This is a genomic window from Siphonobacter sp. SORGH_AS_0500 (assembly GCF_002838835.1).
Classification (GTDB): domain Bacteria; phylum Bacteroidota; class Bacteroidia; order Cytophagales; family Spirosomataceae; genus Siphonobacter.
This window is the reverse complement of the sequence record NZ_NHPP01000022.1, coordinates 1-57,671: the sequence shown is the minus strand read 5'-3', so window position 1 is coordinate 57,671 and position 57,671 is coordinate 1. Positions and strand designations below refer to the sequence as shown.

Annotated in this window: 39 protein-coding genes and 2 pseudogenes (1 of these 41 running past the window's edge); 10 read left to right on the top strand and 31 right to left on the bottom strand. The window is 45.0% G+C overall.

The annotated features are described in order from the left end of the window. The 4 genes from BWI96_RS23010 to BWI96_RS19460 all read right to left on the bottom strand — a co-directional run. A protein-coding gene (locus tag BWI96_RS23010) for a glycoside hydrolase family 92 protein (RefSeq protein ID WP_198555317.1) crosses the window boundary here: on the bottom strand, positions 1–878 show its 5' portion. 61 nt of this gene lie to the left of the window's left edge; the window shows 878 of its 939 coding nt (coding positions 1–878); the start codon lies at positions 876–878; its stop codon lies off the left edge, out of view. 8 nt (positions 879–886) lie between these two features. Next, positions 887–2,332, bottom strand: coding sequence for a glycoside hydrolase domain-containing protein (locus tag BWI96_RS23005; protein WP_198555316.1), 1,446 nt, complete (start codon positions 2,330–2,332; stop codon positions 887–889). A gap of 646 nt (positions 2,333–2,978) precedes the next feature. Then, entirely contained in the window at positions 2,979–3,728 is a 750-nt protein-coding gene (locus tag BWI96_RS19465) for an OBAP family protein (protein ID WP_106638191.1), read from the bottom strand. 191 nt (positions 3,729–3,919) lie between these two features. Then, a complete protein-coding gene (locus BWI96_RS19460; protein ID WP_106638190.1) occupies positions 3,920–4,549 on the bottom strand; it encodes a response regulator transcription factor in 630 nt (209 codons plus the stop codon). A gap of 606 nt (positions 4,550–5,155) precedes the next feature. Here BWI96_RS19460 and BWI96_RS19455 point away from each other — a divergent pair. After that, positions 5,156–5,917: a glycosyltransferase family 9 protein gene (locus BWI96_RS19455; RefSeq protein ID WP_106638189.1), complete on the top strand. Its 762-nt coding sequence runs from the start codon at positions 5,156–5,158 to the stop codon at positions 5,915–5,917. Between the two features lie 156 nt (positions 5,918–6,073). Next, entirely contained in the window at positions 6,074–7,207 is a 1,134-nt protein-coding gene (locus BWI96_RS19450) for a hypothetical protein (protein WP_106638188.1), read from the top strand. Positions 7,208–7,316: 109 nt separating this feature from the next. On the opposite strand, the gene BWI96_RS19445 is transcribed toward BWI96_RS19450, so the two are convergent. The 6 genes from BWI96_RS19445 to BWI96_RS19420 all read right to left on the bottom strand — a co-directional run bounded on the left by BWI96_RS19445 (position 7,317) and on the right by BWI96_RS19420 (position 13,289). Further along, a complete protein-coding gene (locus BWI96_RS19445; RefSeq protein WP_106638187.1) occupies positions 7,317–7,922 on the bottom strand; it encodes a fasciclin domain-containing protein in 606 nt (201 codons plus the stop codon). Positions 7,923–7,945: 23 nt separating this feature from the next. Next, complete coding sequence (locus BWI96_RS19440; RefSeq protein ID WP_106638186.1) at positions 7,946–8,683, bottom strand: SDR family oxidoreductase; 738 nt, start codon at positions 8,681–8,683, stop codon at positions 7,946–7,948. A 13-nt stretch (positions 8,684–8,696) separates the two neighbouring features. Beyond that, positions 8,697–10,916, bottom strand: coding sequence for a hypothetical protein (locus tag BWI96_RS19435; RefSeq protein ID WP_106638185.1), 2,220 nt, complete (start codon positions 10,914–10,916; stop codon positions 8,697–8,699). Between the two features lie 78 nt (positions 10,917–10,994). After that, the gene (locus BWI96_RS19430; RefSeq protein WP_106638184.1) at positions 10,995–11,291 is read right to left on the bottom strand and encodes a hypothetical protein; all 297 of its coding nucleotides are present in this window, start codon (positions 11,289–11,291) and stop codon (positions 10,995–10,997) included. A 56-nt stretch (positions 11,292–11,347) separates the two neighbouring features. Beyond that, positions 11,348–12,520, bottom strand: coding sequence for a zinc-dependent alcohol dehydrogenase (locus BWI96_RS19425; RefSeq protein ID WP_106638183.1), 1,173 nt, complete (start codon positions 12,518–12,520; stop codon positions 11,348–11,350). Next, on the bottom strand, positions 12,501–13,289 hold the full coding sequence (locus BWI96_RS19420) for an SRPBCC family protein (protein ID WP_106638182.1): 789 nt from the start codon (positions 13,287–13,289) through the stop codon (positions 12,501–12,503). Before BWI96_RS19420 ends, BWI96_RS19425 begins: the two co-directional genes overlap by 20 nt. A 525-nt stretch (positions 13,290–13,814) precedes the next feature. On the opposite strand from BWI96_RS19420, the gene BWI96_RS19415 reads away from it, so the two are divergent. After that, on the top strand, positions 13,815–14,690 hold the full coding sequence (locus BWI96_RS19415; RefSeq protein ID WP_106638181.1) for a manganese catalase family protein: 876 nt from the start codon (positions 13,815–13,817) through the stop codon (positions 14,688–14,690). Positions 14,691–14,786: 96 nt separating this feature from the next. On the opposite strand, the gene BWI96_RS19410 is transcribed toward BWI96_RS19415, so the two are convergent. The 9 genes from BWI96_RS19410 to BWI96_RS19365 all read right to left on the bottom strand — a co-directional run bounded on the left by BWI96_RS19410 (position 14,787) and on the right by BWI96_RS19365 (position 32,478). Next, positions 14,787–15,779, bottom strand: a complete 993-nt coding sequence (locus BWI96_RS19410; RefSeq protein ID WP_198555315.1) for a glycosyltransferase family 9 protein — start codon at positions 15,777–15,779, stop codon at positions 14,787–14,789. Between the two features lie 89 nt (positions 15,780–15,868). Further along, a complete protein-coding gene (locus BWI96_RS19405; protein ID WP_232793817.1) occupies positions 15,869–16,921 on the bottom strand; it encodes a zinc-binding dehydrogenase in 1,053 nt (350 codons plus the stop codon). 694 nt (positions 16,922–17,615) lie between these two features. Further along, positions 17,616–19,178, bottom strand: coding sequence for an FAD-dependent oxidoreductase (locus tag BWI96_RS19400; protein WP_106638178.1), 1,563 nt, complete (start codon positions 19,176–19,178; stop codon positions 17,616–17,618). Between the two features lie 83 nt (positions 19,179–19,261). Next, entirely contained in the window at positions 19,262–19,969 is a 708-nt protein-coding gene (locus BWI96_RS19395) for a hypothetical protein (protein ID WP_106638177.1), read from the bottom strand. A 7-nt stretch (positions 19,970–19,976) separates the two neighbouring features. After that, entirely contained in the window at positions 19,977–20,642 is a 666-nt protein-coding gene (locus BWI96_RS19390; RefSeq protein WP_106638176.1) for a DUF6766 family protein, read from the bottom strand. A 1,162-nt stretch (positions 20,643–21,804) separates the two neighbouring features. Next, on the bottom strand, positions 21,805–23,061 hold the full coding sequence (locus tag BWI96_RS19380) for an ATP-binding protein (RefSeq protein WP_106638174.1): 1,257 nt from the start codon (positions 23,059–23,061) through the stop codon (positions 21,805–21,807). Beyond that, the gene (locus BWI96_RS19375; RefSeq protein WP_106638173.1) at positions 23,034–24,266 is read right to left on the bottom strand and encodes a PAS domain-containing protein; all 1,233 of its coding nucleotides are present in this window, start codon (positions 24,264–24,266) and stop codon (positions 23,034–23,036) included. Before BWI96_RS19375 ends, BWI96_RS19380 begins: the two co-directional genes overlap by 28 nt. Positions 24,267–24,575: 309 nt before the next feature. Then, complete coding sequence (locus BWI96_RS19370; protein WP_106638172.1) at positions 24,576–29,705, bottom strand: PAS domain S-box protein; 5,130 nt, start codon at positions 29,703–29,705, stop codon at positions 24,576–24,578. A 226-nt stretch (positions 29,706–29,931) separates the two neighbouring features. Continuing rightward, entirely contained in the window at positions 29,932–32,478 is a 2,547-nt protein-coding gene (locus BWI96_RS19365; RefSeq protein WP_106638171.1) for a hypothetical protein, read from the bottom strand. A 540-nt stretch (positions 32,479–33,018) separates the two neighbouring features. On the opposite strand from BWI96_RS19365, the gene BWI96_RS19360 reads away from it, so the two are divergent. Then, the gene (locus BWI96_RS19360) at positions 33,019–33,906 is read left to right on the top strand and encodes a hypothetical protein (RefSeq protein ID WP_106638170.1); all 888 of its coding nucleotides are present in this window, start codon (positions 33,019–33,021) and stop codon (positions 33,904–33,906) included. Positions 33,907–33,965: 59 nt separating this feature from the next. Here the strand turns inward: BWI96_RS19360 and BWI96_RS19355 are convergent, their stop codons facing one another. From BWI96_RS19355 to BWI96_RS19340, 4 genes are all read right to left on the bottom strand, one after another. Continuing rightward, complete coding sequence (locus BWI96_RS19355; RefSeq protein WP_106638169.1) at positions 33,966–34,202, bottom strand: hypothetical protein; 237 nt, start codon at positions 34,200–34,202, stop codon at positions 33,966–33,968. A gap of 126 nt (positions 34,203–34,328) precedes the next feature. Next, complete coding sequence (locus BWI96_RS19350) at positions 34,329–34,784, bottom strand: RES family NAD+ phosphorylase (protein ID WP_106638168.1); 456 nt, start codon at positions 34,782–34,784, stop codon at positions 34,329–34,331. A 5-nt stretch (positions 34,785–34,789) separates the two neighbouring features. Then, complete coding sequence (locus BWI96_RS19345; RefSeq protein ID WP_106638167.1) at positions 34,790–35,302, bottom strand: antitoxin Xre/MbcA/ParS toxin-binding domain-containing protein; 513 nt, start codon at positions 35,300–35,302, stop codon at positions 34,790–34,792. Positions 35,303–35,425: 123 nt separating this feature from the next. Beyond that, a complete protein-coding gene (locus BWI96_RS19340) occupies positions 35,426–36,730 on the bottom strand; it encodes an esterase-like activity of phytase family protein (RefSeq protein WP_106638166.1) in 1,305 nt (434 codons plus the stop codon). A 252-nt stretch (positions 36,731–36,982) separates the two neighbouring features. Here BWI96_RS19340 and BWI96_RS19335 point away from each other — a divergent pair, with 252 nt between their 5' ends. Continuing rightward, positions 36,983–37,432 (top strand): hypothetical protein, encoded by a 450-nt coding sequence (locus BWI96_RS19335; protein WP_106638165.1) that lies wholly within the window; start codon positions 36,983–36,985, stop codon positions 37,430–37,432. A 559-nt stretch (positions 37,433–37,991) separates the two neighbouring features. Here BWI96_RS19335 and BWI96_RS19330 read toward each other — a convergent pair. The 7 genes and pseudogenes from BWI96_RS19330 to BWI96_RS19295 all read right to left on the bottom strand — a co-directional run bounded on the left by BWI96_RS19330 (position 37,992) and on the right by BWI96_RS19295 (position 52,377). Further along, on the bottom strand, positions 37,992–39,539 hold the full coding sequence (locus tag BWI96_RS19330; protein WP_106638164.1) for a glycoside hydrolase family 32 protein: 1,548 nt from the start codon (positions 39,537–39,539) through the stop codon (positions 37,992–37,994). 61 nt (positions 39,540–39,600) lie between these two features. After that, entirely contained in the window at positions 39,601–41,316 is a 1,716-nt protein-coding gene (locus BWI96_RS19325; RefSeq protein WP_106638163.1) for a RagB/SusD family nutrient uptake outer membrane protein, read from the bottom strand. Between the two features lie 15 nt (positions 41,317–41,331). Further along, positions 41,332–44,478 (bottom strand): TonB-dependent receptor, encoded by a 3,147-nt coding sequence (locus tag BWI96_RS19320; RefSeq protein ID WP_106638162.1) that lies wholly within the window; start codon positions 44,476–44,478, stop codon positions 41,332–41,334. A 179-nt stretch (positions 44,479–44,657) separates the two neighbouring features. After that, positions 44,658–45,969 (bottom strand): annotated as a pseudogene (locus tag BWI96_RS19315) (sugar porter family MFS transporter). A gap of 197 nt (positions 45,970–46,166) precedes the next feature. Next, positions 46,167–48,898, bottom strand: a pseudogene (locus BWI96_RS19305) (helix-turn-helix domain-containing protein); the annotation flags it as partial. A gap of 138 nt (positions 48,899–49,036) precedes the next feature. After that, positions 49,037–49,333, bottom strand: a complete 297-nt coding sequence (locus BWI96_RS19300) for a DUF6787 family protein (RefSeq protein WP_106638159.1) — start codon at positions 49,331–49,333, stop codon at positions 49,037–49,039. Between the two features lie 647 nt (positions 49,334–49,980). Next, on the bottom strand, positions 49,981–52,377 hold the full coding sequence (locus BWI96_RS19295) for an outer membrane beta-barrel family protein (protein WP_106638158.1): 2,397 nt from the start codon (positions 52,375–52,377) through the stop codon (positions 49,981–49,983). A gap of 231 nt (positions 52,378–52,608) precedes the next feature. Here BWI96_RS19295 and BWI96_RS19290 point away from each other — a divergent pair, with 231 nt between their 5' ends. Further along, positions 52,609–53,646, top strand: coding sequence for a sensor histidine kinase (locus BWI96_RS19290; protein ID WP_106638157.1), 1,038 nt, complete (start codon positions 52,609–52,611; stop codon positions 53,644–53,646). A 514-nt stretch (positions 53,647–54,160) separates the two neighbouring features. Beyond that, the gene (locus tag BWI96_RS19285; protein WP_232793816.1) at positions 54,161–54,853 is read left to right on the top strand and encodes a LytTR family DNA-binding domain-containing protein; all 693 of its coding nucleotides are present in this window, start codon (positions 54,161–54,163) and stop codon (positions 54,851–54,853) included. Between the two features lie 48 nt (positions 54,854–54,901). On the opposite strand, the gene BWI96_RS19280 is transcribed toward BWI96_RS19285, so the two are convergent. Further along, entirely contained in the window at positions 54,902–55,156 is a 255-nt protein-coding gene (locus BWI96_RS19280; protein ID WP_106638155.1) for a hypothetical protein, read from the bottom strand. A 668-nt stretch (positions 55,157–55,824) separates the two neighbouring features. Between BWI96_RS19280 and BWI96_RS21750 the strand changes: the two genes are divergently transcribed. From BWI96_RS21750 to BWI96_RS19265, 3 genes are all read left to right on the top strand, one after another. Then, entirely contained in the window at positions 55,825–56,112 is a 288-nt protein-coding gene (locus tag BWI96_RS21750; protein ID WP_157830454.1) for a hypothetical protein, read from the top strand. After that, positions 56,109–56,900, top strand: a complete 792-nt coding sequence (locus BWI96_RS19270) for a hypothetical protein (protein ID WP_106638153.1) — start codon at positions 56,109–56,111, stop codon at positions 56,898–56,900. The genes BWI96_RS21750 and BWI96_RS19270 overlap by 4 nt, the downstream gene beginning before the upstream one ends. A 217-nt stretch (positions 56,901–57,117) precedes the next feature. Then, positions 57,118–57,351 (top strand): hypothetical protein, encoded by a 234-nt coding sequence (locus BWI96_RS19265; protein ID WP_106638152.1) that lies wholly within the window; start codon positions 57,118–57,120, stop codon positions 57,349–57,351. Positions 57,352–57,671 lie beyond the last annotated feature (320 nt).

The following is a 57,671-nucleotide window of genomic DNA, read 5'->3' as shown; positions in this document are numbered from 1 at the left end:
ACAAACACTAAGGTCCCACCCTGCATCAGCTCATCCCGATATAGCCAGCAATTGGTTAACGGTTTACCATTGAAAGTAGCCGATTGTACATATACGTGTTCAGCAGAATTCTGGCGGGCTACCACACGTAACTTTTTCCCATTCCCTAGTCGGATAGTTGCCCGATCAAAAGCGGGGCTTCCCAGCTCAATAATGGGTCTTCGGTCCGTAAACCCTTTGACGTCGAATAAGCCCAGAGAGGCCATTACGTACCACGACCCCAATTGCCCCTGATCCTCGTCCTGTCCGTAGCCATAGCCGTGAATAGGTTCCGTGCCGTAAAACTCGTCGCAGATGGCACGCGTCCATTTTTGAGTGAGCCAGGGTTTCTCTGAAAAGTTAAAAAGCCAGCTACTGTGCAGATTAGGCTGGTTACCATGGTTATACATGGACTTGATTCCCGCGAAGGCATCGATTTCTTTCCCACCTCCAAACGCATTTTTCTGAGCCGTCGTAAAAATGCTGTCGAGTCGGTTATTGAATTCTTCTTTTCCAATGGTTTCAATCAGAGCTTTCGGATTTTGCGGCACAAAAAAGGTGTATTGCACAGCATTGCCTTCCTGAAATCCCCGCCAGGGTTCGTACGGATCAAAAGCCTCAATGAACGTTCCATCGGCCTTTTTCGGTCGAATCAGTTTCAGTTTCGGATCATAAAGCCGTCTCCAGCCATTGGAGAGCTTTATCAATTCCTGATAATCCTGTTCTTTACCCAAAGCTTTAGCCAGTTGGGCGGCGGCAAAAGTACTGAAGCTATATTCCAGGGTATGAGAAGCCGAAAAGTGTGAACCCGCCGAATCGGTTTGGTCTTCGTCAAGGTAAGGTACGTATCCGCGTTTCACAAAGGTCTCTACATCCCGCTTGCCCGCTCCAACGGGTCGGTTTCGTCCCAGCAGTTCATTCGCCTTAATGGCTGATACGCCAACTGGGTATCATAGTCGCGTATACCCGACTGATAAGCTCCGGCAATGGCCAGCCCTACAAAATTAGTCCCGACCCCCGAAACGAAGTTACTGTTGACGATTCCATCACCAAACCAGCCCCGTTCCTTGTAAACTTCTAGCTGGGTATGCACAAAATCGCTGTAACGCTCGGGATACGAAAGAGCCCATAGTTGCGTTAGATTCCAGTAAGCTCCCCAAATGGCATCGGTATTGTAAAAGTTATGACTGAATGTTCCGTTTTTATCGCGGGGTAACTGCCCTACGGTACCATCGTGACGGGGAAAAGAACCGTTCACATCATTGGCAACTCCCCGGCCGAGCAGGGCATGAAACAGACCCGTATAGAATTTTACCTTGTTCGTTTCACTGCCTTCCACAACGATCTTGCCTAATTCAGCCTGCCACGTATTTCTGGCTCTTTGACGAGCGGTTTCGAAAGAAAGCCCCGAAGCTTCCGCCGTGAAATTAGTCTTTGCATTGGCAATGGAGGTGTACGATAATCCTACTTTCACTTCAATAGCTTCTTTTTCAGTGGTGGCGTATTCCAGAAAAAGCCCGGCTCCCTTTCCGGTAGCTCTTTGACTCTTCCGTTGAATGCCCGAGTCCGTGAAGGCTCCCACAGCGGTAGGCTTTTTACTCACTTCTCCCCAGAAATACATCGACACCTGCCCGTTGGGATCGTAGGTTCTTACGTATTTGGGGTAGGTGGTCACCAATCCCTCAAAATGGGTATCATCTATCATTCGAACCTCAGCCTTTCTAACTTCCCCGCTTTCTCCCTGTACATGTCCGACGTCTAAAATGATTCTTGACTGTTCGTGTTTAGGAAACGTATACCGATGAAAACCCACATGAGTAGTTGCCGTCAATTCGGCGGTGATGCGGTAATCTTCCAATAAAACCTTATAGTAACCGGGCTCTGCCACCTGATTTTTTCGATCAAATCTGGATCGATAGCCAGTGTCCGGGCTTTCCAGCTCGCCGGGCTTCACCTTTAATTCACCCGTAGTCGGCATAAAACTCACCCCACCCACCTGCCACTCATGAAAATGCACAAACCCTTCAATGGACTCATGCCGGGTATCGTAACCTACTGCTTCCCAGCCCTGCTTATTGCCATAGTGCCCATTGGTGGAAGGAGCCAGTTTGGCCATCCCATGCGGCAGAGCGGCGGGTGTATAGAAAAACCAACGGCTGTGGGCGGTTCCGATGTTAGCATCTACGTAGGCCAGGATCTTCGGTGCCTTCACGGCACAAGAGGTTAACAAGCCTAACAGGGCAGCAATAACGAATGAGCGGAGGTAACTAACTCGCGTAATCAGCCGAGCCATTGAATAGCATGTATGAGGCATACTTAATTTTTAGGTTTAGAGACGTTTCTAAAGGGAATAGAAGAAGTGCGGTTAAACGAACTCTCTTCATAGCTCATTAGGGATGATTACTAATGACATTTACTTGAAGAAGAAAGGGCATAAACGAACTTCTGCCCCTGTCCGCTCGAACCAAGGGAGAAGACTTCCTTGGAATAGGACGAACTTGACTAGAAGCTAATTAATGCTCACGCAAGAAGTGGTATCCAATGCGAAGTAAGGTTCTTCGCTTTGCCCTGCATGATAAAAGAGTAAAGGTAGTCCTGTGGCTTTGTTACCTTCAGCTTATTTCCATCTCCTGGCCAGACGCGATGAAGTTGCGTCTCTACCATTGAAGGGCCTTATTGTTCCGCAGTCGCTCGGCTCTAGCCGAGTGACAATCTAGTCGGGAAGGCCTCTGGCCGATGGTAGAAAGTGTCTTTTTGTTAAGGAAAGAAGTACCGGTACCAGTTACCAATTCGCCGCCTACCGGCCGGAGCCAAGCGATTGTAGGAGTAATAAGGCCCTTCGCTATGAGAATAACGGCAAGTAGGAACCTGCCGTTATTGCAGAAACGAGATGGGATCTCGCTCCAGGGTAATTCCAACTGCTCGTCCGCGACGCTCAGTGTTACTGCCGTCTTCTAAGACTAGTGATGAGATAATACGCCTTTGTAATCATCAGTAATGGTTAACTGCTTGATCTGATTTTTTTTCCAGGCATCGGCCCCGGGCAAAATGGGCGAAACAGGAATATCCTCTCGGTTTTGTTTCTTTTCGGCAGTTGAAATACCAAAACGTTGATCCCTCTGGGTTAGCAGGCTGTCTTCCAGTTGCCCTTCTTCTGTGAAGCCCATCATTACCATCGGATGCCCCATGGGCAATACCAGATCTTTGTCGGTGTGCCAGGTATGGAAAGTCTTTCCGTAAGTAGTCACGAGTTTCTCCATCAGCTCATGCTCAGCTGCCTGAGGAATGCCCGGTGCTATCAGACTTCCCGACTTAACTTCATAGCGATGACTATGCCAGAGCTTACGCTCTTCCTGAGGCAGAGATTTAAAAATCCGTTCAGAAACGATGTATTCAATACCCATAATTTTAGCATCGGCATCGTTACCATCATAAATAATGCACTGTATTAACTCATCATTTACCTGATGGCAGTAATGATGAGCTTCCATCTGTCCTTTCATATTACCATTGTAAAAATGAAAGCCATTTAGATACATGTTCAGTGCTTTCAACGGTTTTTTATCCTGTAATAAATCCGCTCCTATTTCCAGAGCTTTATCTTTTCCTGTTTTTTCTTTACCAGGAGATTCTACGTTAGAAGATGTATTTTTTCCCCCGCAGGCGAAAACCGTATAAATAATAAATAAACTAGGCAGGATGAATTTCATAAGCTTATGATTTTTTCTAATCAAAGCTGTAAAAAAGCATTCCTTATGTGTCAATATAAATTAAAAATAGTACTATAATTAATTAGCTTAGATAGAACATAATTAGTTCTATCTAAGCTTGCAAACGATGATAATAATTAGATAAATAACTTAATCAATGATTAACATCATTAAAACCTATCGTATTCTTATCAATTCACATAATATAAACCATGTTTAATGGCAAATACAATTAAATCAACCGTTCGATTTACTTTAAACTTTTTCATAATATTCTTATAATGTTCCTGAGCGGTATGAACACTTATTTTTAAGTGATATGCCGTTTCCTTAATCGTGAATCCGTTGCATACCTGGTTCAACACTTGTCGCTCTCGCGGAGTCAGGTGAAATACTATTTTCTCATCTACCAGAATATGATCTACCAGGCTTTTCCGAATATTGGTGCTTAAGTATTGACTATTAAGCATTACACTATCAATAGCCCGTTTGATCTCCACGAGTGATTCATCTTTTGAAACGTAAGCATCGGCTCCCAACCGCAATGCATAACGAATCGTATTCGCATCATTGAGAGCCGAGACAATAATAAACTTACTAGAATCAAATTCTTTCCGGTACTCGACCATGAAGTCCAGACCGGCCTGTTCAGGCATTAACAAATCCAGGATAATGACATCTACTTCACCGCGTCCCGTATCCCCCAAAAAATCAGCCGTTTTCAGGTAATAAGTAATCAGGGCATCCGTATAATAAGTTGATAAAATTATCTTTAATGACTCTCCAATAACGGTGTGGTCATCGATAATTGCTATAGTCATAAAGGGAACGTATATCTAGGAGTGTTAGCAAGAATTAAGTAAAGGTACACATCGCGACTAATTTATTAATATTTATTTAACTTTATTCAGTATTGATTTGACTCCTTAGTTTAATGGGTCCTATTTCATCCCCCAAATTTTGGGGGATGAAATAGGACCCATTACGTTATTTTTATTATAATAATTTAAATCCCATCTTTGTTGCAATTCAATAACATTGTGGGGTTTTTAAATAAATAACTGGCGGTTATACTTATTACACGAACTTCATAATGTTATTGAATTACTTTTAAAAGTAAATAGCGTGTATTTCACGCCATCTATTCTACTCTTGACTTATTAAAATATATTATCCAACTGCTCCGCTATGAACAGCATTACTTCAATTCTAGGGTATACTCCCAAGAAGATAGGGGTATTCAAAACCGCTTCCATGGCTGATCTGCCGAACGACATTCGACTATTCAGATCACTTAAATCCAGTTTTCCTGAAGCAACGTTGGTCTGGATTCTTCGAAAGATTCCAAAGAACTGGTAAAGCGATTTTCAGGGGTAGTGAATGAATACATCAACTGCCCTGATTACGCGAACCATAACCACTCTCATTTGAATTTCAGCTGGTTTACAGAAGCCATGCAACAGCAGCAATGGGATGTAATCATTCAAATTGATTCGAACAAACCTTCTGTAGATAAGTGGCTTGAACTCTGGAATCCAAGACTTTTAGTAAGGTATTCCCTGGAAAGTAATTGTCCGTTTAAGCATACCTTAATACTATCATTAAAACCCGCTCTTGCTAAAGAGTGTGTACAAACGCATCTATTGAATTCACTGGGCATTCCGGCCAGTCCCAATGGATTCCAATTTCCTTCGACTGAATCAGATAAACGGGCCTTTACCCAATTGTACCCTGAACTTTTCCAGCACCCATTCGTATGCATTCATATGGAAAATCCGGCGGTGCAAACCTGGCCTATGTGTTATTATACCATGATTGCCTACTTATTGGCTGACCATGGGTATAGCCTCGTTTTTATTGCTAATGAAGAACAGCAAACCAGTATTCTGGAAATTTGCCAACACATTGAGTCTCCAACGTTCAGCTTTTTACGGGAAAACTTATGCTGGAGCAATCTGGCCTATTTAATCAACCAATCCTCATTAGTCATCGGTGATGATACAGACATGGCTCAGCTCGCCGTTCATCTGGACGTACCCAGCGTCTGGCTGAGCACCCGCGGACACCAGCTTCAGTTTCATGAATCCCGTTCAAAATCAGTGCACATCCTCAAAGAATCTCAACCCATTAAGGAAGTGATTCATGAAATCAGTACACTGCTTCATCTTAACCAGGAGAATTTCTGGTAATCATTACATTTTTTCCAATGGTCTTTTACTCTTAAAACCTTCCAGGTTCAGTGTAGCCACAGGGAACAACTTTTTGACAAAAGTAACAGTGGCTATACTCATGGATTAAATCAATACTTTGGATTCATCGAGGCTATTGATTTTTCTTTTTACACCATGCAACCAGCATTCGAAAAACAGCTTTCGTATATTATTAGCCGTCAGCATGAAATTGTAGACGCCTGGCATGAAACATGCTTGCAAGATTCTCAGTTTAGTCACCTAGTTAATCATTTTAATTTACAGTTCATCATGGGAGAATTAGTGGCTCGTCTTACTCAGCTTCCATCGAAAGCACCTATTACTTCTTCTTTAGTAATGGAAAGTTTAATTCCGCCTGAAAAGAGGAGTATCAATACCTGCCAGTCTTTCATCCGTCAGTTACATCATCTACAGAAAGTCATTACGCGTGAACTAGAATCGTACGCTTCCTCGCTAAACTCGGAGGAATCTCATCAACGCTGGGAATTTCGTCAAACGGTTATGACTTTGATTGAAGAATGGATTGAAGAAACCTTACAGGTTTGTGCGGAAACCATGACTAAAAATTCTTCTAATTTTTTTAATCAATCGACTTTAACGGATGAACAGATTGGCATTTTACGGGCATTCATTCATGATACGCGGGGTAATTTGGGAGCCATTAGTGGAGCATCCGTTTTATTAGGTACCGCAGACATCAGCGAATCTCAACGACAGATTTTCAATGAAGTTTTACAACGGAATGTAAAGGAAATTCAACTTGTGTTAAATGAGCTCTTTGAGTTTTGTAATGTAGGCAAGAAACCTTTACATCTGTCTTCAACCAATGTGGCCCAGGTAATTAAAGAAGTAGTAGCAGAAGTCCAAGTTAATAAACCAACGCTTGCTATTCACACCTACGGTCCCGATTCGTTACTGGCAGTAACTGACGTAGAAAAACTAAGTACCATTTTGCACAGAACTTTACAGTTCATTTTATTACAAATGCCTAAGGGGTCAGTGAGTATTTCTTACGCCTCCGCAATCGAAGAAAATAGCTGGACTTTAAATATTCAGTTTTCAGAATCTGGATTTTCCTTTGATAATAGAGAAAAAACATTAAGTAAGATGGCCCATACTTTTGAGTTCCCTGCTAACCTTTCCTCTCGTCAAAAGCTAAGCTTATACATGGTCAGAATTTTAAGTACATTATTGAATGCCAGGCTGGCTATCGAAGATAAAAAATGGATTTACATTAAGTTTCCCTTGTCTATCATTGGTGGATCTTAAATTAAAACAGAAGGAATTAACTCAATAAAAACTAAATCCTTGAGTTAATCCCTTCTAGTCTATATTAAGCTTTACTATCAAAATAATCTTACCTTTAAAGTAATTCTACTTAGGGCAATAGAACGGCGTTTACTACGTGAATAATACCATTTTTCTGCATTTGATCCGGTAAGTTAATAATGGCCTGCGTTCCTTTTTTATCCGTGAATATAAGCTGATTATTTTTCTCTACTACCATTACTATTTCGTCGGAAATGGTTTTTAATCTGGCTACGCCATTTCCCTTTGCAATGGCCTGACGGAGTTGTTGCGTTGTAAATTTACCGGGAACAATGTGCAGAGACATTACCTTCCTCAGATCGACGGCCTGATTTTCCTCCAGTAATTTTGAAACGTGAGTAGATCCATAAAAAGCAGAATCGGAAGGAGCAAAGACCGTGTAAGGCCCCGGTCCCTGTAGCGTTTGTACCAATCCCACTCCCCGAATGGCCGACATGAACATATAGAACAAATGGGAATTATTGATGTTCTGAACAATGTCTTTCTTCGCATCCATGGGTACCCGTTTCCGTCCCCCTAACTGACCCGTAGTGTCGTACGTAGCCTTCATGGACCGGGGGCCAGGCTTGGCCATTTGATTGGCTCGCTGGTCATGCTGCTGCCCGTAGGCCAGGCCCGCACTAGTAACCAGGATAAATAAGAATATTGTTTTCATGGCTAATCGTGGTTTACCAGCTTTTAAATAAGCTGAAGGTGAGGTCTGATCTGTAGGTTAACGATATCACTTCGTAACGGTTGACTCAGGACAAACCCTACCGCCTGGGCAATGTCATCGGCGTGTAACATCTCTAGTTCCTGCTGTTTCTGCTTTTGCTCTTCCTCGGAAGCGGGCTGCATGGGCGTAGCTACGGCTCCGGGTTCAATCAGACTTACTTTTATACCCAGGGGATTTACTTCTTTCCGAAGGCTTTCCGTAAAACCCTGAATGCCAGCTTTGGTAGCCACGTAAACCGAGCTGCCTTCTTCCCGCACATCTGCACTCATGGAACCTATGTAAACCAGATGTCCGGCCCCTGTTTCCTTCATCCGTTTGATCGCTTCTCTGCTGCAAGCCAGGTAACCCATGAGGTTGGTTTCGATCACATACCGCCAGTTTTCCTCCTCCATGATTCCGCTGGCCGCCAAGGCCGCATTGTTAATCAGCACATCAATCCCCCCTAGCTGGCTGTCCACTTTTTTAAAGACAAGTTCGATGGCCCGAGGCATACTGACGTCTGCTACGCAACCATGGGCCGAATGGCCGCTTTCTTGAATGGTCTGTAAGGTTTCCTTTAGTTCACTTTCATGACGTCCTACAATGAGTACGTTGGCACCCTGTGCGGCTAATAAGACAGCCGTCGCCCGGCCAATGCCCGTAGTCCCGCCGGTAATCAGGATGCGTTTTCCTTCTAGAGAAGTAAGTTCGATGGTGTTCATAATGCATTCGTTTTTAGCTCCAATACGTAAGGGTTACTTCTGTTCCACCGCGTAATTCATATTCCCGAAAGGTGTGGGCGTGATCTTCGTTACAAGGCGTAACTTCGTTCTTGTCCTCACCCACCAGGCATTGGGTATAAGGTAGAATTCCTTTAGGCGATAAAAGGCGAAGTTTGCAAGTACCCAGGTCGCTACCGCCGATCACCAGCGTTACTTTTCCTTCTTTGGATGATTCACTCAGAAAATCGGCCCGGAAAACGGGATATTCCACAAAGATTTGAAAGGGAACTTTCGGGAAAGAGTGGTAAGCGTAGCTAGTTAAGACAAAAGCCATCGCTGCTCCGTACACTTCCTGGCCTACCTGTCCCGATTGTTGCCAGCCGCTCCGCAAATCTTCAATGGGAATACTCAGGTTCCTCATGGTAGTCCCTTCTTTCGGTTGCATACAAATCAGAGCCGGAGGAGTCTGATCAGGGTAAAAAAACTGGCCCCGGTGCAGAAGATATTTGCCGTATTCGGCCAGTAAGTAATTTAACTCGCGAGGAGCTACCTGATGCACTTCCTTGACATAAGCGGTTAACGCCGCCAGCGATTCCGCCTCTTCGTAAGCGGAGATATATTCGGCGTCTCGCAGAGGGGACAGCCCCATAAATATGGAATAGTCTTTCCCGTACCCGAAGTCACATTCCCATAACCACATCTTGGCCAGTATATTCGCTACACAGAGGTAACTCAGTTCGAGATAGGTTCGGTTATTAGTGATCTTCCAGAGCCGGGCCAGGGCAACTCCGCTCATGATGGTATTATTAGACTGATACAGCAGACTGAACTCCAAGTTTAGTAGTCGCTGGGCCGATTTTTCTGCTTCTTCAAGGTAGATTTCTTCTTTCGTAAACTCATAAGCCTGAAGCATTACGTGTATGTATAGACCCGGCACATCATGCTCACCTCCGGCTCCCGGCTCGGTTTCAGCTTTCATCACCGAGAAATCCTTCATGTAATAGAAAACCGGCCATTCATAATTGAAATGGTGAGCGGCTTTTATCAGGTAAGATAACGATTCAAAAAAAATGGAATGAGCGGCTTCATGCCCAAAACTTGCTAATCGCCCCGTGTTTATTAATATATGCAACAGATACCAGGAATCAATGATTTCAGGTTTTTCCTCCTCACTTAGCTCTTCGTCGGGTTTCTTGAATTTTACGCCAGGAAGCCAGCGGGTAAGCACCTTTAGTTCTTTCTTAAAAAACGTAGGTATACTCCGCATCAAATCCTGAGATAGAGCGTAAGAGGTAGTTTGCTTCCATTGTTCGTACTCCAGTAAAGGAATCAGAATGGCCAATTGAACCATACTTTCCGGTGGCTTCTCGTACGAATCTACGTACGCATTGAGGTATACCTGTTGATTGATAATCTGTTTACAAGCCTTCGAACGGTTTAAGCTTATCAGGGTTCGCTGAGCTCGACCCGGCCAGTCTACATAACTGGTTGGGGGTTTAGGTAACTGGTCATAAATAAGAGCTAAGGATTCAATAAACTCCAGCGGTTTTGCCAGTTGTGTAGCTTCCGAAGCCTGATTAATCACCAGAAACGCATCCGAAAGCAGATACGTCTGATCGGCTTTCAAAGGGGTTTGACTAGGAGGTAAGGCAAAGCCTAGTTCCGGCCATTCTCCTCCCACGCAGTTAGTAGGCTCGGTGTGCGATGACTCAAAATAGGGATTTAACGAGGTAAAATTCTGTATGTACAGGGCACTGCCGGCCCCCGGTAGATCAAAATAAAGTAACCCGACAGCCGGTCCTTTCTGAGCAATTTTCACATCGACCTCCGACTGCGGATAAAGGTCTCTGGGTAAGGCACTTAAAAATAATTTCTGACGCGTCTTTAGCTGATTCGTGTAGCGTACAAGTCCTTTTTCGGGATCAATGATGGCAAAGCTTACCTGAAAAAGCCCTAAACTTCCCTGGATCGTAAAGCAGATCCGCTCCGTTGTATATTCGGTGATCTGACAGGATTCAAAACCTTGCGGATCAAAACAGGCCCGAATGGCAAACTGCGGGCCTTCGGGATAAGCATAAATGATCCAGAGTGAATTAGTATCGACCAGATAGGTCCATTTTCCCTTACTATAAGGGAAAGCCAGCACTTGCTGATTTTCACTTTCGAATACGGCTTGTATACCGGCGGCCCACTGGGAGACGCCGGAGGTAGTAGAGACGGTGGTACTAGTCATACGTTTATTAGGTTTAGCAGAAATCTTCTTGTTTATTTCAGAACGACGATGAAATAAACAGCTACTAATCAAAGACTTCTAAGCGTACTTTTGAATTTCTGCCCACAGATCCGGGGCATCGGCTTCGCTAAAGGGCAGGTATTGAACTTCCGTGAAATACGGTGTTCCCTGCCCCGAAGCGAAAACCGCATAATAGGCATTCTGGGTGTCTCGCATTACGCCAGCCCAGGTGTCTTCGGCCAGTGGTAAGGAAGGTTTTTGAAAGTCTTCGGCTGTGGTTAGCAATTCCAGAACCTTTTCAGCGAAATCATCGATTGAACCTACCATCTTTTTATCATCAAAAAAGGTAGATCCTGAGCGTTGGATAGGTTTCATACTAAAGAGCAGATAGGATTAAAGGCTGGACAGGAGATCAATCATGAATCAAAAGCTTAAGGAGTAAAAACGGCCCGCATGCAATGATCGCGTTTTTCGTAAAACAGGTCATAGGCTTTCTGGCCGTCTTCCAGTCCTACCTGATGCGTAATGAGGTACGATGGATCTACTTTACCGTCACGTACGTATTCCAGCAAGCGGGGAATGTATTTCTGAGCGTGCATTTGTCCCATCTTGAAAGTCAGTGCTTTATTCATGGCCGCTCCCATGGGAATTTTATCAACGAAACCACTGTAAACGCCAACAATAGACACCGTTCCGCCTTTGCGGCAAGCCATGATGGCTTCCCTTAAAACAATAGGCCGATCATTCTCCAGCCGCACCCATTGCTTCACGCGGTCATAATAATAGCCGGGTCCTTCGCCAAAGGCTTCCATTCCTACCGCATCTATACATACGTCAGGGCCTCGACCGCCCGTTAACTCTTTCAGAGCTTCCTGAATATTCACTTCCCGATAATTGAGCAAATGCGTAGCTCCGGCGTGAGCCTGGGCAATGCGAAGTCGTTCGGGGTGACCGTCAATAGCAATGATGCGTTCGGCCCCCAATATACGTGCACTCTGTATGGCCATTTGACCTACGCCGCCGCATCCCCATACCGCCACCACCATCCCCGGTTTTATACCGGCCATATCAGCGGCCATGAAGCCCGTAGGAAAGGCATCGGAACAAAAAACAACGGATTCGTCTGAAAGTCCTTCCGGCACTAAAAACGCTCCCTGATCGGCAAAAGGCACACGGATGTACTCGGCATGGCTACCAGCATACCCGCCGAAAGCATGAGAATACCCAAAAATGGCCGCTACCGAATCCCCATACATTTTTTCTAACAGATGAGCATTCGGATTGGTGTTATCGCATAAAGAGTAGGTCTGTTCCTGACAGTGCTGACATTCACCACAGGCAATCACCGAACCGACTACAACCCGATCACCTCTCTTTAGCTTTTTTACTTCAGGACCTACTTCCACAATCTCTCCCATAAATTCGTGGCCTAATACATCCCCCGCCATTACCGTAGGGACATAGCCATTAATGAGGTGCAAGTCCGACCCGCACACGGAAGACATGTGAACGCGGACAATGGCATCATGAGGATTAATAAGTTGAGGATCAGGAATCGTTTCGACTCTTAAGTCCCGAACACCGTTATAACATAGGGCTTTCATAGGCAGTTTGATAGGTGGATGGTGAACCCGTCACGGACTTTCCGGACGGATGAGCTTCGCTAACAGGCAATTCTCCCGTTTCAAAGAATTGTTTAAACCGACGAATATCTTCCTTGACCATTTGCTCAAAAGCAGGGTTAAGCCAGCCCGCCAAAGCGTGCCCTACGTAACCCACGGGTGGTTGGTAGGTAATGTGTACGTGTACTTCCGTGCCCCGATCACCGGGAGCATCGGCAAAGTATACCTCACCCACGTGATCTACACTGGCCTCTGCAACCGATTGCCAGCGAAGCCATTCTCCCTCCGTTTCGCCGGTAATGTCGGCATCCCATTCAATGAACCCTACCCCGCCCGGCAAAGGTGCCTCCCAATGCGAACGATGCGAGTCCAGGACCGTAACCCGACTCAGATGCTGCATAAAACTGGGTAGGTTTTCTAACTGCCGCCAGTAGGCATACACGTCCGCTCGGGGCCGATTGATGGTCAAACTTCGCTTAATGGTCAATGGCTTTGGATTGCTTTCTGCGGTATTTCGTCCCACGGCTTTATTCACGGGACAATACCCGGATAAGCCCCGAAAAAGCAGGTAAGCCCCTGCTCCCAATGCAGCCCAGCGATTCAGAGGTTTGCGAAAGGCATACGTGGTAAGAAGAGCTCCACCGAAAGCGGAAACCATTCGTTCCGTAGAGCCGATGTTTACTTTACCAGATCCTCTAATGATAGGTTCCAGACGCTCTTTTTCAAAAGAATAATCATGAATTAAATTCATAATAGATTCAAATAAAGGTTTCACTTAAAAACATAACAGAGCGTTATATTTTTTAAATTACTGCAAGCCTAATTGAAAAATAAAGAGTACTAAATAATATTTATGTAGCAATAAATTTTTCAAAATAGTTATGCCATTAATAAATAAAACAAACTTTAAAATCTGTGTTATAGGATGGAATAACCACCAGCCACAATTAACAGTTAAATATCTGATAATAAGTAATCTATTTATTAAAATACTCTATACCCAAGAATTTATACAAGAATTATCATCAAAAAACCTATCCATACAATAACCCTTAAAATTAGGGAGTTCAGCAGTAAAAGTATTTACTCAATAAATGATATAACCAGATAAAAACCAGAATACAATATAGAAATAATTACTCTATAGATTTGGGGATATTGGTCTTCATAATTTCCTAAATATAGACACGACATTACCAACCATCGAATGGAATATAGTTTTAATAAAATATGCTGTTCGTATTTTTTATACATACTTATTATAACACTACTTGTTATGTTTTATCACGACAAAAAACTCCAGTATACGGTTCGGGTGGATCGTCCTAATCCAGCTTTTGCTCGTTTGTTACAACAGGCTATTGGCGGCATTGAAGGAGAAATCCGGGTATGTCTGCAATACCTCTTTCAATCCTGGGGCAGCCGGGGTCCGCAAAAGTATAAGGACATGCTTCTGGAAACGGGTACGGAAGAAATGGCCCACATTGAAATGCTGGCAACGGCAGTGGCTCTGAATCTGGAAGGTGCAACGAATGACCTAAAAGATCAGATGGTAGGAGAAAGCCCCATTTTATCGGGTATCATGGGGGGAATGGACCCTCGCCATTACCTGTCTGCGGGGCTGGCGGCGATGGCGGTTGATAGCAACGGGGTTCCTTTTAATGGCTCCTGGGTAGTGGGTAGTGGTAACCTGGCGGCAGACATGTACGCCAACGTAATGGCGGAGTCGACAGGCCGGGTGTTAGCAACCCGACTTTATGAAGCAACGGATGATGCCGGGATGAAAGATATGCTGTCCTTCCTCATTGCCCGTGATACCATGCACCAAAACCAGTGGCTGGCCGTTCTGGAAGATCTTGGCGGTGTGCAGAATGCCTTACCTATTCCCAATTCGTTCCCGATGACCAGTCAGCCAAACGAGTTTGCATATACGTTCATCTCAACGGATATTAATCGTCCTGAGGCTCCCGCTGCCCGTTGGGCATCGGGTCCTTCGATTGACGGAAAGGGCGAGTTTACCTATCAACATGCTCAGCCTATGGGGCAGGAGCCCCAACTGGCTCCGCCCGTACCCGAAGGTTATGCTCAACAGGAGCAGATGGCAGCTGGCCCTGACGGCTTCATTGAAAAAGTAAAAGAAACCTTATTCTAGTTTAACTACCAACGGCGATAGAAGCCGTGCTTGAATAGCTAAGTTACTGCTATTCAAGCACGGCTTCTATCTTTTCCAAGCACGAAAGACAACTGGTTAATTATCCTTTAAAAGATTCATCAACGTACTGATAACCGTATTGAGATTAACGGCAGCCTGCTCTGATAGGACCACATGCTTTTCCGATTGCTCCGGTTTCCAATCATTCGTAATAACCACGCTAGGGACCTGTAAGGCCTTAGCCATTTGAGTGACTGCACAATTATTACTGACCAGTAGGGAAGACTGCTTGATGATCCAGCCCAGACTACCTAAGTCCGTTTGATCGATGATGACTGGAGCGGGTTTCTCTCCATCTTTCACCAGACGCTTGACCTCTTCCAGGGTTCGCTGCCGGCCATGTAAACCCGTTAGAACCGTCGGGTAACCCTCAGAGGCCAGCTTACGGGTAAGCCAGGCGTAATGGGAGGCTGGCCATTGATGCGACGTGTCCCCATCCGGGTGAATGCAGATAAAGGATTTCTGTTGCCATTCCGGCCAGGCTTGCCGAGCCTTCCCTTCATCTTCAGCAAAAAGCGGAAATTCAACCGCATCGTTTTCTACCGGAATACCCAGTGACGCGACGAGTTGTAGCGGAGAACTATTACTGGACGCAGTCAGAGCAAAAGGTATAAAGAACCGATCATCGGCCTCATACATTTCGGCTATTGAGGCCTCAAAATAGCCCGCCGTGAGTTTTGCTCCCGCCAACATAAGCATGTGGTTAACGGTACTTCCATGCTCTTGCAGCGAAAGAAGGACGTCCCATTTCCGCTGTTGCATAGCACAGAAAAAATGAACCACTTCACTTGCCTTTACCTTCCGACCAGATAAACCCGGATGGCCGGGAAAAGGGATAAACTCATCCACATAGGCCGCATATCGCTGAGCTACTTCCTGGTATTCGGGAAAACTGATGAGACCAATCTGAGCTTGCGGAAAAGCCCTGCGGATCGCCCGGAAGGCGGGCACTGCCTGTAACAAATCTTTTAGTTCTTTCGCCAGAAACAAAGCTATTTTTTCAGGCGTATCATTTAATGTTTGAGTCAACTGGTCCATTACAAATACGATCAAACTTGCCCATGCAAGTCGTTAACTGGGTAAAGGAAACCCTGAGAGTGACTTCTCAGGGCAGTGTATTAAATCGTTAGGGCTACAAATACGGCGTGAGTCTTTTGTTTATCCTGTGCCGTTTCAAACGCTTCATTAATGGCATCCAGCGAGAAGCGATGAGTAATGAGCTTTTCAGCATTGAGTTTCCCCTTCGCCAGCAAATCAAGACACATTTGCATCTCCGGGTAAATGCCCCAATAAGCGTAACTGGCACTCGGTATTAACTTGATTTCTGACATCTGGATACGTTGCCATTCGAGTTCAAGCGGCGTAGTGCCCGGATCAAAGCCCCCGACCATCAGTACTTTCCCCCCAATGCGGGTAAAGGTGGTAGCCTGAGCAATAGTCGTAGCAATGGAAGGTCCGCCGGCACACTCAAAAGCGATATCTACGCCACGATTATGGGTAAACTCCATAACTTTTTGATAGGCGTCTTCTTTCTGACTGTTTATGACCAAATCTGCTCCCAGTTCCCGGGCCAGGTCCAATGAAGATTCAACAATATCCGTGACGATGACATCGGCTCCGCAGGCTTTGGCAAGTTGTAATTGCCCTAAGCCAATCGGCCCGGCTCCGATAACGGCCACTGTATCATTGATTTTGATTCCACTGAGCTGAATGGCGTGCATGCAAACCGAGAAAGTATCCAGCAAGGTGGCTTCTTCAAAACTAACGTGGTCAGGCAGTTTGTAGAATTTCTTCGCCGGGCCTACCACGTAAGCAGCAAACGCCCGGGACACCGTCTCCATCCGCACCTCGTACAAATGAGGGCAGAGGTTATACTGCTGAACCTTGCACCAGTCGCAGGTATCATCGCCCAGCACCGTTTCTATAACCACCCGGTCGCCGGGCTTCACGTTTGTCACCTCGCTCCCTACTTCAATCACCTCGCCCGCCAATTCATGACCCATAATTTTATGCACTAGCTCCGGTTCTTCTTTCTTCCAGTGCCGCAGGTCTGTGCCGCAAATGCCCGCCACCCGCACGCGGGCCAGCACCCAGTCGGGCTTGGGAATTTTAGGTCTATCTACATCCGTTACTTCGAAATCTCCCTTTGCTGTTTTAAGAGCAGCTTTCATTTGATGGTCCATAAACGATCATTAGAACTGTGTAAGTAACTACTTCACCCGTCATCACCAGTGAATCAAAATCGGACTTATTGGTCCATTAGCAAGTGCTAGAGAATGCGAACCAGCTTTATACATCTGGCCCACGCCTTTAGTACTGAATTTAGATTTGCTTTCCAATCAGAATAATATAGTGCAGGTGAACTTGGTGGGTAGTACCGAATGAATCTCCGTAGCTACGGGCATAACAAGCACAGCATTAACGAAAATAAATATGCCATTTGAAGGATCTAATAAACTGCTAGGACGGCATAAAACCTACTATCAAATAAACACAAAGCACTAACTATCAGAACATTACGAATAATTAATTCTTCTTTTTTTAATACATTACCAGATTTTGAGGATCGGAATACCCCTTGATTTAGGGGAGCCATTTCTTTGCGTATACCCTGATGAATCCGTCAGCAGTTTTACCAGGATTCAGGCAATGAATTTAAAAGTGAGGAAATAGGTAGCCAATGGGAAGTAGAGATTTGCTTATTCTTTGTTCTATCTAATGTCCGTTCAAAGTCAAAGGTTGAACGCAGGTAAAGTATAACTTACTCTGATCTATATACGTTACTAGCTGTTTTTACTACTCATGCAAAAGAGCAGTGCTGGTGAACACTGCTCTTTGACGTATGGAATCAATCCTATCGTTTACTTAAGGAAGGTTTAGCTTTTCCAAATCTTTTCGGGCGGGGCCTGTTAATACTTCCCCTTGCGGTGAAAACCGGGCTCCGTGGCAGGGGCAGTCCCAGCTTTTCTCGGACGCATTCCAGTTTACAAAGCAATGGGCGTGTGGGCAAACGGGACTCAGGGTATGAATCTCTCCGGTAGGGCTTTTATAAACGGCTACCTTTTTACCGCTGATTTTGGCAATCATTCCCGTGTCGAAGGGCACTTCTTTCAGGGAATCCAACTCTTCAGTAGACAATCGATCCGCAATGAAATGATAGGCTACGTCAACGTTTTCTTTGACTGCTTCAGGCGTTATCGCCAGCGGTTTCACTCGACGGGGATCAAATAAATCGGCGTAAGCATTGTCTTTCCCAGCGATTAAATCACTCAGGATCTTACCTGCAATGGTACCTAGAATCATGCCATTCCCATTGTAACCCGTTGCCGTATAAATGCCCGCTGGACTTCCCGGCATTTTCCCAATGTAAGGTAAGCCGTCTGAGGGAACGAAGTATTGCGAAGACCATTGATAGGCAACTTCTTTAACTTTAAAGTGCTGGCGGGTATAATGCTCTAACGCTTCAAAAGCCGCCTGAGGGTCGTCATGGCCTGTTTTATGATCATTGCCGCCAATTAATAAATACCGTTGCCCCTCAATCACGTGCGACCGAAAATAATGATAGGGCTCCTGCATGTCGTAAATTAAAGCATCGGGATACTTTTCATCTTCTAAAGTTACGGCCAGCACATAACTTCGGTAAGGGGCATTCAGAAAATGTAAGGCATTGATGCCACCGGGGGGAATGTGCGTAGCATAAATAACGGCTTTGGCCTGAATCACCTGATCCCCACTTCGAGCCTTATGAAGATCATTTTCCTGTTTAATTTCCTCAATTCTGGTGTGTTCCAGCACCACGCCTCCCAAAGCTTCAAACACTTTTCGCAGGCCGCCTATGTATTTTAGTGGATGAAACTGAGCTTGGTGCGGAAAGTGAATTACCTTCAACGCAGGTATGTTCAAAGGAGACTGCGAAACGGTATGGGCCTCTACTCCCGCCCGCAAGGCACTTTCATACAGGCTGTCGAGTTCTTTCCACTGAGATTCATCTTCGGCATATACATAGGCATCTTTAGATTCCAGATCACAATCCATGCGATAGGTTGCTGCATTCGTTTTGATTGTAGTAACGGCTTCCTGGATGGCTTTCGCAAATAACTGGGCGGATTCCTTACCAAAATCCTGCTCCACTTCTGCATAGGTAGTATCGGCAAACGTATTAATGTGGGCACTAGTTCCGCCCGTGGTTCCATAACCGATGGTATGCGATTCGGCTATTACTACTGCTTTTCCCAGCTCCTGTAATTGCACCGCCGCCGTTAATCCGGTAATGCCACCCCCCACAATCAGTACGTCAAAAACTTCATTCTGGCTGGAGTACTCCTTTGAGGGAGCCGGTTGAAAACCTGGCTGCCAAATACTCACATTAGCACCATCCCGCGAACTTACTTGTTCGTGGAGTGGCTTTGGTGTGTTCAGCTCGTTCATATTCTTGTTTACTAAAGGGTTGGATAATAGGCACTCACGAATCCTTCTTCGATCAATACTTCTGACATCAAGCCTGATTCTTTTTACTTAGGTGTATAGGTTAGCTGCACCACTAACGCCTGACTTCCGTCCTTGTTAGAACGCCGCCATCCTACTGCAAGCGGAAGGTGTTGCGTCAGGTAAACTTCTGCTCCTAATACGAGTTGCCCGTAATCGTGGGCATTACTGGCCCAGTCACCGAGCAGGTGAAATTTCTGATAGAAAACCCCCGCATCAAATCCTGCATGAAAGCCTACGTTCGGTCCTTCACCCAGAAATTGGGCATTCCCCGTATACGTCCCAGCAACCACCTGATAATGATCTTCGTGAAAATGTCCTTCTATGTTAGCATAGAAAAAACCTACCCAGGAAGCAGGCCGGGTTCCGTTCAGATTCGCTCCGGTCTGTAAGCCTACTCCTGCCTGCCAATGCTCATTAATCTCCATAATTTTCTGAGCATTTACCAAGAGCAGGGGAGCGTAGGGAATTTGCGTAGTAGTGTCATTACGAATCCAGTGATGATCCTGACGCATCACATTATAGAGGTTGAACCCGACTTCCCAGTGCTTTCCTAACCCGTAATTAACGGTAGTCATGGAGCGAAATTGCTCCCGATTCAGATCAACCTGCTGTTGAGCCAGGATTTTATGTTGCGGGGTAATGTCCGAGGATGGTACGTTAAAAATGGTCTGCTGGGCGTGCAGACTCATGCTGCTCAGCGTGAGCATCAGCCCGATGAATAACTTTTTCATGATTCATTTAATTACCCGTTTCCGAATGCGATGCATCCACGGGTTTGGATTCCGGGGAACCCTTTTGTCGTAGAAAAATAGAAAGGACAACGATAGATAGTACCGACAAAAATTCACTCTGCCAGTTTTGAAACGATTGGAACCAGAATTCGCTCGTCCCCATGAATTCCCCCAAACTCAACACTTCGGACGATCCTTTCATGCTTTCTTCTGCATTATGCTGCCTGACTCCGCCTAATGCATGCAGGAAAAATGACAAACCGAAAAGAATAAAAAAGGCCAGACTCAGCGAATGCTGGTATAACTTGAGTGCCCATCCTCCCCGACGAACGGCCCAGGGAGCATTTTTGCGATTGGGGTCAGGCTCTCGATCTACCTCCTCAGAAGCGTCAGGGTCTTTGGATTCGGAGGAGCCTCTTTGGTATAAAGTGACGGTCAATACCACGTAAAGGCCCATTTGTAGAAATTCGCTTTCCCAGTTTTCAAAAACAGATTCTACACAATGCCCGGTAAAAAGGTATTCACCGAAAGACAAAGCCGCTAAGTGGTACTCTTCCCGCTCCTGATTATAGTCATTCCAGCCCGTTAATAAATGAGCGGTCAATGTCAATAAGGTAATCACAATTAGCACAATAGACAGGCCATTGTACTTTCCTATTTTCTTTAAGTTCATCCTAAAATAGTGTATTAGATTTCAGTAGGTTGTCGAACGAGTAACGAACGTATTCCTCAACTTTGCTATAAAAAATAATACCAGTATCAGGAAATCGCAGAATGATAACGACAATGCCTATACGTTAAGCAATACAGAGGTAAATACCATGAAAGCTATATTCATGAGACAAGTCATTGCTACCAGCTTTTTGGCTGATAATCACTAACAGCAAGATCCGGTGCCGCTGCCAGCTTTTTCGCTGGCAACACTAATCCAGGCTATGCAATACGATCCTGAAGTAAGGGGCTGCTAACAGCAGAAAAAGCTGGCTTTACCTCATGAAAAAGGCTTGTCTAGTATTAACTTAACAAGCCTTTAATATACATCAAGCGGTTATCTAATCAGTTACGAGGTACGTAGGCAGGTACTTTGTCAGCTAATCTGTAGTATCCCCCTATCAAACTAACTGACAAAGCAGGTTCAAACCCGACAAAGTAAAAACCTGTCCCACCCGCATGGACGTATAACGCTCATGCCCGTAATAAATACATTGTAAATGTAGACTATACGTTAATGGCAGTCAATCCTATAATTAAGGTAGATTGAGATACCTAAAGTTGAGGGGATGAGCTGAGTTTTTACTCAATAATCTCAGCGTCATTCAGAATGAACGGATTTGGTTATGGAAAATTTCCGAATCCTTAATCCGTCCCAGCCTATAGAAGGTCTTTCTCTTCATTCGGGAGGACAGAGCAGAGAAGTAGCGGTCATCCAGAGCGAAGCGAAGGACCTTATGACCTTTGCGGGCTTACTTGGTTTTAGGAAGGTTTTGTGGTTTGTCAATGGCTTGAGATTCAATGGATTGAGATTTCTGATTTTTATCCGTTTTCTTCCTCGGATTTCATCCGGGGCTATTCGTATTCAACCCCTCCGGGGTTATTTGTTTTAAAACTATTTTGGTAACAACTCCAACAGGATAACCTCAGGCTGAATAGCCCTAAATGAAACCCAGGAGCACCGTTGGTATTTACCACTAATAGTTACTTCACCATCATAATCCGTCTTCCAGAGCGAAGGACGTTATGAACTTTGCGGCCTTATTGCTCCATCAGGAAACTTTATTAACCCTAGCACCGTCCATTCTACAGAAGGTTTCTCACTGCGTTCGAGAGCTAAGATTTTAAAATTCAGGCAAATAGATGTAAAACTTTGCTCCCTGATTGGGTGTCCCCTGGGCCACAATCATACCATCGTGGTTCGTTACTACTTTCTGACAAATCGCCAGCCCAACCCCGGTTCCTGCGAACACATTCTTGCTATGAAGCCGTTGAAAGACCCCAAAAATTCGTTCAGCGTAGGTTTCTTCAAAGCCAATGCCATTGTCTTCAATAACAACCTGATGATAACGAGCATACTTGTCCCTGTTTTCAGGATTGAAGGGTAACTGATTAGTGGCGAGACTTTGGTAACTAACACGTATGGAAGGGACCGTAGCATTGCCAAGAATATCCTTACTGCTAAACTTCAGGGCGTTGGAAATCAAGTTTTGGAATAACTGTTCAAACTGCCTTTGATCTCCCTGAATCTCCGGCAACGCCATAACCTCAATGGATGCTTTGCTTTCTTCAATGGCTACCGATAGGGTATCAATGACCTGATTTAACACCGACGACAGATTAACCCGCTCCCGGTTACTCTTGCCAGTCGATAATTGAGAGAAGGTCAACAGATCGTTAATTAAGTTACTCATTCGCTGGGCCGACTCCTGAATCCGGTCCAGCAATCGATTATCTTCTGCTAAACTAGCCCGGTGACGCAGGCTTAGCAGGTCACTGAATTGTTGAATTTTTCGGAGGGGTTCCTGTAAATCATGGCTAGCTACGTAAGCAAACTGCTCCAGGCTCTCATTTGAGCGTATCAATTGCTCATTAAGCTCCGCAAGATTTTCATTAGAGGAGGTTAATTCTTCATTTGTCGCTTCCAGTTCTTCCGTTCTTTCCTGCACCAGAAATTCCAAAGCAGCCTTCGCCTCGTAATGACTGGTTACATCCCTAATCAGTCCATCTACGTGCGTAGGCTGTCCTTCTAAATTTCTCCTGACCTGTCCTACGGTTTGCAAAATTCTCCTTTGACTAGTCTGGGAATGAATGATGGTGTATTCCATCCGATAAAAACCGCTTGAGCCGGGAAGTAATGCGTCTTTATAGATTTGAAATACACGATCCCGATCACTTTCGATAATGACATCGAGGGAAGCAAACACATCTGTCACTTCAGGAAGACCATACCAACTGGATACTTTGGGTGATTTCACTAACTTCTGACTAGCTAAATCAACCGTATAAGTACCAAGTTCGGCTAAGTCGATCATCGACTGTAAAATATGCTGACTTTCTTTGAGAGCCTGCTTTACTTTTGCCTCGCCTGTAACGTCCACGGCAATATCCAGAATGGCATATACCTTTCCTTCTTCGTCAAAACGGGGCTGTACGTAATGTTGTAAATGTTATGGGTCATGACCCCATTTTGCACGATTTTTACCTCAGAGCCGTATGAGTGAAATCGCTGGCCAGTCGTAAAAACGTCGTCCAGAATTTGCAGGAAAGGTTGGTTTTGTTCAATCAATTCAGGCATCACTTCCCGCAAAGGCTTGCCAACGATGTCCGGGCCTTTCCCGACAATATCAATAAAGGTCTGGTTTGGATTTTCGACGATTAAATCCCGGCCCACAAATAGACCAATAGCTACAGGAGCCGTTGAAACAATGGAACGCAGCTTGGCTTCGCTAGCTCGCAGGCTTTCCTCCGCCAACTTTTGTTCGTGTATGTCAATTACGGTGCCAATCATGCCGAGGTAATTCCCTTCCGCATCAAACCGAGGGCTTCCTTTATCCATCGCCCAACGGTAAGTGCCGTCGTGCTGATGTAGGCGATATAGCAAATGAAAGGGAATGTGCTGTTCATTCGCCTCCAGAAACTGCTTGCTGGAGGCATCCTTATCCTCGGGGTGGGTAGCGTCAAGCCAGCCAAAACCTTCGGCCTGAGCTTTGGTTTGTCCGGTGTACTCGTACCATTGTTTGTTTAAGTAACTACAGCCTCCGTCGGGCTTAGTCGTCCAGATAATCGCCGGAACGGTGTCTGTCACCTGTCGGTCATACGTCTCACTCTCCTGATTTTGATCGGAAGGCTGAACAAATGCTGTTGCCGTCGACAGAACCCCAGTGATCACGCCATTTTCATCCGTAACCGGGCTAAAGTTCAACAGGTATCGTTGGTTTTCGAAGGAATCTACTGATTGATAAACAAGGGGTTCGACCGCCTCTGCATTCCAGACCCGCTCTAGCAAAGGCTGTATCAAAGCCCATGGTTCATGCCCAATACGTGCGGCTTTCTGATCGGAATGAATCGGGTTATCTAGGATAGCAGCATAAGCATCATTAGGAAAAAAGAGAAAGTCTTGTCCCCAGAATAAAGCCATTTTAGTAGAAGCCCCCAACACGGTGCCAAGGGTAATTTTCAGGCTAACAGGCCAACCATCGGGGTTACCCAAAGCAGAGTTACTCCAATCCTGTGAAGCCAGGAATTGCCCCATCTTTCCTTTGTTCAGAAAGAAAGGGTAGGTATTGTAATAAAAAGATTCCAATGGTATGATACAGGTTGCTAAAAGGTGTGACAAGAGCTTTAACGAACACGCTAGTCATCTAACTACTTACTCTGGTGAAGTGTTTAATGTCACAGTAGATGTATAGCTAAAAGCTACTTCAAATGTTAGCCCAGAGGTCTTTTATTTTTACTTATCTATAGCTAATAAACTCATAATGAGCTCACTATTAGTCATCCTAAATTTTTATTTCAACAAATATAAACCACTAACGTACTACCCTATAGGTATAGTAATTTAACAATTTTTATATCTATCTATTTAGGTAACCTCTTGCTTAGCATAAGCGATTTAAAACGTAGAACGATGCCTAATGATTTGCATCAGATACTCCAGGTCCACTGGTTTGGTTACATGCTCATCGAATCCCGCTTCCCTGGCTTTTCGCTTATCGGAGTCTTGCCCGTAACCAGATACGGCGATGATGAACGTCTGGGGCCCCCTTGGGTGCTGGCGAATCTGACGGCAGGTTTCGTAGCCATCCATTTCCGGCATACCGATGTCGAGTAAAATCACTTCGGGTTTCAGAATATCCAAGGCCTCCAGGGCTGCCATCCCACTATCTCGTGTGTAGACTTCATAGCCTTTCAATTCTAATAGCACACTTAAGGTGAATGAAGAATCTGAATTATCATCCACAATCAATATACTGGTCTGGCGTATAGAAGTAAGCTTTGTGGACGGGTCCATTTCATTCCTACCCCTCGGTAACGCAGGTAGATGTACCACAAAGGTACTTCCCTTATTCAGTCCTTCGCTTTGGGCTTCTACGCTGCCTTCGTGAAGTTCGGCAATCTGTTTGACCAGGGTAAGCCCTAAGCCTAGCCCTCCCTGCGAACGGGCCAGTGAATGGTCTACCTGCACAAACAGCTCAAAGATTTTTGAAAGTTGGTCCGTCGCCAACCCAATGCCATTATCTGTGACGCGAATGATCGCTGTATTTTCTTCCTGACTCAAGCTTAACTCAATGGCTCCGTGATTAGGAGTATAACGGCTGGCATTGGTTAATAAATTCATCATTAGCTGCACCAGACGAGTCGCATCTCCCTCTAACTCAATTGTTTCAATGGGTATGTTAACGCGAAGCTTTTGTTGCTTGTGCTCAACTAACATCTGTACAGATTCGAGGGCCTGATGAACCAAATCATTCAGATGAACCCGTTCTTTTTTGAGTTCAATTTTTCCCTGACTGATGCGGCTCACGTCCAACAGATCATCAACCATTCTTACCAGGTGATCGGTCTGACGAGTCATTCGGTCTATCACTGTTTTAGCCTGAGCGTTGGTAGCTGCCGTGATCGATAAGATTTGCAAACCACTCCGAAGCGTGGCCATTGGATTACGAAGTTCGTGAGCCAGCATAGACAAAAACTCATTTTTCCGCTGGTTTGCTTCTTTTAAATCATCTTCTGCCTGCTTCTGGCTGGTTAAGTCACGCATTACTTTCAGAAGACCGATGATGGTACCGGCTTCGTTGAGTAAAGGCGTAGTTACCCCCGAACCAAAGAAACGGGTACCGTCTTTTCGCATATGCCAGCGTTCGTTCTCGGCCCGGCCTTGTAGCAGAGCCATATCCCTTTCTTTTTCCGGAGCACCCTCCGCCCGATCTTCTGGAACAAAAAAGATTTCTCCGGGTTTTCCTACGATCTCCGGTTCTGAATAGCCGAGCATGTATTCAGCACCCGCGTTCCAGTCCTGAACTTTCAGGTCTAAATCAAGCGTTAATATGGCGTAATCGGTTGCACTTTTCAGCATAGCGTCCTGACGACCTTTCATATGTCGTAAATCTATTTCAGCCTGCCTGCGAGCCGTAATATCAAGCATTACCCCGCTCATGAGGAGCGGTTGTCCTCCCGATTTTTCCATTACCCGACCGTATCCGCTCATCCATCGTTCCGTTCCGTCTTCCCGTAAGGCACAAAATTCAGTATCAAAATCCGTTTCACCCGTCAGAGCCTGACGCAACAGTTCTTCGACTCGCCCGCGATCATTCGGATGCACATGTTCAAAAAATACATTAGGGTGAACCGGACCTATTTGAGGTTCGAGACCGAATATTCGAAAGTGGTGTTCGTTCCAGAATACTTCATTGGTCTGAAGATCCCACTCCCAGGTAGCCATGTCTGCGGCTTCGACCGCCATGCGGGTCCGTAACTCTAACTTTTGCAGAGCCATTTCAGCCTCTTTACGCTGGGTTAAGTCAGCAGTAATGGCCAGCACCGTAGTGTCCTGACTAGCTTTGTGATGTAAAAGTGAGACGGAGCTATTAGCCCAGACAATTGTACCATCGGGTTTTACATACCGCTTATCAACGGACGCTACCTCTCCAGTCAATAGCAGTTGTTGCAGCACCTCATAGCTTTTAGCAATGTCCTCTTCAAAGGTTACCTCTGAAATAGTATGGCCTATCAACTCAGAGGCATTCCGGGCCAGCAATTGACAAAATTTGTCATTGACCCGTAGAAAGTACCCTTCGGTATTGAGTTCAGAAATGCCCACCTGAGCCGTCTGAAAAATAGCCAGCAGGTGGGTTTGACTTTGCTGAAGGTCTTGTTCGGCCTGCTTCAGGTCATTGATGTTGGAGATAATAACCATGTGCCCGGTAGCCTGTTCATGTCCATTTTTAATAGGAACGGCAGAAACATGAGTCCAGATTGTACTTCCGTCGTCCTGCGTATATCGCATCTCAATGGGCGGCAGTACCCGTTCACCTCTCAAGGCTCTGGCCCCTGGAAAGTCCTGAGGATCCATACGGCTCCCATCGGGATAATAGCCTAACCATCGATTGGGAGTGTCTTTATCCATAGAAGGCATGACGCCCGTAGGAATAAAGCGTTCCATTTCCTTATTGGAGAGAATGAATTCCCCTTTTGTATTTACCACGCCAATAGCTACGGGCAAACTTTCAAAGATAGCGGCCAGATGAGCTTCACTTTCCCGCAGGGCCTCTTCCGCCCTTTTGCGAGCAGTAATATCAATGACCAGGGAAACCCCCGTCTTCCCCTCTTCCAGCACAGAGCCGGCAAAAATACCCCATCGTAATTCGCCACTGGAATGATAAAATTGTTTTTCGTAAGGTTGGATTGCTCCCGTTTGCTTGAATTCTTCAACCGCCTGCCAGGTTCTGGGTATCCAATCTTCGTGTGTATAAACATCCCAGCGGACTTTTTCTGAATACAGTTCCTCCTTTGTTACGCCAAGCATCGTCAAAAAAGCCTCGTTGGCTTCCATAATAGGTCCGCCGATGTCAAAGAAAGCAACAGACACCAAACCGCTTTCGCTCAAACGTCTGAATTTTGCTTCGGATCGACGCAGGGTATCTTCGACTTCGGCCCTTTGTACGGCTGCCCAGGCACGTTCAGCCGTTTCGTGCAAAATTTTTATATCATTTTTGGTCCACTGACGCGGGTCACGCTGATCGACGGTGAGTACCGCAATAAGACTTCCTTCGCTGATTAGCGGTACAGAAATACTAGCCTCGATGTTGGATTGAATCAGACTGTCTTTTTCTTCGGCTGATAACCGATCCGTTTTACGTACCTCCTCCATTACAAAGTTTTCTCCCCGAAGCAAGACCTCCATGACTGCTCCAAAACTGCTTGCAGAGAAATTACTCATTAATTCAGCACCTTCCTCGCTTATATACTCGGCATCCGTACTTCTCTCTTTATCACTGATGGTAGTAAAATACGCATGGTCTACCTGTAGCTGCGGGCCTAGCAACTGCACAGACTTCCGCCGGATTTCGATGGGGCAGGTAGTTGAACGCAAGGCATCGCTTAGTTTCAAAAGATATTCCTGTAACTGCTCGCCGTGCCTACGTTCGGTAATATCTTCAAAAACGTTAGCAATTACCCGGCTTTCAGGCCCGCCTATTCGTGACGTATGTGTCTGATACCATTTATGATTATCTTCATCGTAATGCTCGTACCGGATTGATTCACCTGTTTTAACAACCCGGTCGTAGGCTTCCAGCCAGTAGAATTGAGCAGGCATAAAGTCACTGGCTAACTTTCCCGCCACTTTCTCCAGCCCGGTTATTTTTTCAAAAGCTGGATTTACTTCCAGCCAGCGAAGATCTAATGGCTTCTCTTTTTCATCGTAGATCATCTCTAAAACCGCAAGGCCTTCGCCTATGGTATTAAACAGAGAGTAATACCGATCCGTTGCTTTCTTTGCTATTTCATCTTTCAAACGAAGGATTTCCTGCTGGCTTCTCTTCTTTTCTGTAATGTCTTCGGTATTCATCACGAAGCCATCATTCATTTTAATCAACACCTGATGATACCAGCCATCAAACTGCTCATAACCATAATATTTCTCCTGTTCAATGGATTTACCGGTTTCCGTTACCTCCACAAACTGAGCAAACAGGCCCGTATCTACAACCGCTGGATTTTTTTCCAATAGACTTTTACCAATGACATCGCCATTCTGCATAATGCCTCTTTCATTATTCATCATCCAAATGAAATCGATAATGGCCCCAGTTTCATCTCGCTCGGCTCTGAAAGCCTGAACGATGTAAGGAGAGCTGTCTAAAATGGTTTGCAAGTGCTCTTTAAGAGTGGCCAGTTCGTGTTTTGTCTGCTTTAGTTTCGTAATGTCGGTGGTGGTGGTAACTAGGCCATCCTCAAGCTTAACCGTAGACTGATAAAACCAGCCATTGAATTGCTCATGCACATAATGACGTTCACTCTGATCGGCTACTCCCGTCTCACATACTTTTTTAAATGTCTCGAAGACGCCCATCTGTTTTACTCCAGGGTTCATTTCCAGCAGGCTTTTTCCAATCACATGACCATAATATTTTTCACTGGCATGATTGTTCAGCGTCCAGACAAAATCGATGATTTCACCCTGTTTGTTACGCACGGCTTTGAACACCTGAATCATTTCCAGCGTACTATCCAAAGTGCCCCGAAGAAGCTGTCTGTTTTCCTCTAACTCCTGCGTGCGTTGGTAGACTTGAGCTTCCAGTTGAATTTCATAGTATTGCTGAGCTTCCAGTAGAGCCTGCTCTGCGTCTTTCTTATCCTGAATGTCAATATTTATACCCAGCCATTTTTTTATGGAACCGTCCGGGTTAAGGATGGGCGTGGCTTTAACATTGGTCCAGCGATAACCACCGCCCGGTCTCTGAAGCCGAAATTCGGCATCTACCCGCTTTTTCTGTCTGCCAGCCTCCTGCCATTGCGAAAGGGCATAGGGTTGATCATCAGGATGCACAGCCGCCACCCAGCCTTCCCCCATCCCTCCTTCTCGTGACTGGCCCGTGTAAGCTTGCCAACTGGGTGAGTCCTTGATAACCATACCCTGCCCATCCGTCTCCCAGAAAGCCTGAGTAAAGGAAGAAAGTAAGGTATGATATTCTTCGGCTGTAATCGTTGAAGACGGCGGTGTAGATTCCTCCTTTTGCATAGAGCATAACGTTTACTAAAGGCTGCTAGGCAACCGATAAAGCAGAGGTAACGAGAGTTGGCCATGATCACTCGAAGCCTATCCTTTTTTAACTCCCGGTTAATCCATTGAATGGAAAAGAAGCGTACCCGAACTTGTTTTATAAAAAAGAAGAATACCTTATTACTAGTAATGGTAGCGACTTTGTATGTTTTCCTATGCCTTCAAATTGATTTCTTTTTCTAACCTATTCGTTTGGGACAGGTTTCTTCCACTTATTCCAGTAGTAAGTAAAATCAAACGAAAAATACCTTGGCAAGCGATTGACAGATTCTTCGCTCCGTGTATTGGCCATCTGTTGAAATTCGAAAATGGTCCGGTTATCAAAAATATTAGTAGCTCCCAGTGTCAATCGAATCTGGCTCTTTTCACCTAAATATTTGGCTATCTTCAAATCTGCTATCGTATTCGCAACGTACGTGTCATTCGTCTTTTTACTAACGATGGCCGTACCTGTGATATGAGCGTACCATTGATTCTTCAGATTCAGATTCGCTTTGACACTCCCTTCATTGCGAATATTAACTCCTGTCTGAGCTTTTAATTGTTTTACCAGGTTAAATCGATAATCAAACTGAAATGTTACCCGTTGGGAACCTATTCCCTTTATGCCCAAGGTAGTACTGTTTAGCAAGGTCTGATAGAGACGATTTTCGCCACTCAGACTAACCCGGTTTTCTCGCCGGGACAAAAAATTGAAAAAGTACAATTGAACCGGACTACTCCGGTTGAAATTAAGCCACATGAACGTAAACGTCCAATGATTTAAGTGTCCATACTGTCGCATGGTTTGATTGAGAGAGCCCAAAAATCCTACGTTTAGCTGCGGGTTAACCGGAGGCTCCACGCCTTCATAATACAAATTGAAAGTCAGGTTATTAGCGGTGGCAACAACTGTTGACACATTTACTTCTGCATTACGCTGGGCGTAGTTCAAGAGGGAAGGATTTCCCTTTCTAATGACCTGAATTGACGAACTATCCATTACGGGCAGCATGTCTGGCAGCATGGGGTCCATGCGGCTTATCTGATAACGGAAAGATGCTTTAGTTTGCCGGGAAAAACGGTACATCAGAAACAGATGAGGCATCCATTGTTGTTCTTTAAAGAACTGCTTCTCCTGATCCAGCGAAACCAGCTTACGCGTGGAGTACCAGTGCCAGGTTGCCATCCCAGCCACCAGATCCCAACGCAAGCCCTTGTATAGGGCAGTAAGTTGAGATTTCCATTCAAAATTCTGAATTTCCCAGGTGTCAAATCCTAAGTCAGGTCGCACAAGGCGAGAGGTCGTTTCCCCTAACTGGTACGCCTGTTGATGAAAAGGAGCCGTAGAGGAATTTGCGGTAGTAGTAGATTCCAGTAACCATCGGCGTGATAATGGCAAGGCATGTACGAGTTCTGCCTTTAGCACCTGTACTGAGCTCACTTGATGAATCTGGTTATGATTGATTGTCGTTGATTCTACAAATGCTGTCTGTCGATTTTGATACGTTAGGTCCGTTGCGTTTTGCTGATAAAAATAGTGTAGGTAAGCGGAAGTTACATGAGCCTTCTTAGCGTGTCTGCGAAGCCAGGCAAGGTGTTGGCTTAACACAAATTCCGATTGCCTCCTATCCTGAAATGTCTGAAAGATATTTTTCAGAAGCGTATCGTTTCTTTGGCGATCTATAAGTTGAAGAGACGTATAGTTAGTATCCAGATTCTTCAGGCGTTTATACGCAATGGTTTGAGAAAACCGTAAGCTGCTTTTCTCTGAAAACTGAATCGTTCCCAATACATTTCCCCGTAGCCAGTCCGTAAATTGCCGGGTATTCTTCCGTCCCCTCAGTACCTGTTCCGTTAATCCAACGCTTATCAGCTGCTGTTCTGTTCGCTCTACATTACGATCATCCTGATCTGCAAAAATAAATCCAGTCCAACTGCTGCGAGCTCCCGATTTAGAAAAATTCAGCCCCAAGCCAGCCATTCGGGTGATCCCTTCCCCCGGATCTGCTAGCAGATTCGGATTCGTAGCCACATTTGTACGCTGTACTCGCAAGATTGGCATGGTTTCGGATTGGCTAGTTATCGAATATGCTCCATTTCTCATCTCCAGAAAGGTACTTCGATTGTACGAATCCTCATCCTGCTGCGTTAAGACACGTTCGTTAATATTGTTGACACTGAGGTATGTATTGAAAAAATGTGTAGGATGAATTCGATTAAACCGCGTACCTACCTGGTACCGGGACTTCGTAGCCGGACTTGCTCCTACATTTCCGTATAAGCCGTTCTCGTACTCTTTCTTTAGACGAATATTTAGGGAACCGGCTTCGGCAAGCACTTCTAATTGTTTAATCATTTCACCCTGTAGGGCTTTTAATGTAGCCGTAGCATTGCCCCCAAAGAGTAACTTCCCGTTCACAGTCACCCGGTTTATTTTTTTACCCATCACTGAAAGCGTCCCATCCCCGTAAACCCTAATACCGGGAATTTGACTCACTAGTTCACTGGCATCCGCATGGGGCATGATTGGGATACCATCGGTATCAATAAACGTAGTGTCCCCTCGAATAGAAATCCGATTATCCGATTTTATAATCACTTCTTTGAGTTGGGTAATTTCAGGCTCCAGTCGTACCCGATGAAGCATCAAGTCCCTGTTTAAAAACACCTGATATTGATAGCGTTTGTATCCATCAGCCTGGATTTCAATCTGATAATCACTATGTTTTTTAATAAAATACTCAGACAAGTGTCCGCACTTTTAAAATGAAAAGAAGCCTGTACTCTCCCTTCCGTCAAAACGTATACATCGGTCTGTGTCCGTTCTTGTCTCCCTATACATAACCGAAGTAAACCCGTCGTTTTCTGAGCAAAGACAGGCGAAGAACACAGCATTAGTGACAGTAAGAAGATAAAATAATAAGGTCCACTAAAGAAGGCCATTTTATAGTTTAATAAATTCTGATCATTTAAGTATTCATAACCATCCTATTCCTGATTCACATAGCTAACGTCTGTTCGGACTACTGTTCCTTGAGCATTACTATACCAATTAATACATGCGACAAATGATCCACTCTGATAAACTGACACAAAACCACACGTATAGTTAACTAATTTTTCATAACTGATTTTAATTGAATTATTAGTTAAAAAGCAATCACAAGAGCAGAATAAGTAGCTGTTTTTATTCTATTGTTTAAAATGCAGCGGGTCATTTCTTAAGTAAACTGTTTGAAATATCATCATTATTACTTATTTACGCAAGCAATAATAACTATATATAAGTATGAAAATGATACTTCCTATTTTAGGCATTCTAAGTATATTATCCAATCCCTTAAATGCTCAGAATTATGCTTGGCAGCAAGCCTTAGCTTCGTATATGAACAAGCCTATTAGCTCGCTAGTAAAAGCTCAGGGTACTATTTCGGGAGCTAGTACCAACGAAAGCAAGTCTATTAAGGGAGGGATTCCTACTTCAGTTGTCAAACAATCGCTAAGCTCTTCTTATAATAGAACAATTGTGTTACAACCAGTATCCGAGGGGGGTACGTTTACCATCCATCGAAAGGTGAATAAAATGATTATTACCAGTAAAGATGCCCAATCTACCAGCCAATATGATTCAGAAAATCTGTTTGAAAGGGACGTAATGGCTACTGCTCTAGGCGAACAATACGATCCATTGGTAGGAAAAACGCACACATCGGTTTTTCCTTCAAACCAAACAGTAGATACGGAAAAGACTTTTAATGGGTTATGGACGAAGAGTGTTCCCTTCCTGGTAGCCACCCCCGAACTGGTTGGAATCGTTATGCCCGTAAAAGATATGAATGATTTAAAAGTAGGCTCAGTCTGGAAAGATGAATTCCCCTATGGTAACCAAATCATTGTGAACACCTATACTATTGTATCGCTTGAGAAAAACGTCGCCACTGCTACCCTGACAGGCCGCCGGGAAAGCCGCTCCCCTTCCAGTATTCATTTAGATAATAGTCGCATTGTATCCATCAAGACGAACTATACGGGCACCATTCAATTTGACCCAAAAAAGCTGTTCATTTATAAAGCATCTTTCCATTTTACTACGGAAAATTCCTTGCAGGTCATGGGCTCTGCCAATAACTCTACCACGGTAACTGATTCTGAAATTACCAATTCCTTTTCTCGTTAAACCTTCTTAAATGCTATGGTATTCGGGGCCATTGCTTAAGCCAATTAAGTTCTGTAACCTCAGATAGAGAGAATCTTTCCCTTTTCAGAATATATGCTGCCAGCAAAAAGGCTGCCAGCGGTTTGTTTGGCTATTTGAGTGTTAAAAATATTTCTTGTAAAGCGGTAGAAACTACTACTCATATTAGTTTCTAACTGAGGGCAGTTAGGTGCCGCCGCTGCCAGCGTGGCCTGGCCAGCTTTTTCGCTGTCAGCATAAACATATGATGGAGTAAGCCTCTTCCAAATTAAGAACATGTGCTGCCAGCAGATTTTTGAGCTATACGAGTGAAGCACTCCAGGGTAGCTAACTAACAAAAAGTATTTGGAATCATGGGTAAGGCCCTTTCTTTCTCCCTAGATAAAAGAGTTGCGTTTTTTCTATTACAAACGCTCATCCCGCGTATAATCCTCCACGGCAATAACTTTCACCAGATCGTAATACCTGGGGAATAAAGGATTTAATACGACATTGTATTCCTGCGGTAAAACGGCACTTCTTACTTTGAAGCCGAGGTATGCTTTTGCTTTCGAAATCCTATCGCCCTGATGTTTCAACTCCAGATTTTCGGTCATTCGCCAGTCGATAGGTAATGCTTCGTCCTGAACTTCGTAAAGTTGAGCAGAGTCGTCAATTTCGATGGTCATGATAAAGAGGTTTGGTGGCAGTTCGGAGTCATCCACGTGCACCAGTAATTCCAGTAAGGCCAACGCCCGGCTTTCGCTGGTATATAATGCGAAAACGCCTTCATTGTTCCAGCGACCACCGAACAACGAGGCACCTAAGCCGCTTAGATCATTAGCTCGCTCCTTCTTTTTTGCGATTCTATAAACAATCATGAATACTACGAATACACTCCTTCCTCGATTCGTCCCAGAATTTGGTTGACCAGTTTAATGCCCGTGGGCGTATTGAGTAAATCAAAAGGCCTTTGTCCGCTCAGGGCTTTATTTTCCTTATGTAGCCAGCGGTTGAGTTTGTCAGGATCTTCGAAAAGGGTGAGGCCCAGAGCGATGGTATGGGCAATTTCAATGGAAAGTGAGGAGACGAGCGTATTTAGCACATCTGTTTTCTTTTTCCGGGCCAGCGTTTTATAAGAAAGGTTCAGCAGTTCGGCCATGTCTTTCATGGGAATGTCCAACACATCAGCCAGGTGTTCGAGTGATGCTTTAGGAATGCCTTTTTCGCTGGCCGTCAGAAAATCCAGCCCGGAAACGGGTTCCTTTTCCATAAAATGCGTACTTCCTAAAATCAACCAGGTAATGGTATTGGCAGGAGCTTTTTGCCGAACCATCTCCGTTACTATTCCCAAATTCCAGCCGGAGTCAGGCGTTACCGAAACCATTGATGTTTTCATAAATGGACATTTGACTCAAATATATGGAAAAATGTCCATTCGCTACTATGCAATAATAAAAAGGTCTGAAAATCAATTAGAAATTGACTTTCAGACCTTCAGTACTTAAGAATACTAGAAGTGTTATTTCAGTGGCGTAGCCAGATTAACGAAGTAAATACGGTTTCGGTCTACTTTACCCGTAGCAGGTAATATCTTGGCCGCAAAACCGTTGGCCCCGTTATCAATGACACCGAAATCATCGTCATTGGAAATAGCCAACGTACTATTGCCAATCAAAGCAAGACCTTCGGCTTTGTCGTGCGGATACACGGGGTTGATCTGAGCCAGCAAATCCAGCACCAGCGTTTTCGTAACGGGCGTAATACCCGCACTTTGCAAACCAGCCGTGTTCTTAAGTTGCTCTACCGTTTGACCGTTATAGAGTTTTCCATTTTCACCATTGGCAGGATCAGAAATGTCCGTAGCTCCGGCCAGATCAAATTTGAATACTTTCTTGAACTTAGCTGGTTTGGCTGGATCTCCGCCGTAATTACCGTCCCGCTCCAGAGCCAGGAAGGTCGTATTCGTAATGGCTGCTACTTCACTGCAACCCGTCAGGCTGGAATTTTCCATGACGTAAGCATACTGATGAGTTTCTCCGCTAGTAATATCGAAAGTTAATACCCGCAGAATGGTTCCCCCCGAAACTGCCGAAGAAGAAGGATTATACAGAGGCGATTGCATTAATCCTACCAGCGTTTTGCCATCGGGAGTAATCGTCAGACCTTCCATACCGCGATTGGGACGGCGTTTAGCCAATACCTTGGGCAGGACACGGCCTCCCGTTCCTGAACCGAAGGGGTTAATACGTTCAATCGTTTTTCCCGAAGCGTCGAAGTGAACAAGGTGAGGGCCGTATTCATCACTAACCCAGAACGAGCCATCAGCCGCCCGCACGAGTCCTTCCGAATCCAGTCCATCGGGATCTGGATTTAAGGTTTTACCCGTTAAATCCAGGGGCGTTTCGCCCGTGCTACCCTGACCAGAAGGGTTAGGAAGTCCCGTCAGAAGCTGACCAGCGGCATTTTTCAGCAGAATAGTTTCAATTAATACCAATTTATCTCCGTCCCGACGGAACTTGCCAATTTGTGGCGTAAAATCAGCTTTGCCAAAAATAATGGAGTTAGCCGCTACCCCTCCTGAGTTCGGCCCCCGGTCGGTTAACAGATAAAAAATATTAGGATCATTGGGATCAGTAGCCAGAGCCGAACCGAAACCGCCGTTATAAATCACGGTACCGTTAGGAGCCGTTGACAATATTTTAGGGTCAGAGGCTTCCGCAAAAAGGGGAAAACCAGCCGGAGGAAAAACGTGATCGGTACAGGCCACAAGAGCTAACAGCAGAGTCCCTGCCGTTAGAAAAGAAGGTACATATGGAAGCTTCATGGGATAGTAAGAAGTTAGGCCACAAAGCTAGGAGTGGGAATATTACGGAATCATGATATTATACGAGGTAATGTTATAAAAATGTGAAGGTTTTTATACCTTCGTTTTGATACGGAACCAAGGATATTTATAGTAGGTAATGCCAGTAAAAAAATAGAGCATCGACATTCATACGTTAGGAATAGGAAGGTTTTACGGTGTGTTTTAATGATCAATTAGTAAACTTTAAATCCCATCCAACCCAGTATTGTAATGATGAAGAAAGGCCTTATCTTTTTCTGTTCTGTAGCTATAATCGCTGTTATCTACTGGCGTTACCCATCGAAACCGGCTATAGACCATTTTACTATTATTGAAGCTGGGATTGAGCATCTTTTCAGTCATCAAAAATTTTCGCCAGAGTTTTACCGTCATCCGCTACAAATTGTAAAGTCTTTTTACTTAAGTCAGCAAAACGGGAAACGTCTCAACCGGAAGCCTTACTATCTGATTGACAAAGCTCCTTGCTCCAACGAACGGGATTGGCAACATCCTTTACCTTATCTGGAAATCTGGGGCATCGTGCCGCTAGCAGATCAGGCGATTCGTTTACAGCTTTTTTTCAATTCTATTGGAAAATGTTACACCCTGGATTTGTACGAAGAAAACCATCAATGGAAAGTAAGAAATAGTAATTATGCTGATATAAAAATGGGATGTTAGACGAATGATGCCAGCTTTTTCGCTGGCATCGGCTGAGCTGAAGAAGTTGGAGTTTTTCTTCTACTGTCATCTAGAGCGAAGTGAAGGACCTTACTTATGTATTGCCAACTTAACTGGGGTAGTAACTTCCTCTCCATTTCTCTCGCAGTCGCTAGGCTCTAGCCGAGTGACTACCTAGCTCTAGGCCTCTGGCCGGTAGCATGCAAACCCCTAACTGGTTACAAAACAACTTTCCCAAATAAAACAGGCTTACTAATACCGGCCAGAGGCCTACCAGACTACAGCGTCACTCGGCTTAGCCGAGCGACTGCGGAAGTGAATATGAAGCGTGAGACGAATGATGCCAGCGAAAAAGCTGGCATCGGCTGAGCTGAAGTAGTTGGAGTTTCTCTTCTACTGTCATCCAGAGCGAAGTGAAGGACCTTACTTATGCTTTTGCAAACTTATCCGGGTTAGTAACTCCATTGCCATTCCAAACGAGTTCTCTTTAAGCTAAGAGCCTCTGGCAGACCACAGGTTCACAGGTTACTCGTGGTCTGCCAGAGGCTCCTTACTTTAGTTAATCCAATTTTTCTACCGTGACGTTTTTAAAACTTCCCTTTCCACCTTCCGTGAACAAACTTACCGTTCCGTCTTTTTTAGTGGGGAAAACGTGGTCAGTAATTACGGCTTCGCCATCGTTGATGTATACTTCAACCATCGAGGCATCTACGAGGATGTGCAGCTTAACGGCTCCATTTTTAAGTTTCACAGGGGCCTCTTCCACACTTGCAAAAGTCGGATTAAAATCCACTTTGCCTGACTTGCGACGGTCAAACTGTACTTTACCATCTACATACCGAATAATCGTTTCTTCGTCACCTGATTTATAAATCTTTAGTCCTATTTCTTTGGCTTGCTCCGGAAGCAGCTCTGCTTTAATTTCCAGCCGTTCGCCCGTGGCTTTACTAAAAACCTTTTCGTTACTGGTTAAGGTTAGCGTTTTTACTGATTCCAGTGGCGTGCGTTTTAGCTTGGCTAAGGCTAGATAAGGTTTCTGAATCAGAATTAAGCCTTCGGGCGTACGTTTGAGCGAAATTCGCGGGGTGAAGGTCATGCTGCCCCGAAAAGGACTTGTAGGAATTTCCTTGGCGTACGTCCAGTTGAGAGCCCAGCCTAACGTAATGGGTTTGGTCTGCGATTTGGGCAAGTTATTAAACTCAATGGCCGCGTAATAGTCCTTGCCGTAATCAATACTATTACCCCATCCTGCCCGGGCTGGTTTTGGATTATCCTTATCCAGCGTGAAGGTTTTTCCGTCGTAATTACCCACAAAGTATTGCATCCCCACGAAGCCTTCCACCTGATGGCCCGAAGAAATATACAACACCCATTTTTTCTTACCGGGTTCATTTTCAATGGGGACTTCCATCAGGGCAGGGCACTCCCAGATTTTAGAAACGTCCCCCTGTTTGCCAAATTCTCCCGTCTTGGTCCAGCTTTTCAGATCTTTGGATTCGTAGAACATTGCGGTGTGAATATCCGGCTTCACCACCGACATCACCCATTTTTTCTGCGGCTCATACCAGAATACGTTCGGGTCGCGGAAGGACGGCGTGCCTAGTGTCAAGACTGGATTTTTAGCGTATTGGGTCCAGGTTCGGCCTTTGTCTGTGCTGTAAGCCAGATTCTGATGTTGCTCCAGTTCTTCGCCCTTGGCGTGCACGTGTCCGGTGTAAATGGCCACCATACAATCTTTGGTACCCGGAGGGCATACCTGACTTTTGTTACCATAATCAATGACGGCACTTCCCGAGAAAATCATGGTTTGGCTTTTGCCGTCGGGATTATCAAATTCGGGAATCGCGAGGGGTAAATGCTCCCAGTGAATCAAATCTTTGCTAATGGCGTGACCCCAGCTCATATGCCCCCAGGTGTCGCCAAAAGGATTGTACTGGTAAAAAAGGTGATACTCGCCTTCGTAGTATAAAAGACCATTCGGATCATTTGTCCAATTCTTCTCTGGAGTAAAGTGAAAGGCTGGACGATACGCTTCTGTTGGCGTTTGGGCCTGTGAATAAGTAGCCGTCATGGCAGCTAGCAAACTCAGCAATAATTTCTTTTTCATAATAAAAGGTTAAAAGTCGCTGAATGGATTAGACCATTCAGGCGACTCGCACTAAGGTAAATTAATAGCCTGGATTTTGAATATACAGACCTTTGGTAAAATTGATTTCACGCTGTGGAATAGGCAGGTACTCATCACGGCCCGCCGTAAAACTGGCTCCACTTAGGAAGGAATGTCTGGTTTTTTCTTTAGCCAGATAGTTATTCAGCGTTTCTGCGGCAATGCCCCAGCGAACCAGATCAAAGAAGCGAGGACTTTCCAAAGCAAATTCCAGTCGGCGTTCCCATTGCAAAGCCCGACGGGCATACGACTGAGTCCAGCCCGAAGCATCGTATGTTTTAATCAGATATTTGGATGGATCACTACCGTCGGCTTTCTTGGTGCGGCCCGTACTGGCGGCGGCCCGGGTTCTGATTTTGTTAATCAGCGGACGAGCTAACTCGGGCTGACCCAGTTCAATGTATGCTTCGGCCTGCCAGAGTAATACATCGGCGTAACGAATGACGTCCACATTCTTTGCTACACCAATGAATGGCCCCTGCTTTTTAAAGAATTGACTCGTCGCCAATTGCTGTTCTTTCATACTCTGAAAATAGCCATATACTCCCGGATCGCGAACCCAACTGTTGCTGTAAGGTAAGCTGGCATTATACTTGTAAGGGTGACCATCAATACCAATCGAGTGATCCACGCGAGGGTCTACCGTGGCCGTTTTGAAATCAATTTCGGTGGCATTAAACGAATCAAACTTGGGCAAACCATTGGCATCCGTTCCGAAGGCATTAGCTAAATTCTGGCTAGGCTGGTGAAAGCCGCAGCAACCGTACTGAGGTGCTCCGTGCGGGTAATTGAGCCCGTTTTCAGTATTCAAACGTCCCAGCGTAGTTCCGTCATTGATGGAAAACTGAATTGCAAAAACGGATTCGATGCCATTATCAAATTCGGGCAGAAAGTTCTGGGCAAAGTCAGAATGGAGGTCATACTTGCCCGAACTGATTACTTTCTGGGTTAATTCTACTACCTGCTGTAAACGCGTACGGTTAATGTTCGTAACCTGATGTTTGTCATTCTGTTCGTAGGCCTGATACAGTCGAGTCTTGGCCAGGTAAGCCGCCGCTGCGTACTGGTTGGCACGACCCGGCTGGCTTTGCGAAACGGGCAGGTTATCCAGAGCATATTGGAAATCAGTAGCAATTTTATCCCACAAGGCATCATTCGTACCCTGGCGGTTAGAAGTAGCCAAGATTTGGTCGTTACTCAACGTTTCATCGACGTAAGGAATGTTCTTGAAGAGCATTTTCAGCATAAAGTGTGAATGCCCCCTCAGGAAACGCAATTCCGCCAGACGCGTCTTTTTCGATGGAAAATCCGTGTCGGATAAATTAGTCAGCGAGCGAATGCCTACGTTGGCCCTGGAAATAGCCTTATAATAGTTCTCCCAAGTTAAGGGGTGATAAAACCCGCCGCCCTGCTGAGCCTGCGTGAGGTTATACTGCTCGTAGAAGTTAATATCCTGCAAGTCAGCAACGCCGCCGCCGCCTTTATACGCATCGTCCGAACGAACACTGCCGTACACCCACATGCTGGCAATGGGACCAATCATATCGGCATTGCCAATACCGGCGTAGGCAGCAGTAACCAGAGCCTCGGCGTTGGAAGCGGACGTTACCTGGTCGGAAGAGAGCGTGCCCTTGGGCTGATACTCTAGAAAATTATTGCAGGAGGAAACCAGAGCGATTCCTGAAGCAAAAAGTATGGTGCGAAAAATAGTTTTCATAACAAATGAAGCGGTTTAGAAGGATACATTTAAACCAAACGTATAAGCACGGGGTACGGGAATGGCGTCCAGCGTGGTGCGTTCAGGATCAGGACCCTGGAAGCTTTTGCTTTTGATCCAGAACAGGTTTTCTCCCATTACGTAGAGTCGAACACTACCTAAGCCCCAGCCTTCCACGGTAGTCTTGGGTAACGTGTAACCAAGCTGAGCATTCCGTATTTTGAAATACGAAGTGTTTACGTTGAAATAATCCGAACTCCGCGTTTCATCATTGCCGTCCGACAGAGTCAAGGCAGGAACCGTTGAGGTGGGGTTCTGAGGTGTCCAGGCTCTGAAAACACCGGGGCCTACGTTATCACGTCCACGAATGAAGTCATTGTAGAAGGTATACGGATCAAAACCCGTGCGACCCGCAATACCCGATCCGAAGAGGGAGAAATCGAAGTTTTTATACCCCAGATCAATGCGGGCACTGTATTCCAGACCCGGTAAGGTAGTTCCGAAAAACTCCTGATCCAGAGCGTTAATAACCCCGTCGTTGTTGAGATCCCGGTAACGAATCCGACCCGGAGCAGCACCTACCTGCTTGGCGTGGCCGTCTACTTCCGACTGACTCTGGAAAATGCCATCCGTGCGATAACCAAACAAATCCAACTGGGAATGACCAATGATGGTAGTCACGGCATTACCTGCAAATGCGGAACGAACCTCTTCGGGAAGCACCGTGATTTTATCGCGGAAACGGCTGAAGTTTGCGAAAACGCTATAGGTAAAGTCCCCCACGGGCTTGCCGTTATAACCCAGCGATAATTCGAAACCCTTGTTGGTTTTAGTGGCTCCATTGACAAACCGCAACTGACCTTCGCCCACCGCTGAAGCAACGGGAGGTTTGATGAGGATGTCTCGCGTTTCACGACTGAATACGTCCAGTGATCCATAGAGGCTTCCATTCAGGAAAGCAAAATCCAGACCGACGTTAAGCTCATCCGTCGTTTCCCACTTGAGAGCCGTGTTTGCACCCTGAGTCTGCACGAATCCCGAAGGTAAGGTACCGCTCTTGGAGCCATTCAAATCATAGGCCGTTCCGACGTTCCAGTATTGGTCAAAGAAGGCGTCATGGCCATTGGTTACCTGTGAAGCCAGCGTTCCGTAACGTGATTCAAATAAGCCAAAGCGAGCTAAGTCCCCAATATCCTGATTACCAATTCGTCCGACGCCCGCCCGTAACTTCAGGTTACTAAACAGCTTGGAATTAGCCAGAAACGCTTCGCGGTCAATCCGCCAGCCAATGGAAGCGGCAGGAAAAAAGCCGTATCGGTTCTGAGATCCGAAGCGGGAAGATCCATCCCGGCGAAGGGTTAAGGCTGCCAGGTAACGATCACTAAAGGCATAATCGAGTCGGGCGAACTGTGAGAGTAACCGACTGCCCGTAGACGTGCCCATGCTGCTGGCATTTCCCGAAGCCGCACTCAGCACAAAGTAATCTTCTGTTTGTACGGCAAAGTTTTCGCGATAGGACACCAGGGTTTCCTGATCATCTTTGATGGCCTCAACCCCTACCAGAGCATTTATTTTATGCGAACCAAAAGCCAGACTGTACCGCAAGGTATTCGTCCAGGTCAGGCTTAAAAACTTGGTATTCGTCAGCGTCATGTTATTGAGCGACCGCGAAATAAACCCTTCCGTAAACGATTGCTCGATATTTTTAAACGAGTAACCGGAATTATCCATGCCCACCGATGAACGGAAAATCAGGTTATTGACGGGCTCGATCTCCGCATAAACATTACCAAACAAAAAGGGTCGTCTGATTTTATCCCAGCGGTTAATGTATTGCATATGCAAGGGGTTATTCCGATCCGAATAACCAGAACCTAGTGGACCCGCATACTCACCCGTCGTGGTATAAACCGGAATGGTAGGAGCCAGGGTAACGGCTAATCCCGGCACTCTAGCTCCACCTAAATCAGTTGCCACGGGTGTTTCTTTGGAAGTGGTGGCTTGAAGGTTCACTCCAAACTTGAATCGTCCGTCCCATTTGCTAGTCATGGCATTAACGCGGCCCGTTATACGTTCATAATCGGTAAAGCGTAACATACCCGAATTTTTCAGGTAACTCAGGTTAACGGCAATGGAAGAGTTTGACGTTCCGCTGGAAATCGTCAAATCCTGATTCGTCACAACGCCCGTTTTGTATACTTCTTTTTGCCAGTCGGTATTTCCTGCCGGAACGTTCGTATTGCCTCCCACATAAGGTTTCACCGTTACACTGTTCAGCACTGGGTTATTAAAATCACGATTCCAGTCAAACGAATAGATGTCTCCGTAACCCGAAGCCGGGTCCACTTTATCATTCACCGAAGCCTGCCATAAAGCTCGTCCCCGATCAACGGAATTCAGCATTTTGAAACGTTCAGGTTTCTCAGATTGGGTAGTAATGCTACTATTCAGTTGCACGTGTACTTTTCCATCCGTACCAGCTCCGTTTTTAGTGGTAACAATGATCACTCCATTGGATGCCCGGGAACCATAAATCGATGCAGAAGAAGCGTCTTTCAGCACCTGAACCGACTGAATAACACTGGCATTCAAACTCTGAAAAACCTGACTCCGCTTGGTAGGCACGCCGTCAATAATGTATAAAGGATCATTATTACCCAGCGTATTCGCCCCACGAATCAGAATTCGGCTGCTTTCCCCCGAAGGTGTTCCCGTTTTCTCAATGTATAAACCTGGTACGCGGCCCTGCAACGCCTGCATGGGGTTACCAGAACTGGTATTTTTGATGGTAGCAACTTCCACTACCGCTACCGCACCCGTCAAGTCTTCTTTTTTGGAAGAGGTATAGCCCAGCACCACCACTTCTGACAGTTGCTGGCCTTCCACCATAGCAACGGAAACATTGGTTAACCCGGAAACTGGTACATCTTGAGTAGTATAACCAATGTACGAAACCTTGATAGTGGTTACAGTAGCGGGAATATTTAACGAAAATTTTCCCTGTGCATCAGTCGTCGTTCCAGCGGTGCTTCCCACTCCAAGAATGCTGGCTCCCACGAGAGCTTCATTGGTTTTGGCATCGGTCACTGTTCCCGTCAATACCCGCTGAGCAAAGGCCAGTTGCGAACTGAGGAACAGCCATAAAAATAGAAGATTCTTCATAGCTATTAATGGTTAGAGTAAGGAGTAAAGTCGTTAGGGATGAGTAAAGGGAGATACACCTTTTCCCTGGAGGGTGTAAACACAGGGCATACCAAACCCAGGCACGTGCGGAACGTGCGGAGTAACAGATTCATAGGATTAGAAGTAGTTAAGTAACTGTTTAGGGTTTTGTTAAAGCATTAATGGATGACTAAGGTTTTGTCCATTTGTTCCAGACTGGTTCCTTTCGTTTCGGGCATGATTCGCCAAACGAAAATTAGCTGTAGAAACATCATGATGGCAAAGAAGGAAAAGGTGTGTCCACCGCCCAGTTGTTCGGATAGGTACGGGAACGTGAAGGCAATGAGAGCCGCCATAAACCAGTGGGTAAAACTTCCGAGAGCCTGGCCTTTGGCACGAACACTGTTCGGAAAAATTTCGGAGATAAACACCCAGATCACGGCTCCCTGTGAGAAAGCGAAGAAAGCAATGTACACGAATAGGTAATAAGGAACGGCGTCGAATTGCTGGGTATAAAAAGCTCTCGCAACGAGTGCCAGCGTACCAATCACGCCGAAAGATCCGATGAGCATCAGGGTACGGCGACCAAAGCGATCAATGAAATTCATGGCCAGTAACGTAAAGCAGAAGTTTACCAGCCCGATTCCGGTGGTTGAAAGCAGGGAAGAACTTTTCTCAAAGCCAGCCATTTCAAAAATTCGTGGAGCGTAATAGATGATCGCATTAATACCCGAAACCTGATTAAAGAAGGCAAATACCACGGCCAGAAAGACGGGAAAGCGGTTCGATTTTGCCCAGAGGTTTTCTGATTGTTCGCTATTCGCAAATTGACTGGCTTCAATGGCGATTACATCTTCTCTGAACGTGTCAGGGTTAATGATCTGCAAAATTTGCGGGCTTCTTCCACTTTACCCAACTTGGTAATCAACCAACGTGGGCTTTCGGGAACGCCGAGTAATAACAACAAGAACAGTAAAGAGGGAACCGCCTGTACGCCCAGCATCCAACGCCAGGCATTTTCACCGATGCCTTCAAATGCGTAGTTGGAAAGATAGGCTACCAGAATTCCAAACACCACGTTGGTTTGAAACAAAGCAACCATCCGGCCCCGGGAACGGGCTGGTGAAATTTCGGAGATATATAAAGGAGCGGTAACAGAGGAGGCCCTACGCCCAAACCGCCCAGAAAACGGAAAAATAAAAAAGGTAACCAGGTAGGTGACAAGGCCGCCCCCAGAGAGGAAATCAAATACAAAGCCGCTACCCCCAATAAGGTTTTGCGACGACCCAGACGATCCGAAGGAATGCCTCCTAATAAGGCTCCTACAACCGTCCCAATTAAAGCGATGGAAACGGTGAGACCGTGTTCGAAGACATTAAGGTTCCAGATTACCTGAATGGCTCGCTCGGCACCCGAGATGACAGCCGTATCAAAACCGAAGAGGAAACCTCCTAATGCAATGACAATTGACCAGAGAAAGACTTTTTTCATACGAGGAATTTTTCAACAAATCTGTCCGCTTTATTCCTTTCGATAATTAAATCCAATCTCAAAATAATTAAACTTTGATACTTCCCGACCATTCCCAGTTAAAAGGCTCAAAAACAGAACTATTGTATTATTTTTATATTAAATTGACTTGCAAAGTATTTCAATCACGTTACCTCCCTTTCAATTTTGTTACATGATCAATTTTTCTGGTGCAAATTTTTAAAGTCAGAGGGTGAAATATTGTATTTGGCTTTAAAGGCCGTTGAAAAATAAGTGGGAGATGAAAAGCCTACCTGATAGGCTACCTCCGCAATGGTGATGCTTTGGGTGGCTAATAATTCACGGGCTTTGGTTAAGCGAATGTTCTGAATGAAATCAGTAACGCCGCAATCCAGCAGAGCTTTGACTTTTCGATAAAGCTGCACGCGGGAAAGCCCCATGTCCCGAGCTAGTTCCTCCACGCTTAAATCCGATCGATTCACATTTTTCTCGACCAGAGCCCCCAGCTCCTGAATAAATTTGCGATCTACTTTTTGAGAAGCAGGTACGGTGGTGTCAATTGATAACTCCCGCCGAAAATGCTCCCTCACAAGCTGGCGGTTTCTCAACAGGGTTTTTAAACTTTCCAGTAAGAACGTTGGGTCAAAAGGCTTGGTTAGATAAAGATCGGCCCCCGCCTGCACGCCTTCCAGTTGCTGTTCCTGAGCCGTTCGGGCTGTTAACAGCACAATGGGAATGTGGGACGTTCGCCAATCCTGCTTTAAAGTATCTACCAGATTCACGCCCGAAGTGCCGGGCATCATCACATCCGAAACAATAAGATCAGGTAAGGCATCAATTGCCGTATTCAGGCCACTTGAACCATCGGCAGCTTCCAGAACCTGGAAGTGAGGTTTAAGTTTCCGAGTCAGAAACGTTCGCAATTCCAGATTATCTTCAATCAGCAATACACTGGCGGCCTGAGGATTGGACGTGCTTTCCACTTCAGGAACTAATTCGCCCGTAGTCCAGTCAGGATCTGCCACTGAAGGCTCAGGTAATACTTCATCCTGAGCATAGACGGGTTTTCCGGCAGGTAAACTGATTTCAAAGCTACTGCCTTTACCCAACTGACTCCGAACACCAATGGTCCCGTGATGAAGCTGAATCAATTCTTTTGCCAGGGCCAAACCAATACCCGAACCCACACTAGCGGATTCGTTCCCCTGATAAAACCATTCAAAGACGCGTTTTGCTGTTCTTCACTCAGGCCCGGCCCGGTATCTTCAACCGTTAATCGAATGGTATCATCCGTAGACTGCGTTTGCAGCACGATAGTTATACTTCCATGATCCGGCGTAAACTTGAATGCGTTTGACACCAGGTTAACAATTACCTTATCAAGCAGATTTGCGTCGAACCAGGCATTGATTAGGGCGTCTGCGGGTAGAAACCGCAAGTGTATGCCTCGCTGCTGGGCCGTTTTTTCAAAAGCTTGAAGTAACGTTCGGGTAAAACTCACCAGATCATACTGTGCAACCCGCAAGGGCATTTTGCCCACTTCGATTTTCCGAAAATCAATAAGCTGGTTAATCAGTTTTAACAACCAGCGGGCATTTCGCTGAATAACTTCCAGGTCTTTCCGTTGGTTGCTTCCTGCCGGAGCCGCGGCTAATAACTCATCAATCGGACCTAAAATCAGGGTTAGTGGCGTTCGGAGCTCGTGCGAGAAGTTGGTAAAAAAGCCCAGTTTGGCCTCCGTGGATTGCCGGGCCTGTTCGGCCAATTCCGAAATCGTATTTCGTTGAGCCGATATTTCTTCGTTCTGGTTTTTCAGTTGCTGAGTAATCCGGCGGTTGGAACGTAAAGATTTATACGCAATCCCGGCGAACACTACCGCCGTTAATAAGGACGCACCTAAAATGTATAAAACCGTCTGCTGACTATCATAAAGACGATTTTGTTCTTCAATACGGACTTGCTGCTTCTGGATGTCCTGCCGCTGATCGACGATTTTCTCGGACTGCTGTTTGAGAATATGAACATTTGAAGAATCGATGACCAGCGTACCCAGGATGTTTTCTTTGGCATAAGATTCATTATCCAGAATTTTCAGGGCTGTCCGAATGGCTTCTTCCCCACCCGTAGGATATAACAAGGTCGCCTTGAATATGCCGTCTTCCACAAATTGCAGGCCGCCTTTCGGACCTGACAGCCCGTCTACGCCTACAATCTTTACCTGATGCTCAATGCCTAAAGCTTTACAAACCTGATAAGCCCCCAAAGCCATTCGGTCATTCTGAGCAAAAATCAGATTAACATCGGGATTCTTTTTCAGCACTTCCGGCAGACGTTTCATGACGTAAGGACGTTCCCAGTCCCCATTTAAACTAGGCATTAACTCTATACCCGGGTATTTTCGAAGAGCTTGCGAAAACGCCTGATGTCGTTCGCTGGCCGCCGAAGCACTGGGTGTTCCGGTAATCTCTAATACCTTACCCTGCTTTTGCAGCAGTTCTCCCACATATAACCCCGCCGTTTGACCAATTTGCAGATTGTCTCCGCCTACATAAGCCGTAAATAGTTTAGAGTTAGTCCGCCGATCTACAATAATAACTGGGATGCCCTGGTTAAAAACCTCTTCTACAACGGGGGTAATGGGTTGAGCCTCGTTAGGCGAAATGATAAGTAAGTCGATCTTGGAAGCCACCAGCTCCCGGATCTGCTGAATCTGAAGCTGACTATCGTCATGAGCATCTTTCATCAGTAGCTTTACCTGCGGGTGAAAGCTCAGCTCCTTTTCCATTCCCTCCAACATGGCTTTTCGCCAGTCGTCCCCATGGGTGCACTGGGCAAAACCGATGGTATAGGGCTTTTCTTTTTCAGCAGTAGAGCACCCTACTATAAAAACAAAACTCAGGGAAAGAATAACTTGGGAGAACGTACGCACGTTTTTTCATGATTTTAATCATACAAAGTAAGAATAAATCCTGAAAAAAGTAACTACGCTGAGTCTACTTGTTCAACCAAACAAAACGGGAGCTGCTCCTGATTGGAACAGCTCCCGTTTCTATACTTCCATGAAGACCTAGCGATTGAAAACGCGGGCAAATAATTTCTTTTCCTTTTTCCAGAAAAAATCAAACTGTCCGAGAATAAAACCGTAGAATAACAGCAATAATTGATAGGTAGGAAAAATGAAAACAATGTAGGTAACCGTCTTGAGCCAGAGCGGCGTTTCGTCAGTGTAGTTAAGCAACCAGAAAAGTCCTTTGCGACACCAAACCACGGAGCTACCCGCAAATGTAAATACAGCCAGAATGGCCCAGAGTTGTGTCATCGAGTCTAGCTCCCACTTCTCTTTTAGCCGATCTTTCCAATTCATGCTGCCTTAATTAATGGTTAGTAAACAATGCTGCAAATATACCTCATCTGGTTTTGAAACGAATCGATTCATTTAATCATTTCGTTAAAAGCGGTCTAAAATGTGTAATTGAAGACTTTGATACGAATCGGAAGGCGTTTCCTCCCTTGGCTTTGCTAGGGCTGACAGGCTTATGACAATGGTAGGTGGAACCTGCCTGATCGTAGGAATGAGATGGAATCTCGCACCAGTGAGGTAGTAAAGTCTCCTAACACCCTCGCAGTCGCTCGGCTCTAGCCGATGTTAGCAAGCCTGTTTTTTGCTGGGGTAAGATGTTCTCTGGCTCTCTACTATCTCGCATCCTACCGGCCAGAGGCCTAGAGCTAAGTAGTCACTCGGCCAGAGCCGAGCGACTGCAGCAACAACCCCGGAGGGGTTCAATATTAGTAGCCCCGGATGAAATCCGGGGAAGCAACAGAAACTTTCCCGAGCCCAAGTAAGGTCGCAAAGGTCATTAGATCCTTTGCTTCATTCTGGATGACAGACGCTGTTAATAAAGTATTGATGAATCATTCAGGTATGAGCGTAAGTTATCATTACTAACCATGTCCCCGGATTTCATCCGGGGAAACAACATTCATTAGACAATTTCTTAACGATAAGAAACATCAGTTCACCCGTCCTTTTTCCTCTTCAGCGGTATCTACCTTACCTCGCTTCCTGCTTTCTTTTCCAAATCGATACGTAAAGGCTAATCCTATCCGACGGGTATCCATCCGCATTTCGTGGTATTGATCGGCCTGTCGTAAACTTTGAATGTAATCCCGTTGAATCCAGGTTCGGAATACATCCTCGGCATTGACCCGGATGCTAGCCTTATCCTTCCAAAGTTTCTTCTGAACACCCGCATTGAGGCTATACCGTGACTTTAAGTGTACCTGCCCATTAATACTCGGCCCGGAGTACATCGCACTTAATTCGGCACTCCAGCTTTTTGTGATTTTAAACTGGTTTTGCAGATTGATCCGTCCCGTTAATAACTGGGAATCTACTTTTTCACCGTACAAAACAGTATTCATTATCGAAAGGCGAACCAGTGACCCGGAAAGGTTGGACATCCACCACGAAGCAGGGTTAAGGTTCAAATACGGATTTAAAGACATTAACTGGCCAATGGCGACGTTGGCAGAACGAGAAATGAAAATATCGCCCTGAGCTTCCGTAGACTCAAAGAAAATATCCCGGAATCGGCTGTATTGGGCACTCAGTCCCCAGCTTTGCTTATGCTGGAATTTGAGTTCCACTTGCTGTATAAAGGCGGGTTTGAGATTAGGGTTTCCCGTTGAATACGAGTAATTATCCCGGTAAAATAAAAAGGGATTCAATTGGTTATAACCCGGTCGGTTAATACGACGACTGGCACTTAAAATCAGCGAGTTGCCCCCCGTGCTATCCAGTTTATAACTCAGGTATGCATTCGGAAACAGGCTGACATAATTTCTTGAAAAACGGCTTTCCTCCCACTCCCGATTCGCCAATTGATGGCCGCTCATCAGCGTTTGTTCCAGGCGTAACCCACCCTGCATTTGCCAGCGACCCAGCGTTTTTCTGGCATTCAGGTAAGCCGCCGCAATTCGCTCATCATAAATAAAGTGATTCGACTTCCGGTCATCCACCAGTAACTGATTATCAACCATCCGCAAATAACGATAATCATTATCATTACGAATAAAACTCCACTTAGCTCCCGCCTCAATCAACCCTTTAGAGAATGGATAGGTATAATCCGTTTTAGCGGAATAAATGGATAAAAAAGCAGGCAGCTGGTACTGGAAATTCGCCTGATAAAAATTATCAATTTTCTGATTTTCAATACTTTGAAAGGCCTGCGTATGGTAGGCAATGTAGTTCACATCCGCCGAGAGCTCATGCCCTTTGGTATTAAACTGATGCAATACATGCAGGTTAGTACCCAGATTATATCGGTCTGAAGTACCCGTTACCGATCCCCTGCCCGTCGAATCGAGCTGAGTACTAAAACTGTTACTCGCATAGGTTAATCCTTCTCGTTTGGGATTATTCGTGTAGTTAATTAAAAAACCAAGACTTGTTTTCTGGGATAACGTATAGTCTAATCCCAAACGAGCCATAAAGGCATGTCCCCGCAACCAGCTTCGGTTTTGTAATTGTACCTTTTGGATGGGATTACCCGCTTCATCCGTGATGGTTCGATCAAAAAATTCACGGCTTTGATTCGCATCTTTCGAATAAGACAAAGTACTCGTCAGGCTGACTTTTTTCTGATTGTAATTTAACGATACACTATGGTTCATTCGCGTCGTCCAGCCCTGATTATAGCCCACAGCAGCGTTGCCGTTCATCCCTTTCAATCGGTTTTTCTTGAGTCGAATATTAATAATTGCTCCGCCAGCGGCATCATACTTCGTAGACGGATTGGTCATTAACTCCAGCCGATCCAGGGTTCCGCCGGGTAACGATTTCAGGTAATCCAGCAGATCTCGGCCTGACAAATACGTCGGTCTTCCATCCACGTAGACCGTTACGCTGCTCATCCCGTTCAGGCGAATCGTTCCATCCTGATCTACACTTACTCCGGGCGTTTTTTCCAGAATATCCAGCGAATGGCTGCTGGCACTACCCAGCATCGCATCCACGTTAATGATCGTTTTATCAAGTTCGTGCTCCATCAAAGGGCGTTTTCCTGCCACCGTAACTTCCTTCAACTCCGTTGATTTTGCAGGTTTCAAAGTAATGATAAATCCTGTAACCGACTTCGAAAGCTGTATGCTTCGCTGAAGGGTTTCGTAAGAAAGAGCAGTCACTAAAACCTGGTAATGACCCGCAGGTAGTCCAGCCCATTGAAATGAGCCATCGGCAGAGGCGGTCGTTCCCTTCAATACTAATGAATCTTTCATTAATCGAAGCGTTGCTCCCGGAATGGCTTGTTGCTGAGCATCCAGCACCTTTCCCCTAAACTGAAAAGTGGAATCCTGAGACCAGGAAGTAAAAGGCCAAAAAGCAAGAAATAAAAATAGATATCTCATGTGACGATAAAGTGAATGATTTTCGTCAGCGAAAGTGTATATCTATGGGGGCTACCAGAAATTTCAGGGCCAGACAGCCGCTCTTATAGGTCGAAAGACTGTTTTCGGCGGATTAACCCATTCAAAAGTCATTTTAAAGATTTCGTCAGGCATTCGACGGTGTATGTCAGGAAAGTTTACTTTAGAAAATAGGGTAACTGAATTTTGATTCCGAATTTGCAAAATCAGCATATGGAACATAAGAATGTCATTTCGGGTCTATACGAACCTAGTCCCCGCGTACTTGCCATAATTGCAGGCAGTATTGTTTTTATCATCTTTCTCCTCACGGAACGGTTTTATGATCGCCTATTACAAGGAAGATACGAAGATTTAGTCGCCGTCCTGACAGGATGCTGTTTTGTGGGGGGTATTTTTCTGGGAAGAATTCTATCTCAGTTATGGACGGGCTCTAATGCTCCTGTTTCCAATCGTCGTTTGATGAAATTACTGCTTAGCATTTTCCTATTAGTAATGTTCATCATTGCGGTACTATCATTACCCCTTCTGCCCGGCCTAGCCAGTCTGATTTTCCTGTTACCACCTTTTCTGGCTCTAAGTATCTGTATTGGTTTATTCATCAAGCAAGTACGAACCGGGTTAAGATATCAGTTAGCAGCCGTTCAGATTACAGCTGAGCAAAGCCAGAATGAATTGCAATTACTGCAATCGCAGCTCAGTCCGCATTTTTTATTTAATACCTTGAATAACCTCTATGGACTTTCCATCGCTGAGCCGGGTAAGGTGCCCCCGCTTATCCTGCAACTTTCCGATTTACTACGGTACTCTATATACGAAGCGAAAGAATTGTGGGTCCCTTTATCGGATGAGCTGGTTTATATTCACAACTACATAGAGTTTGAACGCATTCGCCTGGGTGAACGGCTGGACCTTACGCTAGCGATGGAGCATGTTCCCCCGAATTTGAAAATTGCTCCGATGTTACTGATTGTTTTCGTAGAAAACGCCTTCAAGCATTCCAAAAACACAACAGACCCTAAAATTAAAATCGAAATAGAACTTAAACTTTGGGGAAATGCGGTTTTGTTTTCCATCAAGAATACGTACGACGCCGATCAAAAACTCAATAATGAGATGAATAAACACAGTGGTTTAGGTTTGGAAAATGTCATGAAGCGGTTACAACTCTTGTACCCAGAAACCCATGAACTTTCCATTGATTCACAGGATGGTTGGTATAAAGTCATGTTGCAGTTGAGGATGAAGTAGGATGTTAGTTGTTAGCGGCCGCCGCTGCGGTTGTTAGTTGTTAGTTGTTAGTTGTTAGTTGTTAGTTGTTAGTTGTCAGTTGTCAGTTGTCAGTTGTCAGTTGTTTATCAAATAAATTTATTTCGCAAAAAATAGTCTTTGTCCTCCGCTGCCAGCGTGGCCCGGCCAGCTTTTTCGCTGATAGCACTAACTTAGGCTATGAGGTTCTATTAGGTGAGATAAGGAGTTGCTACCAGCGGAAAAGCTGGTCGGGCCACGTTGGTAGCGGCATGACCGAACTAAACTACTTTTTCAGCGAAACTGGAGGTATTTGGCTGCTACTGCTAACGTGTTACAGCCATATTTTTTACGATAATAGTAACTAACAGCAAAAGCTGGTCGGGCCACGTTAGTAGCGGCATGACCAAACTAAACTACCTTTTCAGCGAAACTGGATGGATTTGGCTACCGTTTAGTAAGTTAGCTGTTGTTTACAAACTATCTTTTATTACTTGACTGATTCCGTTTTATGCGAGTGGCGAAATGTCTTATTGTGGATGATGAACCCATTGCCCGACAAATCATCCAGACCTATTGTGATCATTTGCCGCAGGTACAGGTGATTGGGAGTTGTGGAAATGCTCTGGAAGCCAAGGCTTTTTTGCAGCGGGAAGACGTTGATATTTTATTTCTGGATATCAACATGCCCGTTTTAAGTGGAATCGCATTTTTAAAAACCTTACGCACCACTCCTCAGGTTATTTTTACTACAGCCTATAAAGAATACGCAGTAGATGCCTTTGATCTGGCCGCTTGTGATTATTTGCTAAAACCCTTTTCGCTGGAAAGGTTCATTGTTGCCATTGATAAGGCCACGGAACGTTTGCGTCCGATTGCACCGATTGAAATGCCTAAGACTGAAGATTTTGTTTTTATAAAATCGGAAGGAAGGATATATAAAGTCAGGTATGAAGATGTGTTATATGCCGAAGCCAATGGAAATTACACGAAGATTATTACCCATCATCAGACCTTATTGAGTAGCATGACGTTCACCCATGCCGAAGAACTCTTCTCAAACGCCCTTTTCCTGCGAATTCATCGTTCTTTTCTCATCAATAAAGCTCAGATCTCGCACATTGAAGGAAATCGGGTCTTTATTCATCACTTCGAAATTCCCATTGGGAGTAGTTACCGCGAACAATTCCTGAAAGACGTAGGCTTATAAAAAAAGAGCCGCCAAGATCGTTGACAGCTCTTTTTTGCGAGTCGTTACCTACTCGTCATCTTCTTTATCGTGACCTTCCAGTTTCACTAATTTGTTGTAAATACCTAATAATAGGAAAGGTGCTGCCCATTGGCCTACAAATAAGGCGGTGTGTTTATGTCCAGCAATTTTCAGACCTAATGAAGCTCCCATAGAAGCCAGTGAAGCCCAAAGAAAAATGTCTGAAGGTAATTTTGCGGTTTGTTCTTCAATTGCGGTTGCGACGGGTCCCTCTTTATGTTCGGGGTTGAAATCCTTAGCCATAATAACGTAAGTTGAGTTGGTTTTAAAATAGATTACCCCGCTTTAGAGTAAAGAAACATTCCAGCCCTCGAAAATGTACTTCTGCACTACCAGAAAGGCTGTTTAGATACATTGGTACCAAATAGTGAGACATATTTTTCACAGTAGTAAATTCCTACCTAGGTTATGAATCGGTAATCAGGGCTTATCATCGCAAAAGATATGGAACTCTGATCTTCAATTATATTTCCTTTAATTGGTAAGCCATTAGACAATGATTATTTTTGAAGCTTCACTTATATTCCCTTTAGCTATTCATGGGTTCATATACGTTCAGTAAGAAAATAAATAATTCGCTCCTTCCTATAACTTTTATTTATCTATTAATTCCGACTATTCTTTTTACTACTTTCTGGACTAAGCCCACAGTAGCAATATTTGCAGATTTAATTTTATTATTCGGAGCTTTTCTTGCACTATGGAATTACACATCTGTTTGCAAAGAAAAACAGGTTTCTCTCAGTCCTGCAACGTTATTTAGTTCATTCATTAGTTCCCTAATTTTTACCTACGTTAGTGGGGCTGGCGAGTTTATTAATCAGTTTTACGATTACCTTTTACATAATGCAAAATTCAACTTACTTACTGTAGATGACTGGCCCATTTATAACCCTAATCGAAAGGTTTATATGTGCTATTACCTGGGTTACTATTTAGTTCCATCCGGTTTAGGAAAATGGTTTGGTTTAGATTCGGTAAAATATATTTCTTTCGCCTGGCTGTGGTTTGGTTTATTTTTAAGTTTACTCTGGATTCATCAGATTTTCAAGTCGTTTAGTTTACTCAAGCGGACGGTTGCAACCTTCATGATCTGGTCGGGAGCTTATGTGGCGGTGATGATTCCCGTATTAGAAAAACTCTTCGACAAACCCTCCTTTCTAGGAAGTAACAGTGTTTTTATTGGCCGCGGCGAATGATGCTTCATTATTCTTCCATCCTTAAAAGTGTGGTTGAAGGGCCGCAGCACGCCATTACAGCTATTCTGGGTGGAGCTGTATTTATGGCTCTGGGCTGCACTAGTGCGAGTGTGGGCATTTTCAGCCTCTTTACCATTGGCAGCTTATTCTGGAGTCCTTTTGTTAGCATTGGCCTGGCTCCTTTCACGCTTTATACCTACTACCTTTATGTGACGGAAAGAGGCTTTATTGCTTTTATGAGAAAGCAGGTTCCCATGCTTGTGATGATGCTCATTGGTTTTTTGCCACTCGTATTATACACCCTGGGGTCATCCGCAACGCAGATGGATAGTAACCGATTTTTTACCCATACTACTGCTTCCTACCCCATTTTACTCTATGGCCTTTTTATAGTAGTATCCGCCGGAATCTGGATTCTTTTCTTTCGCAAAAGGTTATTTGAACTTGATGCAGCCATGGTCTGTATCTCTTACGGTACTTTATCTGTGCTGGCTTTGTTTCAGATAGGCTACTTTAATGACCTGAATAATAGAGCCAGTGTACCCGCCTTATTTATCATTGGTATAAGTATTATTTATCTCATTTTAAAATCATCCTTTAGCCGTCCTGTCAATCATTTATTACTGGCTGGACTAGCCTTCTGGTTATTAAATACGGCTAGTATTTTTACGTATCTTTATCAAACATTCATTACCGTTAATAAAGCTCCTGAAAATACTATTTCGAATCCTTATATCGTCATACCAATAATGACTATTATGATTATATGGAAATTTTATATCCTATGAATAGCCAGGAAGTCATTAAACAGTATTCGCTAAATTCTGAAAGTATATTTCAAAAATACCTACTTAGGAAGTCTGAAAATGATAATTAGCAAGCGTTCCATTCGGGGGCCTCTCTCTACAACAGTGGTGGCATTTTGACCCAGATTTTTCATTATTTTGCCCGGAACGTTTATTTCTCCAGTTCTAGCATTTAAAGTTCCCTTAATTATTTAATGCTATGAAACAAGACGAAATAAATGCGAAAAAGGCGGCAAGCCCCAATGGACTTACCGACCAATCTATCAAAGGAAATAGTGGAGTTTCTGCTGAAGTACCTTTAAAAGATGCACCTCCAGTGGATCGAATCGATGAGGAATATACGGATGGTGATGAATTAGATGCTCCTGTTCGTCAAAACAATCCTAATCGAAATTACGACAAGCCGGATTTAGATAAACCGCCCTATAGTTAACCAAGTAAGCGACGTAGAGACCTACGTCGCTTTTTTATTATGCTACGAAGACACTGTCTAAAATTTGTAATCGCCGTCTTCTACTGCGGGGGAACGAGTCTCGCTCCAGTCGTGATCATCCACATTTCCAACGCGGACTAACGGAGTTCCCAGGGCCAAGCAACCTGTCAAAATCTATAAGGTCCTTCGCTTCGCTCTGGATGACAGATCTGGGGATAAATGAACACCTCCTGACTATTCTCCGCAGTCGCTCGGCTCTGCCGAGTGACCACATAACTGTAGCCTCTGGCCGTCTCAGGCAAAGAAACTACCAGAAAGCG

Bases quoted from the DNA above. Each gene is read 5' to 3' on its own strand.
- BWI96_RS23005 (WP_198555316.1), bottom strand. From the start codon at position 2,332: ATGCCTCATACATGCTATTCAATGGCTCGGCTGATTACGCGAGTTAGT.
- BWI96_RS19465 (WP_106638191.1), bottom strand. From the start codon at position 3,728: ATGAAATTCATCCTGCCTAGTTTATTTATTATTTATACGGTTTTCGCC.
- BWI96_RS19460 (WP_106638190.1), bottom strand. From the start codon at position 4,549: ATGACTATAGCAATTATCGATGACCACACCGTTATTGGAGAGTCATTA.
- BWI96_RS19450 (WP_106638188.1), top strand. From the start codon at position 6,074: ATGCAACCAGCATTCGAAAAACAGCTTTCGTATATTATTAGCCGTCAG.
- BWI96_RS19445 (WP_106638187.1), bottom strand. From the start codon at position 7,922: ATGAAAACAATATTCTTATTTATCCTGGTTACTAGTGCGGGCCTGGCC.
- BWI96_RS19440 (WP_106638186.1), bottom strand. From the start codon at position 8,683: ATGAACACCATCGAACTTACTTCTCTAGAAGGAAAACGCATCCTGATT.
- BWI96_RS19435 (WP_106638185.1), bottom strand. From the start codon at position 10,916: ATGACTAGTACCACCGTCTCTACTACCTCCGGCGTCTCCCAGTGGGCC.
- BWI96_RS19430 (WP_106638184.1), bottom strand. From the start codon at position 11,291: ATGAAACCTATCCAACGCTCAGGATCTACCTTTTTTGATGATAAAAAG.
- BWI96_RS19425 (WP_106638183.1), bottom strand. From the start codon at position 12,520: ATGAAAGCCCTATGTTATAACGGTGTTCGGGACTTAAGAGTCGAAACG.
- BWI96_RS19420 (WP_106638182.1), bottom strand. From the start codon at position 13,289: ATGAATTTAATTCATGATTATTCTTTTGAAAAAGAGCGTCTGGAACCT.
- BWI96_RS19415 (WP_106638181.1), top strand. From the start codon at position 13,815: ATGTTTTATCACGACAAAAAACTCCAGTATACGGTTCGGGTGGATCGT.
- BWI96_RS19405 (WP_232793817.1), bottom strand. From the start codon at position 16,921: ATGAAAGCTGCTCTTAAAACAGCAAAGGGAGATTTCGAAGTAACGGAT.
- BWI96_RS19400 (WP_106638178.1), bottom strand. From the start codon at position 19,178: ATGAACGAGCTGAACACACCAAAGCCACTCCACGAACAAGTAAGTTCG.
- BWI96_RS19395 (WP_106638177.1), bottom strand. From the start codon at position 19,969: ATGAAAAAGTTATTCATCGGGCTGATGCTCACGCTGAGCAGCATGAGT.
- BWI96_RS19390 (WP_106638176.1), bottom strand. From the start codon at position 20,642: ATGAACTTAAAGAAAATAGGAAAGTACAATGGCCTGTCTATTGTGCTA.
- BWI96_RS19370 (WP_106638172.1), bottom strand. From the start codon at position 29,705: ATGCAAAAGGAGGAATCTACACCGCCGTCTTCAACGATTACAGCCGAA.
- BWI96_RS19360 (WP_106638170.1), top strand. From the start codon at position 33,019: ATGAAAATGATACTTCCTATTTTAGGCATTCTAAGTATATTATCCAAT.
- BWI96_RS19355 (WP_106638169.1), bottom strand. From the start codon at position 34,202: ATGTTCTTAATTTGGAAGAGGCTTACTCCATCATATGTTTATGCTGAC.
- BWI96_RS19350 (WP_106638168.1), bottom strand. From the start codon at position 34,784: ATGATTGTTTATAGAATCGCAAAAAAGAAGGAGCGAGCTAATGATCTA.
- BWI96_RS19345 (WP_106638167.1), bottom strand. From the start codon at position 35,302: ATGAAAACATCAATGGTTTCGGTAACGCCTGACTCCGGCTGGAATTTG.
- BWI96_RS19340 (WP_106638166.1), bottom strand. From the start codon at position 36,730: ATGAAGCTTCCATATGTACCTTCTTTTCTAACGGCAGGGACTCTGCTG.
- BWI96_RS19335 (WP_106638165.1), top strand. From the start codon at position 36,983: ATGATGAAGAAAGGCCTTATCTTTTTCTGTTCTGTAGCTATAATCGCT.
- BWI96_RS19330 (WP_106638164.1), bottom strand. From the start codon at position 39,539: ATGAAAAAGAAATTATTGCTGAGTTTGCTAGCTGCCATGACGGCTACT.
- BWI96_RS19325 (WP_106638163.1), bottom strand. From the start codon at position 41,316: ATGAAAACTATTTTTCGCACCATACTTTTTGCTTCAGGAATCGCTCTG.
- BWI96_RS19320 (WP_106638162.1), bottom strand. From the start codon at position 44,478: ATGAAGAATCTTCTATTTTTATGGCTGTTCCTCAGTTCGCAACTGGCC.
- BWI96_RS19300 (WP_106638159.1), bottom strand. From the start codon at position 49,333: ATGAATTGGAAAGATCGGCTAAAAGAGAAGTGGGAGCTAGACTCGATG.
- BWI96_RS19295 (WP_106638158.1), bottom strand. From the start codon at position 52,377: ATGAGATATCTATTTTTATTTCTTGCTTTTTGGCCTTTTACTTCCTGG.
- BWI96_RS19290 (WP_106638157.1), top strand. From the start codon at position 52,609: ATGGAACATAAGAATGTCATTTCGGGTCTATACGAACCTAGTCCCCGC.
- BWI96_RS19280 (WP_106638155.1), bottom strand. From the start codon at position 55,156: ATGGCTAAGGATTTCAACCCCGAACATAAAGAGGGACCCGTCGCAACC.
- BWI96_RS21750 (WP_157830454.1), top strand. From the start codon at position 55,825: ATGTGCTATTACCTGGGTTACTATTTAGTTCCATCCGGTTTAGGAAAA.
- BWI96_RS19270 (WP_106638153.1), top strand. From the start codon at position 56,109: ATGATGCTTCATTATTCTTCCATCCTTAAAAGTGTGGTTGAAGGGCCG.
- BWI96_RS19265 (WP_106638152.1), top strand. From the start codon at position 57,118: ATGAAACAAGACGAAATAAATGCGAAAAAGGCGGCAAGCCCCAATGGA.